Source organism: Chitinophaga filiformis (assembly GCF_023100805.1).
GTDB classification, from domain to species: domain Bacteria; phylum Bacteroidota; class Bacteroidia; order Chitinophagales; family Chitinophagaceae; genus Chitinophaga; species Chitinophaga filiformis_B.
Window position 1 is genome coordinate 2,753,087 of record NZ_CP095855.1, and the last position, 57,671, is coordinate 2,810,757.

At 48.5% G+C, this 57,671-nt stretch carries 42 protein-coding genes (2 of these 42 running past the window's edge); 33 read left to right on the forward strand and 9 right to left on the reverse strand.

What is annotated here, in order from left to right; all coding sequences use genetic code 11:
* Positions 1-2,948, reverse strand: partial view of a DUF6531 domain-containing protein gene (locus MYF79_RS11095; protein WP_247813941.1) — the 5' portion only. Its footprint begins 1,117 nt before the window's first position; the window shows 2,948 of its 4,065 coding nt (coding positions 1-2,948); its start codon is at positions 2,946-2,948; its stop codon lies beyond the left edge, outside the window.
* Positions 2,949-3,086: 138 nt separating this feature from the next.
* Here MYF79_RS11095 and MYF79_RS11100 point away from each other — a divergent pair, with 138 nt between their 5' ends.
* The 12 genes from MYF79_RS11100 to MYF79_RS11155 all read left to right on the forward strand — a co-directional run bounded on the left by MYF79_RS11100 (position 3,087) and on the right by MYF79_RS11155 (position 18,942).
* Positions 3,087-4,163: an acyltransferase family protein gene (locus MYF79_RS11100; RefSeq protein ID WP_247813942.1), complete on the forward strand. Its 1,077-nt coding sequence runs from the start codon at positions 3,087-3,089 to the stop codon at positions 4,161-4,163.
* 76 nt (positions 4,164-4,239) lie between these two features.
* Entirely contained in the window at positions 4,240-4,860 is a 621-nt protein-coding gene (locus MYF79_RS11105; RefSeq protein WP_247813943.1) for an RNA polymerase sigma factor, read from the forward strand.
* A 45-nt stretch (positions 4,861-4,905) separates the two neighbouring features.
* Positions 4,906-5,958 (forward strand): FecR family protein, encoded by a 1,053-nt coding sequence (locus tag MYF79_RS11110; protein WP_247813944.1) that lies wholly within the window; start codon positions 4,906-4,908, stop codon positions 5,956-5,958.
* A 58-nt stretch (positions 5,959-6,016) separates the two neighbouring features.
* Positions 6,017-9,460 (forward strand): SusC/RagA family TonB-linked outer membrane protein, encoded by a 3,444-nt coding sequence (locus MYF79_RS11115; protein ID WP_247813945.1) that lies wholly within the window; start codon positions 6,017-6,019, stop codon positions 9,458-9,460.
* 19 nt (positions 9,461-9,479) lie between these two features.
* A complete protein-coding gene (locus MYF79_RS11120) occupies positions 9,480-11,012 on the forward strand; it encodes a SusD/RagB family nutrient-binding outer membrane lipoprotein (RefSeq protein WP_247813946.1) in 1,533 nt (510 codons plus the stop codon).
* A 31-nt stretch (positions 11,013-11,043) separates the two neighbouring features.
* Positions 11,044-11,505 (forward strand): RidA family protein, encoded by a 462-nt coding sequence (locus MYF79_RS11125; RefSeq protein ID WP_247813947.1) that lies wholly within the window; start codon positions 11,044-11,046, stop codon positions 11,503-11,505.
* 119 nt (positions 11,506-11,624) lie between these two features.
* Positions 11,625-12,872: an aminotransferase class V-fold PLP-dependent enzyme gene (locus MYF79_RS11130; RefSeq protein ID WP_247813948.1), complete on the forward strand. Its 1,248-nt coding sequence runs from the start codon at positions 11,625-11,627 to the stop codon at positions 12,870-12,872.
* A 258-nt stretch (positions 12,873-13,130) separates the two neighbouring features.
* The gene (locus MYF79_RS11135; protein ID WP_247813949.1) at positions 13,131-14,366 is read left to right on the forward strand and encodes an amidohydrolase/deacetylase family metallohydrolase; all 1,236 of its coding nucleotides are present in this window, start codon (positions 13,131-13,133) and stop codon (positions 14,364-14,366) included.
* Positions 14,367-14,423: 57 nt separating this feature from the next.
* Entirely contained in the window at positions 14,424-15,338 is a 915-nt protein-coding gene (locus MYF79_RS11140; RefSeq protein ID WP_247813950.1) for an RraA family protein, read from the forward strand.
* Positions 15,339-15,369: 31 nt separating this feature from the next.
* On the forward strand, positions 15,370-16,419 hold the full coding sequence (locus tag MYF79_RS11145) for a bile acid:sodium symporter family protein (RefSeq protein WP_247813951.1): 1,050 nt from the start codon (positions 15,370-15,372) through the stop codon (positions 16,417-16,419).
* Between the two features lie 210 nt (positions 16,420-16,629).
* Complete coding sequence (locus MYF79_RS11150) at positions 16,630-17,661, forward strand: sugar phosphate isomerase/epimerase family protein (protein WP_247813952.1); 1,032 nt, start codon at positions 16,630-16,632, stop codon at positions 17,659-17,661.
* Between the two features lie 72 nt (positions 17,662-17,733).
* Positions 17,734-18,942, forward strand: a complete 1,209-nt coding sequence (locus MYF79_RS11155) for an NAD(P)/FAD-dependent oxidoreductase (protein ID WP_247813953.1) — start codon at positions 17,734-17,736, stop codon at positions 18,940-18,942.
* Positions 18,943-18,959: 17 nt separating this feature from the next.
* Here MYF79_RS11155 and MYF79_RS11160 read toward each other — a convergent pair whose 3' ends face one another.
* Positions 18,960-19,748 carry a FecR family protein gene (locus MYF79_RS11160; protein WP_247813954.1) on the reverse strand — a complete coding sequence of 263 codons (789 nt, stop codon included), beginning with the start codon at positions 19,746-19,748 and terminating at the stop codon, positions 18,960-18,962.
* 208 nt (positions 19,749-19,956) lie between these two features.
* Here MYF79_RS11160 and MYF79_RS11165 point away from each other — a divergent pair, with 208 nt between their 5' ends.
* The 4 genes from MYF79_RS11165 (at position 19,957) to MYF79_RS11180 (ending at position 27,093) form a co-directional block, all read left to right on the forward strand.
* Positions 19,957-21,135, forward strand: a complete 1,179-nt coding sequence (locus MYF79_RS11165) for a proline dehydrogenase family protein (protein ID WP_247813955.1) — start codon at positions 19,957-19,959, stop codon at positions 21,133-21,135.
* 24 nt (positions 21,136-21,159) lie between these two features.
* The gene (locus MYF79_RS11170) at positions 21,160-21,954 is read left to right on the forward strand and encodes a thymidylate synthase (RefSeq protein WP_247813956.1); all 795 of its coding nucleotides are present in this window, start codon (positions 21,160-21,162) and stop codon (positions 21,952-21,954) included.
* A gap of 35 nt (positions 21,955-21,989) precedes the next feature.
* Positions 21,990-22,484, forward strand: coding sequence for a dihydrofolate reductase (locus tag MYF79_RS11175; protein ID WP_247813957.1), 495 nt, complete (start codon positions 21,990-21,992; stop codon positions 22,482-22,484).
* A 337-nt stretch (positions 22,485-22,821) separates the two neighbouring features.
* Complete coding sequence (locus tag MYF79_RS11180) at positions 22,822-27,093, forward strand: PKD domain-containing protein (protein WP_247813958.1); 4,272 nt, start codon at positions 22,822-22,824, stop codon at positions 27,091-27,093.
* A 167-nt stretch (positions 27,094-27,260) separates the two neighbouring features.
* Here MYF79_RS11180 and dnaG read toward each other — a convergent pair whose 3' ends face one another.
* Positions 27,261-29,240, reverse strand: a complete 1,980-nt coding sequence (gene dnaG / locus MYF79_RS11185) for a DNA primase (protein WP_247813959.1) — start codon at positions 29,238-29,240, stop codon at positions 27,261-27,263.
* 498 nt (positions 29,241-29,738) lie between these two features.
* Between dnaG and MYF79_RS11190 the strand changes: the two genes are divergently transcribed.
* The 8 genes from MYF79_RS11190 to MYF79_RS11220 all read left to right on the forward strand — a co-directional run bounded on the left by MYF79_RS11190 (position 29,739) and on the right by MYF79_RS11220 (position 39,946).
* Positions 29,739-30,329, forward strand: coding sequence for an RNA polymerase sigma factor (locus MYF79_RS11190; protein ID WP_247813960.1), 591 nt, complete (start codon positions 29,739-29,741; stop codon positions 30,327-30,329).
* Between the two features lie 100 nt (positions 30,330-30,429).
* Positions 30,430-31,416 carry a FecR family protein gene (locus MYF79_RS11195; RefSeq protein WP_247813961.1) on the forward strand — a complete coding sequence of 329 codons (987 nt, stop codon included), beginning with the start codon at positions 30,430-30,432 and terminating at the stop codon, positions 31,414-31,416.
* Between the two features lie 81 nt (positions 31,417-31,497).
* A complete protein-coding gene (locus MYF79_RS11200) occupies positions 31,498-34,908 on the forward strand; it encodes a SusC/RagA family TonB-linked outer membrane protein (RefSeq protein WP_247813962.1) in 3,411 nt (1,136 codons plus the stop codon).
* A gap of 11 nt (positions 34,909-34,919) precedes the next feature.
* Positions 34,920-36,500, forward strand: coding sequence for a RagB/SusD family nutrient uptake outer membrane protein (locus MYF79_RS11205; RefSeq protein WP_247813963.1), 1,581 nt, complete (start codon positions 34,920-34,922; stop codon positions 36,498-36,500).
* Positions 36,501-36,683: 183 nt separating this feature from the next.
* Positions 36,684-37,874 carry a hypothetical protein gene (locus MYF79_RS11210; RefSeq protein ID WP_247813964.1) on the forward strand — a complete coding sequence of 397 codons (1,191 nt, stop codon included), beginning with the start codon at positions 36,684-36,686 and terminating at the stop codon, positions 37,872-37,874.
* Positions 37,875-38,564, forward strand: a complete 690-nt coding sequence (locus tag MYF79_RS11215) for a DUF3575 domain-containing protein (protein ID WP_247813965.1) — start codon at positions 37,875-37,877, stop codon at positions 38,562-38,564.
* A gap of 4 nt (positions 38,565-38,568) precedes the next feature.
* Positions 38,569-38,697 (forward strand): hypothetical protein, encoded by a 129-nt coding sequence (locus MYF79_RS32410; protein ID WP_262922393.1) that lies wholly within the window; start codon positions 38,569-38,571, stop codon positions 38,695-38,697.
* Between the two features lie 73 nt (positions 38,698-38,770).
* Entirely contained in the window at positions 38,771-39,946 is a 1,176-nt protein-coding gene (locus MYF79_RS11220; protein ID WP_247813966.1) for an acetyl-CoA C-acyltransferase, read from the forward strand.
* Between the two features lie 246 nt (positions 39,947-40,192).
* Here MYF79_RS11220 and MYF79_RS11225 read toward each other — a convergent pair whose 3' ends face one another.
* Entirely contained in the window at positions 40,193-40,834 is a 642-nt protein-coding gene (locus MYF79_RS11225) for a hypothetical protein (RefSeq protein WP_247813967.1), read from the reverse strand.
* A 185-nt stretch (positions 40,835-41,019) separates the two neighbouring features.
* Here MYF79_RS11225 and MYF79_RS11230 point away from each other — a divergent pair, with 185 nt between their 5' ends.
* Positions 41,020-42,003 carry a pyruvate dehydrogenase complex E1 component subunit beta gene (locus tag MYF79_RS11230; RefSeq protein WP_199658226.1) on the forward strand — a complete coding sequence of 328 codons (984 nt, stop codon included), beginning with the start codon at positions 41,020-41,022 and terminating at the stop codon, positions 42,001-42,003.
* Positions 42,004-43,015: 1,012 nt separating this feature from the next.
* Here the strand turns inward: MYF79_RS11230 and cysM are convergent.
* The gene (cysM, locus tag MYF79_RS11235; RefSeq protein ID WP_199658225.1) at positions 43,016-43,900 is read right to left on the reverse strand and encodes a cysteine synthase CysM; all 885 of its coding nucleotides are present in this window, start codon (positions 43,898-43,900) and stop codon (positions 43,016-43,018) included.
* Positions 43,901-44,716, reverse strand: coding sequence for a serine O-acetyltransferase (locus tag MYF79_RS11240; RefSeq protein ID WP_247813968.1), 816 nt, complete (start codon positions 44,714-44,716; stop codon positions 43,901-43,903). It lies immediately after the preceding gene.
* Between the two features lie 188 nt (positions 44,717-44,904).
* On the opposite strand from MYF79_RS11240, the gene MYF79_RS11245 reads away from it, so the two are divergent.
* From MYF79_RS11245 to MYF79_RS11265, 5 genes are all read left to right on the forward strand, one after another.
* Entirely contained in the window at positions 44,905-46,089 is a 1,185-nt protein-coding gene (locus tag MYF79_RS11245) for a sigma-54-dependent transcriptional regulator (RefSeq protein ID WP_199658223.1), read from the forward strand.
* Between the two features lie 54 nt (positions 46,090-46,143).
* Positions 46,144-46,800 (forward strand): alpha/beta fold hydrolase, encoded by a 657-nt coding sequence (locus MYF79_RS11250; RefSeq protein WP_247813969.1) that lies wholly within the window; start codon positions 46,144-46,146, stop codon positions 46,798-46,800.
* Between the two features lie 155 nt (positions 46,801-46,955).
* Entirely contained in the window at positions 46,956-48,137 is a 1,182-nt protein-coding gene (lepB, locus tag MYF79_RS11255; RefSeq protein WP_247813970.1) for a signal peptidase I, read from the forward strand.
* A gap of 132 nt (positions 48,138-48,269) precedes the next feature.
* Entirely contained in the window at positions 48,270-48,755 is a 486-nt protein-coding gene (gene cdd, locus MYF79_RS11260; RefSeq protein WP_247813971.1) for a cytidine deaminase, read from the forward strand.
* Positions 48,756-48,848: 93 nt separating this feature from the next.
* A complete protein-coding gene (locus MYF79_RS11265; protein ID WP_247813972.1) occupies positions 48,849-49,481 on the forward strand; it encodes a tetratricopeptide repeat protein in 633 nt (210 codons plus the stop codon).
* Between the two features lie 73 nt (positions 49,482-49,554).
* On the opposite strand, the gene MYF79_RS11270 is transcribed toward MYF79_RS11265, so the two are convergent.
* Positions 49,555-51,483: an arginine--tRNA ligase gene (locus MYF79_RS11270; protein ID WP_247813973.1), complete on the reverse strand. Its 1,929-nt coding sequence runs from the start codon at positions 51,481-51,483 to the stop codon at positions 49,555-49,557.
* A gap of 142 nt (positions 51,484-51,625) precedes the next feature.
* Complete coding sequence (locus MYF79_RS11275) at positions 51,626-52,969, reverse strand: OmpA family protein (protein WP_247813974.1); 1,344 nt, start codon at positions 52,967-52,969, stop codon at positions 51,626-51,628.
* 270 nt (positions 52,970-53,239) lie between these two features.
* On the opposite strand from MYF79_RS11275, the gene dnaK reads away from it, so the two are divergent.
* The 3 genes from dnaK to MYF79_RS11290 all read left to right on the forward strand — a co-directional run bounded on the left by dnaK (position 53,240) and on the right by MYF79_RS11290 (position 57,541).
* Positions 53,240-55,144, forward strand: a complete 1,905-nt coding sequence (gene dnaK / locus MYF79_RS11280; RefSeq protein WP_247813975.1) for a molecular chaperone DnaK — start codon at positions 53,240-53,242, stop codon at positions 55,142-55,144.
* A gap of 90 nt (positions 55,145-55,234) precedes the next feature.
* Positions 55,235-56,245: a dipeptide epimerase gene (locus MYF79_RS11285; protein WP_247813976.1), complete on the forward strand. Its 1,011-nt coding sequence runs from the start codon at positions 55,235-55,237 to the stop codon at positions 56,243-56,245.
* 27 nt (positions 56,246-56,272) lie between these two features.
* A complete protein-coding gene (locus MYF79_RS11290) occupies positions 56,273-57,541 on the forward strand; it encodes a PmoA family protein (protein WP_247813977.1) in 1,269 nt (422 codons plus the stop codon).
* On the opposite strand, the gene MYF79_RS11295 is transcribed toward MYF79_RS11290, so the two are convergent.
* Positions 57,513-57,671: the 3' portion of a hypothetical protein gene (locus MYF79_RS11295; protein WP_247813978.1), read on the reverse strand. Its footprint extends 132 nt past the window's final position; the window shows 159 of its 291 coding nt (coding positions 133-291); its start codon lies off the right edge, out of view; the stop codon is at positions 57,513-57,515. The two genes, MYF79_RS11290 and MYF79_RS11295, sit on opposite strands and share 29 nt — an antisense overlap.

The window sequence follows — 57,671 nt, forward strand, 5'->3', positions numbered from 1 at the left end:
CGTTCGGGTGTTTTATACAGGTTGCCCATTTTATCGGGCAGGCGGAAGTCGTACAGTCCGTCTTCATACTGCGCCCTGGCCAGATGTCCGAAACTATCATGACTAAAAGTGCTGACACCCTTATCGAGCGCATTGACGATCTGCCTTAACTGCTGGTTGGCATCCCAGCGGTAATACCGGCTTCTTACAGTGCGGGTGCGATGGCTGACGGAGTGATGTACCGGCAAGCCGGCATCGTCGTAAACACGCCTGTTCACTATACCTCCCGGCAGGAGCCTTTCTGTTTCAAGTCCCCGCAGGTTCCTGCTGATCTGTGCGGTCCATGCATCGGCAATACTACCGTCGCTGGCAGTAATGCCGGTTACGAGGCCATTGTGATTACGTTCATACAGTATGTCTGCCCCCAGGCTGCTGCTTACATGAAGCCTTTTGCCGTACCTGTTAAATGCAGTGCTGATCTCATGCCCGTTCTGCCATTCCTTTACGATATTGCCCAATGCATCCCGCTCGAACTTCACGGTGCTGTTTTCATTGATGGCTTCGATCAGCTGGCCATTGCGATTATAGCTGAATGTTTCCCAGCTGCCGTCGCTGTGTTCGGCCCTTGTGACCCGGTAGCCGTAATCGTATTCATAAACAGTAGATCTTTTACCAGGGCGATCTATCCTGATGACATTGCCCCTGGCGTCCCTTTTCAGGTAGCGGGCACTATTATCAAACCCGGTTTCTTCGATGACCTGCCCGCATTGATTCCGTTTAAAGCGATAACTGGCGCCGTGTTCATTGACAACCGCTACAAGTCGTTCTTCTGTATCGAGCAGGAAATGTATTTTAGCGCCGTTCTCTTCTCTTGATTGCAGGCTGCCCAGCTGTGTATAGGTGAAGCGGATATCATGGTGTTTGTCTTTGGCATGAATGACCTCATCATAGGCATTATATCCCAGGCGAATGTGATTGCCGTCGGGCGTCCTGATATCGGTCACCCGGCCCAGTACATCGTATTGAAAATATTGCGCTTCCTGCTGCGGATTATTGGATCGGATACATTGCCCCCATACATCGTATTGCCAGCTGTAGGTGGCTTTGTCCGGCAGCGTAACGGATGTGAGGTTCAGGTCTTCGTCATAATCCAGCAATGTTCTGCCGGCGCGTAATCTCTCCACTTTACGCAGCAGTTGCTGCCCGTCGTATTCAAACATCACGAGGCTGCCATCAGCTTCCGTAATGGTCTGTATCTGGCCATTCTGTTCATTGTATACATAGCTGCGGGTATTGCCCTGTGCATCTCTTATAAGCAGCAGGTTGCCGGCTTCGTCATAGGCGAATGACTGCGTGCTGCCATCTGCTTTTGTGAGCGCAATACAATTGCCCCACTCGTCATAAGAAAAGCCTGTTGCATTGCCTTCTTCGTCTATATACCTGTATATCTCAAAGTGTTCCGTGTATTCCGTAAATGTGGAATGGCCCATGGGGTCTTTGACCTGGTGCACCACGAAGTCGGGTGTGTAGTAATAGGTGGTTTCGTTGCCGAGAGAATCAGTGAGCACATTATAGCCTTTCTCCGGATGATAGGCGATGTATCCATCCAGTACGCCTTTTTCACCCCAGGCGTGGATACAACGGCGCTGCCGGTCATATTCCCAGTAGAAGGACTGCCCGTTCCTGTCAGTTCTCTGTATCATCAGGTGATCTTCATAGATCATCCTGATGGCTTTGTTGTTGGCATCAATGATGGCGGAAAGGTCGCCCGCTTCATTGTACTCATAGCTTACCATGAGGCGTTCCTGTCCCCGGTGGTGCGCCACGACCCGGGTGATCCTGCCATTTTTATCGTTGTCTATATGCAAATGCCTGCCGGCAGTATCAATGATCCGTTGAAGATGTCCTTTGGCATTATAATGGAAGGTGATGATAAATCCGGCCTTGTCATGGATAGAGACAAGGCGGTATTGCCGGTCGGCAGGATGTAGTTTGTGGAAGGTATAAAATAGTTTTTCCTGCTGATCGTATAGCAGATAGCTGTTCACATCCGTACGCGTGAGCGTAAGCTGTTCATGCCGGTTGTACTCGCCCGGCATGCCGGAGGGCGTGTAGCCGAAGACGGCGCTACGCCCGTTTTTCAGTAGTACAAGTGTAACGCCTTCCTGTGCAAATTCCTGTACACGCATATCATAAGAGAAATGCATGGCATGTCCCAGTACGCCTTTGTGGGGGCTGTCGCTGTTCCATGAGCGTGCCCATGTAAGCGGAATGGGGCCAGGCAGTTCGAAGTCTACGCCATCGTATATAACGATACCCTGTACGAGGTCAACAGGTTCCAGGCCCAGTTTACAGAGGAAGTTACTCAGTTTATTACTGCCAACGGTTTTCTGCAGTGCATGATTGAGTTTCGTCGCTACTTTTTTCAGTCCCTTCATCAGTGCACCGAATCCGAAAGACGCGATCAGGTTGATGAGCACACCAGCCCAGTCGGGCACATAGGGGCCGCCTACCATGACAGGTTTACCGAAGGAGAGGGGAATGGAAAAGGAAGTAGGAAGGTACATGCTCGGCATGGGCTTCAGTTTCTTGCCGGGCCGCAGCGACAGCGGAATACCAATATCGTTGCAGGTCATCAGCATATGCCCGGTAGGGCTCATGAGCCGGCCTTCTGTTTTCACTTTCTTGCTGCCATAGAAGTTGACAGAATCGTGTCCGATCAGTGGCGCCAGCAGCCAGGGGCCACCCATAGGAAAATGTATGAATATGATGATGATACCACTGGTATCGCTTACGCCGCGGGGTACGTGATTTACTTTGGTGGTGGCGCCGATGAAGGGAATATAGTCCATGGGGTCCACTACAAATCCTATATATGGATGCGGCAGGGGAATGGGAAATCCAAAGAGCAGTACGATGTGGATGTCAAGGCCGATGACGGGTACAAAATGCTTATTGCTTACTAACATGTTCAGGTTTTTCTATGGGCTACAACCAGGGTTACGAATTGGAAATATTTTCCAGATACAGTTATCGGTGCAATATAAAAATTATTCTATTATCTTAACCGCAAAGGCAACACTCAACCAGAACCAAATCGCATGTAAATGAAACAAAGGCTCCTGTCGCTCGACTTTTTCAGGGGGTTGACCGTGGCAGCTATGATCCTGGTCAATAACCCGGGAAGCTGGTCTTACGTTTATCCCCCGCTGGAACATTCAAAATGGAATGGCTGTACACCTACCGACCTGGTATTTCCCTTCTTCCTGTTTATGGTAGGGGTATCAGTAACCTTTGCGCTGAGCAGCCGTAAGGCAGACGCCGGCGGGCATGGGAAGCTGATCCTGCATATTTTCCGCCGGGCGGCGATCCTTTTTGCTATCGGGCTGGCCTTCCGCCTGATCCCTTCCTTCGACTTCTATAACCTGAGGATCTTAGGCGTTTTACAGCGCATTGCGATCGTTTTTCTTATCATCTCCCTGTTGTACCTCAAGACGGGCACTAAAGCCCGTATATGGCTTTGTTTTTCGTTCCTGGTGATATACTGGCTGCTCATGACCCTTGTACCTGTGCCTGGTACCGGCCCGGCAAACCTGGAGCCGGGTACTAACCTGGCCGCCTGGCTGGACCGTACGGTGATGGGAGAGCGGCATTTGTGGAAGCAGGCCCGCACCTGGGACCCTGAGGGTATTTTAAGCACTTTGCCGGCCATTTCAACGGGGCTGCTGGGTATTATGACGGGCGACTGGCTGCGCCGGAAGGATAAAGCGGATGCGGAGAAGGTGGCCTGGCTGTTTTCAGCGGGCTTCCTGGCAGTGCTGGCGGGGTTGGTATGGGATGGCTTTTTCCCCATCAACAAGTCGCTCTGGACAAGTTCATTTGTGCTCTATACCGGCGGACTGGCGGCCATGGGCCTGGCATTGTCTTACTGGTTCATTGATGTGCAACAGTACCGGCGTTTTACACCGCCTTTTGTTGCATTTGGGAGGAATGCCATTACGGCCTATGTCTTGTCTGGCGTCATTCCCATGATCTTTAAAGGGATGTCGGGCGGAATGTTCACGCGTTATTCCGGGATATTTTCTCCTTTCAATGCCTCGCTTGCAGCCGCCATTACACTTGTGTTGCTGTTATTCATACCGGTATGGATCATGTATAAAAGAAATATCATCGTAAAAATCTGATGTGGAACGAAAATGTTACCACGGGCCGGTAATTTTTTTGTATTATTAGGCAATCGTCTTCCTAAACTTAGTGCCAATGCAATCGGAGAGCCACGTGTTATGGTGGAATGCGTTTAAACAGGGGGATTGGGATGCCTTTACTGCGCTCTACGGCGAATTTTATGAACTGTTGAACAATTATGGCCGCAAGTTTACGCAGGATGCGGACCTGATCCAGGATGTAGTACATGATCTTTTTGTAAGGTTATGGACCACCCGTACACGGCTGGGCGATCCTGCCTCCGTGAAGAACTACCTGTACAAAGCATTACGCTCTGCACTGTTCCGTAAAATACAGTCCCTGTCCAAATTTGTAGAACTGGATAATGCTACCGGACAGGGAGGCTTTGCCGTGAATTTTATACCCGACGCTTCTTTCCGCCAGGAAGAACAGGAACTCAGGAACCAGGTGATAGCCCTGGTCAATACATTGCCTGCCCGTCAGCAGGAAATTATCTTCCTCCGTTTTTATGAAGGAATGTCCTATGAGGAGATCGCCGTCATTATGGACATCAATATGAGCTCCACCTACAAATTATTATATAAGGCCCTCGATAACCTGCAAAAGGTGTCAGATAAGCGTTTCCTGACAATTTTAAGTGTCCTCTTTATCCTCTCTAAAAGTTTTTCAAAAAAAATCATGATTCCGGAGGGATAATTTTCACCATGTCATGTCTAATAGTAGTAAATCGGGAATATCGTGATGAACAATGAGAAATATGCAACATATAGATTGGAAGACTTCCTGGACGATGATGCTTTTATAAAGTGGGTGTCAGGCAAAGAGCAGGATGCTCTTGCAGCAAAGTTCTGGAGCGAGTTCCCTTTGGAGTATCCATCAGCTGCCGCTAATTATGAATTTGCCGTCAGTGTGATCCGTACTTACCGTTCGCAGGAGGTATGGGAGAACAGGGATAATAAAGCACATGTACTTGAAAGGATCACTGCTACCATAGAAGCCAATGATAAGCGCCGTCCTGCATTGATCCGCCGCATGAGCACCTGGGTAAGGGCTGCCGTTATAGTACTGGTTGCCACTGTGGGTGGTTACCTGCTCTATACAAGAATGGCCAAACCTGCACGTGAGCTTATTGCCACCGGCTACGGTGAAAAGAGGACCATCACACTGCCTGATCATTCTGTTGTAACGCTGAACGCCTCCTCTTCCATTGCTTTCAATGAAGAATGGGATACGACAGCAGCCAGGGAAGTGTGGGTGGAAGGAGAAGCCTTCTTCGATGTGAAACACCTGAACAGGGATACTACGAACATAAGACCAGGACAACGCTTCCTGGTACATAGCAATGGCCTTACAATAGAAGTACTGGGAACATCCTTTAATGTAAGAAGCCGCCACGGAAAAACGAAAGTAGGACTTGTAACAGGAAAGATACAGGTTGGATTTGCCGGTACTGCTGCACCAAAAGCAGTGGTCATGTTGCCGGGCGATTATATTGAATACGCAGACAATCATTTATTACTAACTAAAAAGATAAACAAACCAGAATCAATTAAACGTTGGACACAGGTACCGCTAACGTTTACAGATGCGACATTAAGTGAGATCATAGAAACATTACAGGACAATTATGGTTACACTGTAAAAGTCAGTGAACAATCAATCAAAAAGCTAAAGATCGAAGGAGATATTAACGTAGCCAACGTAGAAGAACTATTGACTGTAATTACCACGACGCTGAACGTCAAAATAGAACAGCCTTCGCAGAAGGAGCTAGTCATTACTTCAGGAAAATAACAGCGGGAAAAACACGCGCGTGACGCCGCGGGAAAACTAGGACACGTAAAAAAAAATTATGAACATTTTGAACCAAAATCTCGTTTTGGGGCTGCTCTCTTGTGCCCTGCTGCCAGGTATTGCCATATCTGCCAGTGCACAGACGCCCACGATGTATGCCATGAGGCAGTCTGATAAGATCCCTGTAAAACATGTATCAGCTACTGTGTCCCTGAAAGAAGCTTTAGTAAAGCTCAAGAAGTTCCAGAATATCCGTATTGCCTACAAAGAAGGGCTACTGGATGGAAAAACCGTCTCTGCCGACATTATTGAAAAAGCGGAGCACCTGGAGGCAGAAGCTGCCCTGAAGCTGCTGCTGTCCGATTTTCCATTAGCCTATATGCGTGTCAACAAAACACAGTATTCCATATATGTGCCAACAGCTGCTACCATACTGAATGTAAACAGCCTGATGGCCGATAAACTGAAAGGTAAGGTAACAGGTCCTGATGGCGCGCCTATTCCCGGCGCCAGCATTGTGCTCAAGGGAAACTCAGCGGTAGCCACCATGGCGGCTGCTGATGGCAGCTTTGAACTTAACCTGAAGGGGGCAACTCCTCCCTTCGTGCTGATAGTAAGCTCAATGGGCTTCAGCAAACAGGAAGTGAATGTAACGGATGCAAGCGCCCCTTTAAGCGTCAGCCTGGCAGAAGCCAATGAATCATTGTCTGAAGTGGTGGTAACGGCCCTCGGTATCAAAAAAGAGAAGAAGGCGCTGGTATATTCCGTAACAGAAGTAAAAGGCAGTGAATTTACACAGGCACGAGAGGTAAATATTGCCAATGCACTGAGCGGAAAGATCGCCGGTGTGAACGCTACCAGCCTGGCAAGCGGTCCTGGTGGTTCCAGCCGTGTCATCATCCGTGGTAATACTTCACTGGGTAGTGAGAACCAGCCATTGTATGTAGTGAATGGTATGCCGATAGACAATACCACGCCAGGTGGCGCCCCTACCACCGGTGGCGGTGGCCAGAACGTGGACAGAGGTGATGGTATTGGTGGTATCAACCCGGACGATATTGAGACCATCAGCGTATTGAAAGGTGGTTCTGCTGCTGCCTTGTACGGTTCCCGTGCTGCAAACGGCGTTATCCTCATCACTACCAAGAAAGGCCGTGCACGCAAAGGTATTGGCGTAGATTACAATACTACCATGACCCTGGAAACACCATCTGTAATGCCCGACTGGCAGTATGAGTATGGCCAGGGCGATAAGGGGCTGAAGCCTACCTCACAGGCAGAAGCCATTACCTACGGCCGCCGTTCATGGGGTACTAAGATGGATGGTACGCAATACATTGCTTTTGATGGTAAAATGCATACCTATTCTCCTCAGAAAGATAATATCAAAAACTTCTACCGTACCGGATCTACTTATACCAATACCGTAGCTTTCAACGGTGGCAGTGAAAACATTAATTTCCGCTTCTCGCTCTCTAATACCAACAGCAAAAGCATCGTTCCCAACTCCAAGTTCGACAAGAAGATCGCGAACCTGAACCTGAATGCTTTCCTGGGTAAAAATCTGAGCATTGAAGCTGTAGCGCAATATAATGTAGAGAATGCAACCAACCGCTCCAGTTCCGGGGATGCCACCGGTAACCCCAACTGGGGCGTTTATATGATCGCCAACACAGTGGACGTTCGCTGGCTGAACCCCGGTTACGATGAAACCGGTCGTGAGATCCAGTGGAATGAAACGGCCTATGCTTCCAACCCTTACTTCGTTATCAACAGGTTTAAGAACAACGATACCAAGAACCGTTTTATTGGCCAGGCCAGTGTGAAGTATGACCTGATGAAGAACCTGTATGTAAAAGGAACGGTGAGCCGCGACTTCTTTAACTACAACTATGTAGGCATTATTCCTACCGGTACCGTTTATACAACCGGCGCAGCAGGCGAATATAGTGAGCTGAGAAATGCCGTAGCGGAAACCAACTCCATGGTAACTGCCAACTACAATACCAAGATTGCCGGTACGATCGGTGTGAATGCACTGGCAGGTGTAAATGCCCGCCGCTTCAACTCCAACCAGACCGCCATCACCGGTACACAGTTTATCATTCCATTCTTCTACAGCTCTACCAACCTGACCACTTCCACTACTACGCCTACAAGGAATAAAGTAGCGACCAACTCCGTGTTTGGTTCCGTAGACCTGGATTATAAATCTATCATCTTCCTGAACTTCACTGGCCGCCAGGACTGGTTCTCTACCCTGAGCCCGAAGAGCAACAACATTTTCTATCCTTCTGTAGGTGGTAGTATCATCCTGTCAGATGCGATCAAAATGCCGAAGGTGATCAGCTTTGCAAAACTGCGCAGTTCATGGGCACAGGTAGGCGGCGCTACACCGGATCCTTACATCCTGAACCAGACCTACTCTATGGTACAGGGTGGTCACCTGGGCCGCCCGGTACAGCAGATCACACAGTCGAACGGTGTGAACCTGGTGACAAACTCCAACCTGAAACCGCTGACCTCTACTACCTATGAAATAGGTGGTGAAGTACAGTTCTTCAGTAACAGGCTGGGCATTGACCTGACTTACTACAAGAAACAAACTACTGACGATATCGTGAGCACCGCTGTATCTACCGCTTCCGGCTATAACAACGCTTTGCTGAACGTAGGTAAGCTGTCTAACAAAGGGATCGAATTACTGTTAACCGGTACACCTGTTAAATCGAAGAATTTCTCCTGGAATGTGAGCTACAACATGGCATACAACACCAGCAAGGTAGAGCAGCTGGCTGCAGGTCTTACCACGCTGCAGATGGCATCAAGCGTGGGTAGCTGGGCATTCATCCACAATACGGTAGGACAGCCTTATGGTATTATCAAAGGGTATACTACTGTGAAGAATGCAAAAGGACAGACTGTGTACAACAGCACAACAGGATATGAGCAGAAGAGCGACCTGGTAGCGCTGGGTAAGGGCGTACCGCCTTTAACAATGGGCCTGAGCAATACTTTCAGTTACAAACGCCTGTCGCTCGATATATTGGTGGACGGTAAGTTTGGTAACAAGGTATTCTCCGGTACAGATGTATACGCCACCCGTTTTGGCCTGCACAAGAAAACACTGGCAGGAAGGGAAACCGGCCTGGAACTGAATGGCGTTGACCAGAATGGCAATGAATACCACAACACGATCCCGGTAGCGAACCTGCGCCTCTACTACGACAATACCAAGAACTACACAGATCATTTCCTGTTTGACGGCAGCTTTGTAAAACTGCGCCAGGTGATCTTCAGTTACCAGATCCCTGTACAGAAAATGAAATTCGTACAGAGTGCTTCCGTGTCTTTCGTAGCACGTAACCTGGCCATCCTGTACAAGAAGACTGACAACTTCGATCCGGAATCCAGCTACACAAATGGTAATGCACAGGGTTTTGAAGCATTCGGTATTCCACGTACAAGAAGCTTCGGTGCGAACCTGATGGTGAAATTCTAATCTTTTAAAACTACTACGGATGAAAATGCGCTTTAACTGCTTAATATATACCGCCATTGCAGCAATGCTGGCTTTCCAGTCCTGTGATAAAGGCTTCGAAGAAATGAATGTCAACCCGGATGCATCACCTGTCGTACAGCCTGAATATATGTTCAGTAAGGCTTTGCTGGATGCTTTCGGAAACAGCTATTTCGCTACTGATGTACTGGCCTGTGGCGGTTCTATGCAACATTTCGCTACTTACAAGGACGTACCCGGTATTGGTGATAAATATTATTTCCAGCAGGGTACTTATCCCTACGATTATTTCACCACAGGGTATACCACTGCTGTAAATGAAATAGCGACTACCATCAATGCATTGAATGCAAATAATGTTGTCGATGGTAACAAGCTGGCCATTGCCCGCATCTTCAGGGTGTACATCATGCACCGCCTGACGGACCTGTATGGCGATATTCCTTATTCCGCTTCAGTGAAGGGATATACCGACAATAACTTCACACCTAAATACGACGCACAGGAAGAGATCTATGCCGACATGCTGAAAGAGCTGGATGAAGCAGCTGCGAAGCTGGATCCTGCAGTAGCCACTTTTGGCGCCGGCGACTTTATCTACTCCGGTGACGTGAACAAGTGGAAGAAATTTGCCTATTCCCTGATGCTGCGCCTGGGTATGCGCCTGTCAAGAAAGGCGCCAGATGTAGCGCAGACATGGGTGAAGAAAGCCATTGCCGGTGGTGTGATCACTACTGACGGCGATATTGCTACTATGAAGTATGTGGACGGATCGCAGGCCATCAACCGTAATCCGGCAGCCGCCAGCATGCTGTCTAACGACTATGCCGTGGCAAATGGCAACAACAACACAGAGGGCGGCAAACTGGCGAAGACATTTATTGACGCGTTAAAGGCAAACAATGACCCCCGTTTGAATGTTATTGCTATAGTATGGAATAATGGTAAAGCAGATACCAGCACCGCACTCCAGAAAGGTATGCAAAATGGACTGCTGAATAAGCCGGCTGATTTTACCAGTTATTCCGAGCCTAATCCGGCTACGATTCTTCAATACAATGCGCCTTTCATCCTGATGAGCGCTGCCGAAGTGAACCTCTTGCTGGCAGAAGCGGGCGTGAATGGCTGGTGGGAAGGAAGTGCCGCCGGGGCATTTGCTGATGCCATCGGGGCTTCTATGCGCAACTGGGCATTGTTTGGCAGCGGAGGCGTGATCGCTCCGGAAAAGATAGCCGCTTACCAGGCCGCGCATCCGCTGACAGGTGGAGCAGAAGCAATGAGAGCGATGATCGGGCAGGAGAAATGGGTGTCTTTATTCCTTGATGAGCAGGAGATACATGCTAACTGGCGCCGTACAGGGTACCCGGTATTGACACCGGTAAATGTGCCCGGAAACACCACCGGAGGTACTATTCCCCGCCGCCTGTTATATCCGCCTTCTGAAGAAAGCGTGAACAGCGGCAGCCTGGCGGAAGCAATCACCCGTCAGGGACCAAACCTGATGACAACCCGCGTATGGTGGGATAAACAATAAAACATACCCGTATCTCAAACTAACTGAAATCATGCAAAACCAGAGAAGATCCGTATTAAAGAAGATAGCAGCCACATTGGCCGGCATCACAGGTGTCAACGCAATTGCCAAAGCCGCAGCGCCGGCCCTGCCGGGAACTACACAGCAGGGAGAAGTGATCTACGACCAGGAAGTGCCCTTGTTCTCAAGTTTTAAGATCCATGGCAACACGGTCTATATAGCCGGCATAGGCGCCCACTTTGAAGGAGATATCAAAGCGCATACGGACCACGTATTAAAGGAAATGGAAAAGGTATTGACCAAGGCAGGATCATCAATGGAAAAAGTGCTGAAAGTAAGTGTGTTCCTGCACGATCTGAATGATTATAAGGCAATGAACGAGGTGTTCAGGGGACGGTTCGGCAGCAATCCGCCTGTCCGCACCACAGTAGCAGTATATGGAGGTGTGCCCGGCGATTCTCTCGTAGAGATGGATTGCATCGCTACCCTCTAAGGAAACGCTTTTCTTTACTCTTTCTTTTTTACATATGAAACCTGGCATGACGGGCCTTATCATATGAGGCCTGTCAATGCGAGGTTCCATCCGACCCGTAAAAAATAAAACATTAACGGATGAAACGCAGAGACTTATTGAAAAATATGTCTGCAATCCCGGTATTCGGGGCTCTTGCAGGCAGTACCAAACTATTGCCCTTACCCGGTGAAACCGCCGATGCCGCAACAGCAGGAAAGGATTATTTCAAGGAGCTGGGCATCCGCACTTTTATCAATGCTGCCGGCACCTATACATTCATGACAGGCTCCCTGATGCGCGAAGAAGTGATGAACGCCATCAACTACGCTTCCAAAGAGTATGTGTTGCTGGATGAGCTGCAGGATAAGGTAGGGCAGCGTATTGCTAAACTGCTGCGTTGTGAATATGCCACTGTTACATCGGGGGCAGCTGCTGCCATGACATTGGGTGCAGCTGGCGTACTGACCGGCATGGACGAAAAAAAGGTAGCGCAGCTGCCTTTCCTGGAAGGAACCGGTATGAAAACAGAAGTGATCCTGCAGAAAGAGCATGATATCCCATATGTGCATGCCTTGAAAAATACAGGGCTGAAGATCGTGTATGTGGAAGGTGGCCGTGAAGGACTGGAAAAGGCCATCAGCGATAAGACCGCGCTCATGTATTTCCTCAATGCCAACAATTTCGATGGCAAGGTACAGGTGGAAGAGTTCCTGAAAATAGCGCAGGCGCACGGTATTCCTACTATGATAGACTGTGCGGCCGATGTGCCCCCGGTAGAGAACCTGTTCAGGTATACGGCCATGGGCTATGACCTTGTCTGCTTCTCAGGCGGAAAAGGCATCCGCGGGCCGCAGAGTGCGGGCCTGTTGCTGGGCAGGAAGAAATATATTGAAGCGGCAAGACTAAGCACAGCTCCCCGTGGCAATACCATCGGCAGGGGACTGAAGGTAAATAAGGAAGAGATATTAGGGATGCTCGTGGCGCTGGAAACATACCTGGCCATTGATCATGCGAAAGAGTGGAAAATGTGGGAGGCGCAGATCAAACTGATCAGCGACGCGGTAAAAACGGTATCCGGTGTAACAACCGAAGTAGTGGTACCACCGGTAGCCAATCATATTCCTACGCTGCACATTTCCTGGGATCCTGCAAAGATCCCCGCTACAGCAGCAGAGATCAGGGAGAAACTCCGTAGCGGCAATCCTTCCATAGAGGTAGCCGACGGCGCCAATCAGCATACCTTCAACGTTACGACCTGGATGCTGGTGCCCGGACAGGAGAAGATAGTCGCAACACAGCTGAAAAAGGTATTGACAGAAAAAGCACTGTCAGAAGCGCATGGTTGATAGTTGATAAACAGTGGTGTGTTTTCACCTACAGGGAGCTACAGGGTTGGTAAAGTGCACGAAAATTACCAGCTCTGCCCTGTTTTTTCTTTAAAACGATTTCGGATTTACATAAGGCCGGTAAAAGGGAGCTCCTGCCAGTACATGAGATGACACGCGTTGATACTGTTCGCGTGGTACTTTCGTATGCTGCTGCAGGAGGCTGCCTGGCCGGTTCCGTCATTCATGTACAGGTCTCAGTATAAAAAAGGTAAGGTCATGAGGAGCATTATTCAATACCTGGTATTGCTGGTATCGGTGAATATAATTGTCACCGGTGTCTACGCCCAGCAATATAGCCTGCTGATCAGGGGCGGGCACGTTATAGACCCGAAAAATAACATCAATGCAGTCATGGACATCGCATTGACAAACGATACTATTGCAAAAGTAGCCGCACATATAGACCCTGCTACCGCGCAGAAAACAATTGATGCCAGCGGTCTTTATGTAACACCGGGGCTGATCGACATTCATACGCATGATTTCATTGGTACCGTTCCAAACCGTTACCTGAACAACAGTTATGAAGCGGTAGCGCCGGATGGTTTTACCTTCCGCTGTGGCGTGACCACTGTTGTAGATGCCGGCAGCTCGGGCTGGAAGAATTTTGAAACCTTTCTTGATCAGACCATCCGGCACTCAAAAACGAGGGTGCTGGCTTTCCTGAATATAGTAGGCGGCGGTATGCGTGGCGGGCCTTATGAACAGGACCTCACGGATATGGACGCGAAGATGACAGCGCTGACTATCCGCCGTTACAGGCAGTGGATAGTAGGTATAAAGGTGGCGCATTATGAAGGGGCGGAATGGGCGCCGGTAGACCGTGGAGTGGAAGCCGGGCGGCTTACAGAAACGCCTGTCATGATCGATTTTGGGGGCAGCAATCCGCCTTTATCGCTGGAGGAGCTGTTCATGCAGCACCTGCGTCCGGGCGACATCTTTACGCATGCCTATGCGAAAGTAAAGGGCCGTATGACCATTGTTGACGACAGTGGCAAGCTGCGCCCCTTTGTGCAGGAGGCCCGTAAGAAAGGGATTCTCTTCGATGTGGGGCATGGTGGTACCAGCTTTAGCTATTCCCAGGCTATTCCTGCATTAAAGGCAGGGTTTTATCCGAATACCATCAGTACAGATATTCATACCGGCAGCATGAACGGAGACATGAAGGATATGCTGAACGTCATGTCCAAATTCCTGAATATGGGCATGTCCCTGCCGGAGCTGATAAAGGCCAGCACGTCTGCGGCAGCGGCGGCGATACATCATGAAGAACTGGGCAACCTGTCGGAGAGAAGCGTGGCAGATATTGCCATCCTGCGCGTGGAAAAAGGGAAGTTCGGTTTTACAGATGCGCATACGCGTGTGGAAGGAGACAGCAGGCTGGTATGTGAAGCCACCCTGCGCGCCGGTAAGGTGGTTTATGACCTTAACGGCATTTCAGTAAGTAAATAGCCCGCAGCATTTGGTATTTTAGTAAAACGGATCTATTCTTCATTCAAAAACTGATACATGAAATTCCTTTATTTCCTCCCTTTATTGTTCTTGTCATGCTGGCTGCGTGCGCAGACCATTCCCCGGGAGGAACTGATCTTCCTTACTGCCGAGTGGAAAGGAGAGCGCTTTGCTGACGGAAGGCCGAAGATCCCTGACGCAGTGATAGAACAGGCGCGTACGGTAAGCCTCGACGATGTATGGACCATTCTGGAAGGAGAGGGCTACCATTGCCAGTTTGATGGCGGCTGGAAAATGATCTACGATAACAAACCCATTGTTGGGCGTGCTGTTACCGCCATGTTCCTGCCTTCCCGGCCGGATGTGGAAGTACATATGAAGGAGAGAGGACAGCAGAAAGGGTTTAAAGGGAACAGTAATTCCTGGCCTATCCAGCAATTATCGAAAGGTGACGTGTATGTTGCAGATGGCTTTGGTAAAATTGCCGATGGCACATTGATAGGTTCTACATTAGGGAATGCTATTTATGCCCGTTCCGGTAATGGGGTAGTGTTCAATGCAGCCGCCCGCGACCTGGAAGGCCTGAAAGAGATAGAGGGGTTTAATGCGCTGGTGCGGGATTGGGATCCTTCCTTCCTGAAAAATGTGATGTTGGCAGGACTGAATGTGCCGATACGTATTGGCCGTGCGGTAGTACTGCCGGGCGACCTCGTACTGACTTCCAGTGAAGGAGTGGTATTTGTGCCGGCACACCTGGCAGAAAAAGTGATCGGTATTGCTGCATTTATACAGGTGAAAGACCAGTTCGGATTTGAAATGGTGAAAGCAGGGAAGTACACACCCGGTGAGATCGACAATAACTGGACCGACGCCATCCGGGAAGCCTTCCTGGAATGGCAGCATAAACAAGCCGGCAAAAAGCCTATGACCCGCCAGGAACTGGATAAAATGCTGGAGAAAAGAACCTGGTGATCCTTTTTAATTATTAAATCATTTCCACTTTATGACAGCATTACTTCCCGCCGCCGGGCCTTTTATTATTGCCTTCTGGGTCATACTGGCCATTGTGTTTTCAAGGTATCCGCAAACGCGGGGCTTTGTTTATACGCTGATGATCTTTGCCGCTGTTACAACAGCCATGTACTATCCCCAATACTTTCTGACAGTAGGAGGCTTTGATCTTTCGAAGCTCATTACACCGCTTATCCAGATCATTATGTTCGGAATGGGAACAGCCATGAGCCTACGTGATTTCCATGGTGTGATCAAAATGCCGATGGGTGTTTTAACCGGTGTGGTATGTCATTTCACTATTATGCCCTTTGTTGGCTGGGGCCTTGCTCACCTGTTCCATTTCCCGCCTGAAATAGCGGCAGGGGTGATACTGATCGGTACTGTACCCTGCGGCATGGCATCCAACGTTATATCTTACCTCGCGAAAGCCAACCTGGCATTATCAGTTACACTCACCGCTGTATCTACCATGATGGCGCCCTTTGTGACGCCTTTCCTGATGCAGTGGCTGGCAGGCAGTTATGTGGATATCAGCGTCAGCGCAATGATGTGGGATATCTGTAAGATCGTGATCCTGCCGGTGGCAGCAGGTTTGCTGTTCAATCATTTTTTGAGCGGGAAGCTGAAATGGCTGGACAATATCATGCCTAAAATATCGATGTCGGCCATTGCTTTTATTATAGTCATCATTACGGCTAAAGGTCGTGAGAGCCTGCTGGACGTCGGGGTATTGCTGATATTGTCGTCGCTCATTCATAACCTCTCAGGGTACACGCTGGGCTATTGGTTGTGCCGCCTGATCAGGATGAATGAACAGGATTGCCGTACCATCGCCATTGAAGTAGGCATGCAGAATGGCGGGCTCGCAACCGCTATTGCGAAGAATATGGGCAAGATCGCCACTATCGGCCTGGCGCCTGCGGTATTCGGACCATTGATGAACGTAACAGGGTCCTTGCTGGCGTCCTGGTGGCACCGGCATCCGCCAAAGGAAGCGCCAAAAGAAAAAGCCGTTCAGCTGGAAACGGAACGGCTTTAGTTTATCATTTATAATGTAACAACAGTGACGTTGTACATCAACGAGGTGGAATATATAAATAAAGACAAACGGGGAATTACTGTTAAGTGGTTATCAAGATAATGACAAAATGCGAAAAAACTATTCTTTTAAGGTAATTTTTTACAGTTTTTTTCAGCAGGCATTTACTTTGATCCATAAAAGTGTATTTTGTTATATAAAACCACGTATATGAATAATCCTAAACAACGTAGGGAATTCCTCAGGCAGATGGCATTGTATACCATGGGGGCGGGCCTTTTACCCTCCGTCCTGGCAGCCTGTAATACCGGCGCTTCCACAAAGGAAAGCAAAGACAGTACCAGCGCAGGAGAAACAGCAACTGAGAAAACAGCGAAAGAACTGTTCTTCAAAATATCCCTGGCTGAATGGTCTTTCCATGAGGCGATATTCGGCGGGAAAATGTCGCACCTCGACTTTCCGCTGAAAGCCAGGAACGACTTCGGGATCGAGGCGGTGGAATATGTAAACCAGTTCTTCAAGGATAAAGCGACAGACAAGGCCTACCTGGCAGATCTGAAGAAACGTTGCAGCGATAATGGCGTACGCAGCGTATTGATCATGATCGATGGTGAAGGAGAAATGGGAGACATGGCTGAGAAGAAAAGGAACCTTGCCGTAGAGAATCACTATAAGTGGGTGGAAGCTGCAGAATACCTGGGGTGCCATGCTATCCGCGTAAATGCGGCAGGAGAAGGCAAGCCGGAAGATGTGGCAAAAGCGGTAGCAGAGTCGCTGACTAAATTATCAACATTCGCCAAAGCGCATAACATCAATGTGATCGTGGAAAATCACGGTGGCAGTTCTTCCAACGGTAAATGGCTGGCAGGGGTGATGAAGCAGGTGAACATGCCTAACTGCGGTACCTTGCCTGACTTTGGCAACTTTTGCCTGAACCGTACCAAACCTGTAGACAATACACCACAGGGCTGGGCAGCTACAAAATGCCTGGAGGAGTACGACCGCTATGAAGGCGTGACAGAACTGATGCCTTTTGCAAAGGGTGTAAGTGCTAAAACACATGATTTCGACGCCGAAGGCAATTGCGTGGAAACAGACTACCGCAAAATGCTCAAAATTGTAAAGGACGCCGGTTATACAGGTCATATCGGTATTGAATATGAAGGCGCGAAACTTTCTGAAGAAGAAGGTGTGCGTAAGACGCTGGAGCTGCTGAAAAGGGTTGGGGCAGAACTGAGTTGAGGGTAGCTGGCAAACAAAATATCAGGAACCAGGAACTTATTGTTCCTGGTTTTTTAACTAAAACATCGTCCATTGGATCTTCACGCTGGTTATCCTTATTCTTTGCTGAAGTATGGCCTGCCGTTTAATTATCCCCGCCTGGATCATGATGTGCAGACCGACGTATTGATCGCCGGAGGAGGCATTTCCGGCGCATTGGCTGCCTATTATCTTACGGCGGCCGGAATACCTGCTGTTGTAGCAGACAGTCGTACTATAGGACTGGGCAGTACCTGCGCCAGTACTTCCCTGTTGCAATATGAGATAGATGTTCCCCTCTCACGCTTGTCGGAACGGATAGGAGAGAAGAATGCCACTATAGCTTACCGCTTATGTTATGAAGCTATAGCGGTGCTGGAAAAGATCTGTAAGAAGGTCGGGGCGCCTTTTTTTGATCGGAGGGATAGTCTCTTCCTTGCTTCTTATAAAAAAGACCGGGAATGGCTGAAGAAAGAATATGCAGCACGCAGGGCACTGGGCTTCGATGTAACTTATTGGGACGATGCCAGGGTAAAAGATAAGATGGGTTTTGAGGCGCCGGGCGCTATTTATTCCCGCATGGCAGCGCAGACAGATGCATATATGCTGACCCATTCACTGCACCAGTATAATATAAAAAAGGGGCTGAAAGTATATGACAGGACTGCTGTTGCCGATATTTCCCATCAGCGGAACGGGATCATTGTACATACCACAGACGGATACCGGATCAAAGCAAAATATCTTATTATAGCTACGGGCTACGAGGCTGCGCGATATATCAGGGAGCCCCTGCTTACGCTACGTTCCACATATGCTACAGTAAGTGAAAGTATCCAGGCTGACGATTGCTGCTGGTATAACAACTGCCTGATATGGGAAAGCAAAGACCCTTATTTGTATATGCGTCCGACAAAAGATAAGCGTATACTGGTAGGCGGCAGGGATGAGTATTATTACAATCCGTCCAGGCGCGATAAACTGATCAGAGCAAAGGGCCGCAGTCTTCAGAAAGATTTCAATAAGAAATTTCCGGATATCCGCTTTGTACCTGAATTTCAGTGGACAGGTACATTTATTTCGACCGGTGATGGATTGCCCTTCATCGGTAATTATCCTGCTATGCCCCGTACTTACTTTGCGCTTGGCTTTGGCGGCAATGGTATAACCTTTGCCCAGATAGCGGCAGAGATGATAACGGCAATCATCCTGGGAAAGAAGCATGCTGTGCAGGCAATGTTTGCTTTTGGCAGAGCTAAATGAGCGTATACCGGCAGTGGTCAGAAATCAATCGCTACTTTATTTTTCCTGATCTTGTAACTAAAACCGGCAGTTTGCCGGATCTCTTCCAATACCCTTGTTAAAGGTGCCTGGCTGAATTCTCCGTTAATGCCGCCTGCGGCAGAAACATCTCCTTCCACATAGATCTCTGTGCTGTACCATTCCTCCAGTTTGCGGACGGCATTCATAAATGGCTCGTCATGGAAAACAAGTTTATCCTGTAACCAGGCCTCCATGTCAGCGGTATGATATGTTTCTTTTTCCATCAGGTCGATTTCCTTATTGGCAAGTACCATATTTCCAGGCCCGAGCATTTCCGGCTGATCATCGGTCTTGGAATGATAGGACTTGCTCACTTTCACCTCCCCACTGAGGACATAGGCCGTTGCACCCTGCTGTGCTTCAAAACACCTCATTTTGAAAGCTGCAGGCCTGGTGCTGGTCATGGTAAGGATATTCGTTTTTACGGTAAGCGGATGAGCGGCGGAATCGAAATAAGCTTCCCCATCCAGCAGGAGCGTGCGGCTTTTAGCAAAATCAGCCGGTACAAGCAATTTGGTATTGCTATTCAGGATAACAGGTGTTCCGTCCGGTAAGGTGATCTTTTTACGTTCTCCTAGTACACCTTCGTAAGTGGTATAGGTCTGTCCCTTCTCATGAAAGGAGGCCAGCACCTCTTTTGGCTTCCTTAACAGGAACACGGAAAGTAAAGTAATAACACATAGTACTACTATGATAATGAAAGGCGATTTGCGACGTGACCTCGTATTTGCTTGCTTAGTAGGCACTGGGAATGTTGATTTTTATGAAGATATAAAATTAAAGAAAAAAATATAGGACCGGAGCTTTATTGAGTTTAAATAAAAAGAAACTTATAGTTGTTCTGTTTAATAAAAGAAGGATTTTGTTTGAGTTTTTCAAAACGGATGTCAATGGGTTGCTTTAGTTGCCAGATCATTTTGTTGAAAATCTGTCAGCATACTAACTTTGCGGCCCATGGAAAAGCAGCTATCATTATCATTCGAGAATACCGCCATAGCTTTTGAATCAAAGACAGATAAGGCATTAAAAAAGGCTGACTTCCTGTTTAGCAGCATCGGCAAGCCCTGGCTGGTAAAGCTGGGCGCTACTGTAACACCGGTGGCCCTGAATATGGGATTGCCCATTAAAGGATTGATCCGTAACACCATTTTCAGCCAGTTCTGCGGGGGAGAAAGTTTGCAGGAAGCAGCCCAGACTGCCACCCAGTTGGGGAAATTCCACGTGGGAGTGGTACTGGACTATGGTGTGGAAGCCATGGAAGGGGAGGAGAACTATGATCATGCTGTACCTGAGTTCATCCGCGCTATAGAGTACGCGGCAGGTAATCACAATATTCCATTCATTGCCATTAAAGTAACGGGTTTTGCCCGTTTCAGCCTGCTGGAAAAGATCCATAGCGGCGCTGCGCTGACACCGGAGGAGGTGGCAGAGTATGGCCGTGTCAGGAACCGTATCCTGTCTATTGCAACTGCAGCCGCCAAACATCAGATCGGATTACTGATAGATGCGGAAGAATCCTGGATCCAGCAGCCGGTAGACGACCTGGCAGATGAGCTGATGGCACAGTTTAACAGGCAACAGGTAATCGTATATAATACTTTCCAGATGTACCGCCATGACAGGCTGGCCTTCCTGCAGAAGTCGTTCGAAAAGGCACAACAGCAGGGATACCTGCTGGGCGCCAAGCTGGTAAGGGGCGCTTACATGGAAAAGGAACGTAAACGGGCGGAAGAAATGGGTTATCCTTCTCCAATCCAACCCAACAAGGAAGCTACCGACAGGGATTATGATGCTGCCGTGCGATTCTGTATGGAACGCCTGGACAAGCTGGCTGTATTTGTCGGTACCCACAATGAACAGAGCAGCATGCTGGCTGCCAGTCTTTTACATCAGCAGGAACTGCCGCATGACCATTCACATGTAAGCTTTTCCCAGTTACTGGGCATGAGCGATAATATCACCTTTAACCTGGCGCATGCCGGCTATCATGTTTCCAAATACCTGCCTTACGGCCCTGTGAAAGATGTGATGCCATACCTGCTGCGCAGGGCACAGGAGAATACTTCTATTTCCGGGCAAATGGGACGCGAGCTTGGACTGATCCGCCGGGAAAGAAAGCGGAGGGGGATATAGGACAAATTTCGTTACTTTGCTCCCATGGAACAATACCTTCAACTACTCCAACACATTATAGATCAGGGAGCTGTGAAAACTGACCGGACTGGTACCGGTACTACAAGCTGCTTTGGTGCACAGCTAAGGTTTGACCTGCAAAAAGGATTTCCGCTTGTCACTACCAAGAAACTGCACCTGAAATCCATTATTTATGAACTGTTGTGGTTTCTGAACGGGGATACTAATATTAAGTACCTGAAAGACCATGGAGTAAGTATCTGGGACGAGTGGGCAGATGAAAACGGCGACCTGGGCCCTGTTTACGGTAAGCAATGGCGTAGCTGGGAAACCAAAGATGGCCGTGTTATTGACCAGATCAGCGAAGCTGTGAAGACCATCAAGAACAACCCGGATTCCCGGAGGATCATTGTGAACGCGTGGAATGTGGGCGACCTGCCGGATATGGCATTGAGCCCCTGTCATTGCCTGTTCCAGTTCTACGTGGCCAACGGCCGCCTGAGCTGCCAGCTTTACCAGCGTAGCGCAGACGTATTCCTGGGAGTACCTTTTAACATTGCTTCGTATGCTATTCTCACCATGATGATGGCACAGGTATGCGACCTGGAACCGGGAGAGTTTATCCATACATTCGGAGACGTGCATCTCTACAGCAATCATATGGAACAGTCTAAACTGCAGTTGAGCCGTCAGCCCTTTGAACTGCCTACGCTGAAGATCAATCCGGCGGTGAAAGATATCTTCGGCTTCAAATTTGAAGACTTTGAACTGCTGAATTATCAGCATCACCCTCATATCAAGGCTCCGGTAGCTGTATAAGGGACGATACTTTTTCTGAATTTAAATGTTTAAGCTTGACACTTTCTATTATAGTAGCTGCGTCTGAAAATAATGTGATCGGTATTAATAATCATCTGCCCTGGCATTTACCGATCGATATGAAATATTTCAAGGACACGACCATGGGTAAGCCTATTGTTATGGGCCGTAAATCGTTCGAAGAACTGGGACGCGTGCTGCCGGGAAGGCCCAATATCATGATCACCAGGCAGGCTGACTATAAAGCTGAGGGACTGTACGTGGTACCTTCCCTGGAAGCGGGTATTGAGAAAGCAAAGACATTTGGAACGGAAGAGATCTTCATTACCGGTGGCGGTGAGATCTTCAAAATGGCTTTACCGATCATTGACAGGTTATATCTTACACGTGTACACGCTGAAGTAAGCGGCGATACTTATTTCCCGGAATTTGATCCCAGGGGATGGAAACTCGTGAAAAATGAGCGTCATGAGAAGGATGAAAAACATGCGCATGCGTTGACCTTCCAGGTGTGGGAAAGAGAAAAATAACATACAAAATATTATAGCAGGAGATCCCACCGGTTACCGGTGGGATCTCTTATTAATATAACCTTTAGCGACCGTCTGATGCGCACAGCTTACTACACAATAATTGCAGCCGTCGGAATTGTCCGGTATGCCGAAGGGGACCAGGTGGCAATGAACGGTGATGGAGAGAAGAAAATATACCACTGCAATAAGGAAAGAAATACCGATTAAAGGGGCCACTGTCTGACAGCCGGTCCCTATAGTAGGTATATAATCGTATATCCGGGGCCGAAACAGCAGACTGGATGTTTTAACATATATTTGCAAATACTATATTTTGTAATACTCCCTGATACTTATGAAGAGATCTTTACTATTGTTTGTATTATTAACCCTGTGCCGTTTCGCTTTCGGGCAAAATGAACCAGGGGCAATGTTCGTACAATCGCATCATCAATCCTGTTCTGTACCATTTACAGTTACATTTAAAGATTCCAGTTGGTCGCCGACCCATACACCGTTTGTGTTCTGGAAATGGGAATTTGGAGATGGCACGGTCGATTCTTCCGGTGCTATTGTGACGCACACTTTCGTCCAAAAAGGCTTTTTCCGTGTAAGGCTGACAGTACGCGACCAGCTTGGCAGAGTAGGGACCTACATCGCAGATGATTATCAGCTGATCAGGATAGGCGCTGCTTTGCAGATGCCATCGACAGCTTATGTCTGCAACCCGCCGCAACCGGTCACATTGAGGAATCTTGCTACGTCCGAGTGGTATGATAGCCTGGGTACTTATCAGTGGCTGCTGGACGGGAATGTGGTATCTACAGCGCGTAGCTGGCAGACAAGTCAGGTAGGACTGTATCAGCTGAAGTATACGGCCTGTGACACAACACTTTCCGGCAATATGTCTATTATAGATGGCACGATCACACCTGCTGTGTTGACGCCTGCTGTATGGTTAAACGATACAGCCAAACTTGATTTTGCCATTATGGGCGCTCCTTATATGCCGGGTCAGGTTAAACAGGTGACCTGGGATTGGGGAGACGGTAAAATATCCGTAACACAGGGACTGTACAATAGTGTTACTCATGGTTATACAGTGCCGGGTACTTATAATGTGCGTGCTATTGTGCGACTGAATAATCATGCAGACCTGGTTTGTGATTCTGTGGGAAGGTATACCGTTAACGTCCGTGCGCCATATGTTACACATAATGTATGGAACAGAATGGATACTTTGTACACAGGAGGGGAAAAAACTTACGTCATATCCGCCACAAATCCCGGGGCTACTTTCAAATGGAGAAGCATGGATCGGAACTTTGCCTCCACTGCGCAGAGCCTGTCAACCTCTGAACCTGGCAAATACTGGGTGGAGATCAGCAAATCGGGGGATGTGATAACAGACACGATTAACTTAATGCCTAAGCCCAATTTTACTTTCATGATGCCACAATGTAGTCAGAAGGGCAGCATGAAAATTTACAATGGCTTACTTGTGCCGGTTGCTGATTCTCTTTTGTTTATCACCTGGCATTATGGAGACGGTAAGTCAGACGTATATCCCAAAGCCGAGTATTACTACGAACATACCTATGCTGCACCGGGCATATATAAAGTTGTTATGGAAGCCTGCTATAAATCAGGTTATAATGCTTTTGCCACGAAGGATATAGTCATTTATCCTTTTATTGACTGGGATGTCAAGATACAGGACGATACTGTATCTGTGCCGGGGATGCATATACTGAGCGCCAAAACTATCAATTCGGTAAATCCGCAAAGAGTCATATGGTATCCTGTCGGGCGTAACCCTGTCAATAAACTGCTCAATGATACTATTCAGACGAAGGTACCGGTTGGGTGTATGGCATATCTGGTGGACTCCTGTTCCATCCGAAGGGCTGCTGACACCTTTAAGATCAGCAATCCGTCTCCGGTTGACTGGACGGCTAATGTGGTTGTGAATTATAACAATTGCATGGCTACATTAAAGGTAAATACCAACGCTCGCAAAGGATCTTATTGGGTATTGTGGAACACCGGTGAAACATCCGACTCGATCGTAGTTACAAAACAGGGCTGGTATGGATTCACGCTCACAGACAGTAGTGCTAACAGACGTAGGGATTCAGCTAATGTTAGCATCTTCGCGGTGGATGGCGCAACGTTAAGTATCCGTTCAAATTATGGACTTGATACGCTGGTGGCTGGCCCTTACGACCGAAACAACCCTAACAACAAGTATTTCTTCTATCGCAATGATACCTTGTTATCAACCGGAGAATACAATTATTATGTTAAGCCCATTCCGGGAGTATACAAGGTGATGGTAGAAAATACACAAGGATGCCACGCTACTTCAATGCCACTGTATTATCGTGTTCCTGAAGACAGTGTTGCGGTCAGTTTCAGTTATAATGCCGACAAATGTAACAGCCGGCAGATTAACTTCATCGGTACCAGCGTTTCTTCTAACAATCAGGATACGGTAAAAAGTATTAAATGGAACTTTGGTGATGGAATGACCGCCACATATCCGGTTGCCGGCAGAACTATTGCGCATAATTACGATACAGCCGGTATATATACTGTATCTCTGACTGCAACAACAGCTTCAGGCCATACATATACTACGTCAAGGCAGGTGGTAGTTCAACAGATCGCTTACAGTGTGAATATCGTCAGTGATACAACGAGTTTGCCACGCACAAATGTATTGAGAGCGATTAAAAATCCTGTTGATGCATCTATCACATGGAGTACCGGCAGCACAAATGATACTATTCATGTACATATCAGTGGTTATTATTCAGTATGGATGAAGGACAGCTGCGGAGATGTCCGTGCTGCAGATACACTACTTAGTGTGGTAGCTGATACATGGAGTGTAGATGCCGCTGTATTAAAACGGACTCGCTGTGGTGATACCGCTGTATTGTCTGCTGATATAAGCACGGTGGGGAATGGTTATGTTTCCTGGAGTAATGGTACGATTGGATATATAAACTATGTTACTACACCTGGTGTATACGTCGCAACATTGAGAGATAGTAATGGAAATGCAATGGCAGAAGATTCCGTTGATGTAGAATTGAAACCCTTCAGGCCAAGGCTCGAAGCGCATCCTTCGGCTATGCCTGATGATGATACGCTGATCGTTTATCCGAATGATTCCGCATATGTCTATGAATGGTACAGGAATGATACCTCATTGGCGTCAGGAGCATCGCCGATATTAACTCATCCGGTTGCCGGCCTTTACCAGGTATTTGTCACCAATACGGCAGGTTGTACTGCGGCAACTGATACGGTACGTTATAAGAAACGGGTCGTAACGGCATTGCCTGTAGATATCGGCTATCTGATATACGAATGCGATCCGCAATTGGTAGGATTCGGCGGGCCTGGCGATTTGCAGGATACTGCAACATACAGATGGAATTTTGGAGATGGAAGTGATGAAGGGGCAGGCCAATGGATAATCCATCATTTTGCAACAGCGGGTGTATATATTGTAAAGCTAACGGTAACGACTAATTCGGGTATGACTGGTTCAGCAACCACCCAGGTTGTTATCCAGGCAGCGGATACAACTATCTGGCCAACACATATTGTCCAACAGCGCAGTCAATGCGGCGATAGTGTGTTGCTGACAGCTTCCAATAATGCTGAACGCGCTGTGTATTCCTGGAACACCGGAGCGCAGACGAAGGACATCATGGTTACGGCCGCTGGTTATTATGCTGTCAGTGTTTACGACACCTGTGGTTTCAAACGGTCTTCGGACAGCGTTTATGTAACTCTAAATGCACCATGTGTACCCAACACACCCAATGATACTATCTCCATTGGTGACGGGCCTATCGAAGGTGGCAGGGCGCTTCCCGTAACTGCCGGCTTCGGGCACGATTTCAATGCAGATAATATCTTTACAGTTCAGCTGACACTGAAGAACCCGGGGGGCCGCGAAACCGGTTTACAACCTGACGAAGTGATCAATCTTGGCTCCAAACAGGGAACAGGTAAAGACGTAATCATGGAGGTTGAGCTTCCTGATAGCCTGGCTTGCGCTACCAGCTATGCGGTGAGAGTAGTGGCCAGTTCTCCCGCGGATACTACCGCCTGGTCGCAGCTGTTCACTATTATCAATCAGCCTCCTCAACCGGTGATCACCCAACGTGGCGACAGTCTCTTCACTTCCGGTAAATATAACTGGCAGTGGTACCTGGATAATAACGCCATTGAAGGAGCTGTTGCCGCCAACTACCGTGCAAGAAGAAGTGGTGTTTATATAGTGGAAGCACTGAATGGAAACGGCTGTGCCAGTAAATCGGCTCCGGTATCAGTGATCATCACTGCTGTAGGAGAAGTAACATTGGATGGCAATAAGGTGAAAGCCTTCCCAAACCCATCAGAAGGTCGGGTCTCACTGCAGTTCGAAAAGCCGTTACTGAAAACAGTGACAGTGAAAGTATTCAATCTCCAGGGCCGTGTTATATACACACGTACTACCACACAGCAATTGCAGCCGCTGGAATTGTCCGGTATGCCGAAAGGTTATTACCTGATTGAACTGACGGGTTATGGAGAGAAGAAAGTATTGCCGCTGATCCTGCAATAAGAAAGGAAATAAAGAAAAGGGGGCTGACTGTCTGACAGTCGGCCCCCTTTCATATATAACTGTAAGCGTTTTGAGTAAAAGTTCTGGACGTCGCTTCTTCGTCGCTAACAGGTCGCTTCTTCGTCCCTTATAGGAACAGAAGGCCTCAGCTGTCATCCTGACAAAAGCTACCTGAAAATAACTGTCCCGATTCCCTGGGTCAGCTCTGCCTCCAGCTGCTTCAGGTGCTTATGCATCTCAATACACTTGATCTGCTCTTCAAATACGGTAGAGCGTTCCATTTCCTGCTGGTTTTCCACGATCATTTTACGGATCTTCCTCAGGATGAGATAGTTGGTCGTTGAGATCGTATCCCGGAGGTATGCATTATCGCCATATACCGTATCTATTTCAAATTTTTCTTTCCAGGCAGCGCTTAGTTCGGCTTCTTTATCTTCCATGATACCCACTACCATGCCGGCAATATCCTGGTCATTATGATACAGGAACCATTTTTTATCGGGTAGGTTGTCCTGGTCATACATCTCTTTGTACTCCCGCAATATCCGTTTCACCAGTTCATTGTCTGCCAGCGATTCGAAGTCGTAGGGCAGGTGGAAGATATAGTCAGCCACAGAGCTTTTATCTTCCTCACTGAAAGGTTTATCGCCAAAGCGCAGGAGTATTTTCACCAGTTCCCTTTCCTGTTTTTCATCCGGGTTGAAGAAGTTAACAGCCGGTTCTCCGCCGTTTTCCATCGCCTCCATGGCAGCAATGGCCTCAGGAGAGAGCTCGTCGTCCATCGGTGGCGCCGAGGGGCCATTGTCCCTGGCGTGCTGCTGCTCTTTTTTCTGGAAACGCTCACGGATGAACTTATTGACCAGGTTGATGAGGCCCTGTTCGTCGATCTTCAACACCTGGCTACACTGGCGGATGTAGTCCTGCTGACGGGTGAAGTCTTCCGTTTTGTCGATCTTGGAGATGGTCTCCGCAATCTCGTTTACCAGCTGTGATTTGCGGTTGCTGTCATTGCCTGCATCCTGCATAGAGATCTGCAGCTTGAATAGCACGAAATCCTGCTTGTTGCTGGCTATAAACTCACGGAAAGCATCTGCACCTATTTTCTGCACATAGCTGTCCGGGTCTTCCTTATCGGGTATTAAAACCAGCTTTACGTTCAATCCTTCCTCGATGGCCATATCCAGGCCTCGCAGGGCCGCCTTGATACCGGCGTTGTCCCCGTCGAAGAGGATGGTGAGGTTGTTCGTATATTTTTTGATGAGCCGCAGCTGGTGTTGCGTAAGGGAGGTACCACTGGATGCCACCACGTTCTCAATGCCCGCCTGGTGGAGGGAGATCACGTCGGTATATCCTTCCACGAGCAGGCATTCGTTCAGTTTATCGATCGCATGCCGGGCAAAGTAGGTACCATAAAGCACCCTGTTCTTTACATAGATCTCGTTTTCCGGTGAGTTAATGTATTTGGGGGCGCGGTCGTTCTTGACAAGGATACGCGCACCAAAGCCCAATACCTTCCCGCTCTGGTTATGAATGGGGAAGATCACACGGCCCCGGTAGTTATCGCCCGGCTGCTCGTTCCTGACGGTGACCAGTCCCGTTTTCTGCAGGTATTCCAGGTTATAGCCTTTTGACAGGGCTGTTTTGGTAAAAGCATCCCAGGAGTTGAGGCTATAGCCCAGCTGGAACTTACGGATGGTTTCCTGGGTAAAACCACGTTCTTCAAAATAACTGAGACCTACATTCTGTCCTTCTTCAGTGTTGAAGAGTGTATTGGAAAAGTATTCGCGGGCGAAGCTATTGATGATGTAAAGGCTGTCTGCCATCAGCTGCTGCTGCCTGGCTTCCGGGCTTACCTCGGTTTCCTCAATAGGCACGTCATATTTCTGCGCCAGCCAGCGTAAGGCTTCCACATAGGAATACTTCTCGTGTTCCATCAGGAACTTGATGGCATTGCCACTCTGGCCGCAACCGAAGCATTTGAATATTTCCTTACTTGGCGTAACCGTGAAGGAGGGCGACTTCTCGTTGTGGAAAGGACATAGCCCTAAATAGTTGGCACCCCGTTTTTTAAGTTTCACGAAATTGCCCACTATCTCCACAATGTCAATCCGGCTAAGTATCTGTTGTATGGTATTCTGTGAAATCAATGGCGCTAAATTCAGACTGCAAACTTAACTAAATTTCAGCGCTTGAGCGGGCCGGGTGTCTATGTCGTTAATTTGGAGGCCTATTGTGTATAGTTGATATTTTGAATGTGTGGTTGAGCCGGCCATTTCGCTTTAAATGTATCTTGATGGACAACCCAAGTTAGAAACCCCGTACAGCCAAAAGGAGCCATCTCTGTGCATGACCGGCAGGGGCCTGTAGTGTACACAATATCAGCATAACATTGTTGAATATCAGCTGTTGTTACCTGTTATATCACAGTGGATGATACACGTAAAATACAGCCATTGATGTTGTGATAGCTATCTTATTTGATAGTAGCCGCGGGCGGGATCTTTTTGTTTAAGATAGCTAATGTTAAAAAAATATCTTACTTGGATAATTTACCATTTATTTGAAATAGTAGTAAGGTCTAATTTTAGAGAACACGTTTAAAACTCAAACAGCATTCACAGAGAGGGGGGATCTGAACAGTGTCCATGCATATTGTCAATAATGATCAACAGCTGGCTGCACGCCTGCGCAACGGTGACCACAACGCTTTTGAAGAATTATATGCTGCCTATCATCAACATCTGTATAGCACGGCTAGTAAATATCTGAAGAGCAGCACTGCGGCGGAGGATGCTGTACACGAAGTATTCGTGAAGGTATGGTTGCACCGGGAAGAACTGGACCCCTCGCAGGGAGTACGCAATTTCCTCTTTAAATGCCTCAAGTTCCATGTACTGAACCTCATCCGCGATCATAAACGCAGCCTGTCCAAACAATATGAACTGATCTGCAACGCCGGCAACGAACATAGTGACGCCGAATCTACCGTTATATTTAATGATTACCGCAAGGTGGTAGACCGCGCCGTCAACAATCTCTCCGCCCAAAAGAAAAAGATCTTCCGCCTGCGCTCCTACGAAGGACTTAGCAATGAAGAAGTAGCCCGGCAACTGGGATTGTCCATCAATACTGTCAAATTTCAGTATGCCCAGGCCAGTAAAGCATTGAAGCACGCATTAAAAATTATGATGAGCGCATTGCTGGGGGCCGCACTTTTCATTGTTATCTTTTTTTAAATTTTTTTTCGGGGCATATAATACTTTTCATTTTCCCGGGTGTAGTATTACACAGAACGGAACATTTCATTTGTCAATATTTTCACTGTAAGTCCACATTATGGAGCAATTCGACCAAAGTCTGCTGCATAAATACCAGCTTAACCAATGTACTCCGGAAGAATATGAAAGGGTACTTGAATGGTTTGCCACTCCTGCGGGAAGGGAATACCTGGATACTGTCATGACGCGGGACCTTGATATGGCCAAGCCGGATATCATGATGTCGCCTTCTCAGTCAGCGGAGCTCTACCAGCGTATCCTCGATACCACTGGTCAGGTGCAGCCACGTTTTCGCCGGCCCCGTTGGTTTACAGGTCTCAAAGCAGCCGCTGTGTTGTCGGGCACCTTATTGCTTGCTTATGGCGGCTGGAAAGTTTACGATCATCACCGCAATGCCGTTATCAGGACAGCTTATGGAGAAATACGCAGGGTGGTACTGCCGGATCAGTCGGAGGTGACCCTCAATGGTAACAGTACACTACGTTATGTCAACAACTGGGGGCGTTCCTCAAACCGTGAGGTATGGGTGGAAGGAGAAGCCTTCTTTGCTGTTAAGCCCTCCACAGTGCCTCGTTCATTCATTGTACACACAGCCAGTAAAATGAATGTGGAAGTGCTGGGTACCAGCTTTAACCTGGTGGACCGCCACGGGCGTATGCAGGTAGTGCTGAACAGCGGAAAGGTACGCCTGCACAGCAATAACACGCCAGAGGAAACCATCATCATGCAACCGGGCGACCTGGTGGAGTACAAAGAACAGGTACGTACGAAGGTCAAGAATCACACAGATGCACAGCGTTATTCTTCCTGGAAAAGAAACAGCCTGCAGTTTGAAAATGCCAGCTTCGCCGAGCTGGCGCAGCAACTGGAAGATACTTACGGCGTGACCGTAGAGATCAGGGACACTTCATTATTACACCAGGAATTTACGGGTACAGTGCCCAGCCAGCAAATGGATATGCTGCTGGATGGACTCTCACAGCTCTTTCACCTGAAGGTAAGCCATGTTAACAATATCGTTATAATCGAGAGAAAGCGTAATTAAAAACAATGCAGTAAATACTGCAGGCCGGTGTACAACGGCATGTAGTGACCGCAGCACAGGTAATCATTCAAATTTAAATGTATGAACAAGTTCATTAGTGCCTTTATGGCTGCTATGGGCATGGCATGTTATTGCAATATGCCGGCAGATGCGCAGGACCTGGCAGCGCTGGGTAAACCTGTCAGCCCCTTCGAAAGATCACAGACTAAGTCATTGAAAAATGTGCTGGATGGGCTTGAAGTAAAATACAATGTACACTTCATGTACAAGAGCAATCTCGCAAAATTGCAATTGTCGCGTGTTGAAAACAACAGAACTTCCTCCCTGGAAGAAGAACTGAAGGGTATCACTACGCCTAATAAACTCCGCTATAAAAAGATGGGAGAGGGATTCTACATTATCTTCCAGCAGGATGATGAACCTGCTGATACACCTGCCCCTGCGGGTTCCCGGGAAAACACCTCTTCCCAGGTACAGCCGGTGATGAGCACTACTCTGCTTGCTGCTCCTGCGGCCATTCCTGTAAAAGGCGTGGTGACCGACGATAATGGTCAGCCGCTGCCAGGCGTAACTGTGCTGGTGAAAGGTACTGCCAACGGCACTTCTACCGGTGTTGACGGCTCCTGGTCGTTGCAGGTGCCCAATGAAAATGCGGTGCTGGAATTTTCCTTTATTGGTTATACCAAACAGGAAGTAGCACTGGCTGGTCGTACTACCGTTACCGTGAAACTGACGCAGGATGTTACCGCTATATCCGAAGTGGTGGTAGTAGCCTATGGTACGCAGAAGAAAGTAAACGTTACCGGTGCTATCAGCGCCATAGATGGTAAAGATGTAAGCTGGAAACCAGTAGGCCAGGTATCTGCCGCCCTGCAGGGGATGGCCCCCGGTGTAACAGTGACCACCGGTAGCGGACAGCCGGGCGCTGACCAGGGTACTATCCGCATCCGCGGTGTTGGTACATTGAACAGTACAGATCCGCTGGTGTTGGTAGATGGTGTGCAGATGAATATGAACGATGTGGACATGAACGATATCGCCTCCTACTCTGTACTGAAAGATGCGGCATCTTCAGCTATATATGGTGTAAGGGCTGCCAATGGCGTGATCCTGATCACTACCAAAAGAGGCGCCTCAGGTAAAGCCAAAGTGAGCTACTCGAACTATTTTGCATGGCAGCGTCCTGCACGCCTGGCAAAATATGTAGGCGCAAAAGACTTCATGAAACTGGTGAACCAGACCGCGACGAATTCCGGTGCGAACCCTACCTATACCGATGCGCAAATTGCTGCCTATGATGACCCTAACCGTAATAAAGATCTGTATCCGGACAACTACTGGCTGGATGATGTATTGACCGGCAGCGGATTTCAACAGGAACATAGCCTGGGCATATCGGGTGGGACAGAAGATATTAAATACCGATTCTCCACTAACTACTTCGATCAGAAAGGCCTGATCTCCAACATGGATTTCAACCGTCTCACTGTTCGTCTGAATACTGATATCAACGTTACAAAGAAACTGACCTTCAGCGCTGATATTGCCGCCCGGCTGGGCGACAGGCAGGAGCCACAGGGCGCTTCCGGATCGGCATGGTACCAGTTCGGACAGGCAGCCGTAGTGAACCCGCTTTCTGTAAATAAATATTCAGATGGCACCTGGGCACTGGTGAGAGGTGGTCAGAACCCTATCCGCCTCCAGGAAGAAGGAGGTCTTTACCAGTACAAAAGCAATCTCTTTACAGGCAACTTCAAGGCCACCTACAACCTGGTGAAAGGCCTGAAACTGACGGGCCTCACTTCTGTTAACTACAGGTCCGACTACAACAGCATGCATGAAAAGGCGCTGACATACTTTACTGATTTCCCCACCAATGAAAAGACGTTGACACTGGGGCAGAACACGATCAGGAAGGCTTACCAGGGTTACTGGTTCAGGAACTACCAGGGACTGGCAGAATATACACATAGCTTCGGTAAGCACAATTTCACGCTGCTGGCGGGTGCTTCCCGTTTGTCTGAAACCACCGATGACCTGAGCGGTTACAGGGTGAACCTGCCGAATGGTACGATTGAACAGATCGACGCCGGTGCTGCCACCGGGCAGATCGCTACCGGTAATGGCGTTGCCTATTCACTGGTATCTTTCTTCGGAAGACTGAACTATTCCTACAACGATAAATATCTCTTTGAAGCGAATCTCCGCCGCGACGGTTCCTCCCGTTTCTCCGATGGCCAGAAATGGGGCATGTTCCCCTCTTTCTCTGCCGGCTGGCGTATCTCTTCAGAGGAATTCATGCATGACCTGACCTTCATCAACAACCTGAAATTACGTGGCTCATGGGGTGAGCTGGGGAATGACGTTATCCTCGACAGGGATAAACAATCTACTAACTATCCTTACCAGTCAGTATACTATTACAACAGTTATCCTTTTGGTGGCGTGCTGAATCCTACTGCAGGTATCCAGATCTATCCCAACTCAGGCCTGACATGGGAAACAACCGTCATGACCGACATAGGTGTGGATGCGACATTGTTCAGGAACCTGGATTTCACTTTTGATTACTATAAGAAGAACACAAAGGATATCCTGCTGTTCCTGCCTATCAATCCTTCCGTAGGCCTGGACCCCTCTGCACAGAACGCAGGTAAGGTACAGAACACAGGATGGGAAGTATCACTGAACTATCGTGGTAAGATCGGCGAGGTGGATTATCATGTAGGTGGTAACCTTTCTGATGTGCGCAACAAGATCGTTGACATTAAGAATACGGATGCGATCTCAAGGGATAATAACTTCATTTATACCGGCCTTATTACAGGACAGCCTATCGGGGGTTTCTATGGCTACCAGGTAGAAGGCATCTTCCAGAATGCCGCACAGGTAGCGGCACATGCTACACAGCCATTCCCCACTACCGGCCCTGGTGACCTGATCTATAAAGATCAGAACAATGACAAGCAGGTAAAAGAAGGCGCAGTGAGTAAAGGCGGCGATATGGTATACCTGGGCAGTAACATCCCACGCTATACGTATGGCTTCAACCTCGGTGCTGATTACAAACACTTCGACCTGTCTGCCTTTTTCCAGGGAGTAGGTAAAGTATCTATTCATACACTGCCGATAGAAAGGGCGCCGACGTCCAACGACGGTAACTTCAGGGAAGAACACCTGAACAGCTGGACAACGACCAATACAGGTGCTGCTTTCCCAAGACTGGTGAACACTACGCAGAACTATCAGTCTTCTTCTTACTGGGTGAAGAGCGGCGCTTACCTGCGACTGAAAAGTGTGCAGCTGGGTTATACATTGCCGGATCATATCATGAAACGGGCCGGCTTTGACAGATGCCGTATTTATGTAAGCGGACAAAACCTCCTGACCTTCTCTTCCCTGCCGAAAGACATTGATCCGGAAGCGCCAAACGATAGCAGGTATTACCCACAGGTGAGAACGATCAACTTTGGATTAAACGTGCAATTTTAAACTAAGCAGTCATGAAGAAACTAGCAATTATATTCACCCTGGCCGGATTTGTATCAATGACGGCCTGTAAAAAATACCTGGATGAACAGCCGCAGAATGCTGTGAGCCGGGAAAATTACTGGACTACCGAAGCGGACGCCATCAATGCCGTAAACAACTGTTACCGCCGCCTGGGCGATGTGGACAACCGCATATTCCTGAGCTGCGCAACGGACGACAGTTACTCCTGGAGCGACTGGCCAAGCGATGTAAGGCTTGTTGGTAACGGAAGTGCGTCTATCGGCACCGGCATGTTTGCCAACTTCTGGAGCAATTTTTATAAGATGATCGCTTCCTGTAATGACGTGCTGGATAACATTGACCGTGACAAGGCATTGTCAGATTCCCTCAATAAACGCCTGAAAGGGGAAGCCCGTTTTATCAGGGCATTTGCCTATCAGCAGCTGATAGGATTGTATGGCGATGTGCCGCTGAGAACAACTATTCCGCCGGTAAGCGACTTTGCTGCAAAGCGTACGCCCCGTGCAGAAGTAGCACAGTTCCTGGTAGCAGAGCTGGATACTATCGCGAAATATCTTCCTGTTACCTACGATGCCAACAATGTTGGCCGTGCTACAAAGGGAGCTGCGCTGGCCTTAAAGGCGCGTGTACTGCTGTATGAGGGCCGCTATACAGAGGCAGCAGCTGCGGCTAAGGAAGTGATGGACCTGAATACATACCTGATCGACAACAACTATGTAAGCCTGTTCAACGGTACGAACAAGAACAGCCAGGAGATCATATTCTCTGCCCGTTATGTAAAGAATACATTGCCAAACGCGATGGCTACCTGGGTAGGCGGACCTTCTCTCGGCGGCTGGTCGCAGGTGGTGCCATTACAATCACTTGTGGATGCCTATGAGTGTACAGATGGGAAGACGATAGATAAGTCAGCGCTTTATGATGCAGCACATCCTTATGATAACCGCGATCCCCGTCTGAAAATGACGGTAGTGGTGCCTGGAGTGGAGGTGAACGGCATTACCATTGATGTGAGCAATACAAAGAGCCTGGACGCATTAAGCAAGAACAATGCATCGCTGACGGGTTTCTATTATAAAAAATATGTACCTGCCGATATCCAGGGGAACTGGGACGGCAACTCTTACAATGACGTGGTGCTGTTAAGATATGCAGAAGTACTGCTGACCTATGCCGAAGCTAAAATTGAAGCTAACCAGATCGATGCTTCCGTATACGATGCCATTAACCGGGTAAGGCAAAGGCCGGGCGTAATGATGCCCGTGCTGACAGCCGCCGATTATCCAGGTCAGGCAGCATTGCGCGATGCGGTACGCCGTGAAAGACATGTGGAGTTCCCGATGGAAGATAACCGCCTGTTTGATATTCGTCGCTGGAAGATTGCTGAAACCGTGATGTCGGGTGCTGTATACGGCATCCTGAACAACTTTGATCAGACAAGACAGGACTATGGTAAACATGTACTGGTAGAGCAGCGTAGTTTCAATGCAGGTCGTGATTATCTCTGGCCGGTGCCGCAAAGTGAAACAGCACTCAACCCGAATGCCCTGCCAAATAATAGTGGCTGGTAAAACAGATTCCGGTTATCGCAAGGACCGGTTATGCTTGAAGAAAGGGCCGTCTCAATTTTTTGAGACGGTTTCTTTTTATCTACCATTGTTTTTCCGGAGCGTATGCCTTTAACGTTTCCTTAACGCCGTTCATGTAACATCCCGCCGGCATTGCACGCTTCATTGGAAATACCTAGCCTATATATGATCCGCCTTTTACAAACCTATGTATTGTTTACTTGCTGTTGCCTTCTTGCTGCCTGCCATGATGATAATCCCTGGCAGCGTGGAATGGTGGACGGTTATGCGCCGATTTACAGTACCGATGCTTCTTTGAAACAGATTAGTTTCCAGCCGCCCCGCAAGACGGTGAATGGTGGAAAACTGTTTACAGCGGGTACGAATGTACTGCAGGAAGAAATTGATTCAGGCTTACACGTTATTTCTTACCAGGATCCCGCTCACCCTGTAAAAACAGGCTTTCTCCGCATTCCGGGCTTTGAGGTGGCTGCCATTGATGGCGATTACCTGTACGTGAATAATTATGATGACCTGATCGCCATACCGCTAAAAGCACTTTCTGCGGATATGACTATAGGCAGGGTGGCCGGCATCTGGCGGCAACTGAATTATCCTGCCGGCCCGGACGTTGATTATTTCGAATGCGTTGATCCGTCAAAGGGAGTTGTGATTGGCTGGCGCAAGGCAAAAATCAATAATCCCCAATGTCGCAGGCAATCTCGTGGTGGGCATCCGGGTGGAATGGAGCACAACAATGCAGGCCTGGTCGTTCTGCGTAAAAAGCTTTACCTGGTGAGCGCTGAGTCGCTGGACATGTACTCGTTATCATCTCCGGAGCTACCGAAGCTGGCGAAGAGTTATGGACTGCAGGGTTCAAGGGTAGACAGTATGATCTTACTGAATGATGAACTGGGACTTGTGTATAGATCCAGCATTTACCGGCATGATACGGCCAGCCTGGAGAGCCTTTCCTTCTATGATAACCTGTCTTTTTGTTTAAAACTGACAGCAACAGGTAACACCGCTTATGCCATTTCCAGCCGGAAAAATGTCTGTAAGTTCTCTTCCAGCCTGTTTAAATTCAAATTGAGAAAAGATACCACCGGTGTTATTGAATTAAATCGTTTGGAGGTAGGCATGGCAAATGCGTTTTTGATAGTGGGCAAATATATGTATATAGCCGGGGAGGGGATGACAATAGTAGATATCGCCGGGGCTGCGCCTGCCATAGCGGGACAGTTGTTTATCGGTAATTATTCAGATATAGTGAACAATGGCAACTTCTTACTGCTTCATGATGACAAGCAAATATCCTGTTACAGCATAGCAGCATCTCCTGTATCTCCAACGTTAATCTCTCAACTGCCTTACTAAATGAAACAACTATACGCTATCCTTATACTTTGCCTACTCATTACTGTTTCAGCCAAAGCCCAGAGAAATACACCCGATTCCCTGCTTACAGGACTACGTATCAGCACCAATCTTGTAACGCTCAGAGAGCCTGATGGCGGCGTTTCCCTGGCGCTGGAATACCGCTATGAAAAAAACTGGGGTGTACTGATAGAAGGCACCTGGATCTTCATTGATGAGAAGGCGGATTACAATCTCAGGGGCAGGTATTCACCGATGGCCAAAGGCTTCCGCATCCGTCCCGAAATACGTTACTATCTGCCGGGCAGAGCGCATACATATAAACTATTCTTCGCCCAGGAAATTTCATATAAACGCGTTAATTACCTGGAAGAGTGGATAGAGCCGGTGAGGTCGGATCCTACCAGCTGGAAGCCCGATTATGAGAAGATCTCAGCTTATGAGAAGGTTAAGAATATCTATGGTACATCCGGTAAGGTGGGCTGCCAGTTATTCTTTGATAAACCGCATAAATTCATGATAGAGTTCTATATCGGGCTGGGGCTTAAATACAGGGATGTGGATTTTAAAAACAAAGTTCCTTCTGCAGACAGTTACCTCGAGGATAATAGTAGTTATTCCGCACACGAGCCAAGAACAGGGTGGGACATAAATGTACCTATGGGAATTAAGGTAGGATACCGTTTTTAGTCGCATGAAGCCGGAAGCACCGGATCTGTTCCAGCAAAAAGATCCGGGTATAGCTAACAACGCTTTTCATATTGACGAGCAGGGATATCACGCTACTGCAGCATTTGGACTTAAGCTGGGCTATCGTTTCTGAAATTCCGTTATATTTGGTGGAAACCAAACAATCTTAACAGTTACGCCGCAGGGTGTGACGAAAATTTCTACGGATGAAAGAAGTATTTATAGTTTCAGCAGTGCGTACCCCCATTGGTTCCTTTAACGGTGCATTGTCGGCAATCACTGCTACACAGCTGGGCGCCCTGGTAATGAAAGCAGCTTTGGAAAAAGCGGGCGTACCCTCCACGGCAGTGAATGAAGTATATATGGGTAATGTGATCAGTGCCAACCTGGGCCAGGCGCCTGCCAACCAGGCAAGTATCTATGCCGGTATTCCTACTAATGTGCCTTGTACAACAGTTAATAAGGTATGTGCTTCCGGCATGAAAGCCATCATGTTAGGCGCGCAAAGCATCCTCTCCGGCGATAATGACGTGGTAGTGGCCGGTGGCATGGAGAGTATGAGCAATGTGCCTTACTATCTGGATAAAGCCCGTAATGGTTACAGGCTGGGGCATGGAGCGGTTACAGATGGGATCATCAGGGACGGCCTCTGGGACCCTTATAAGGATTTCCACATGGGAAATGCAGCAGAGATCTGTGCTACGGAATACAAGATCTCCCGTGAAGAACAGGATGCATACGCTATCGAAAGCTATAAGAGAGCGGCGGCGGCTACTGAAAAGGGATATTATAAAAATGAGATCATCCCTGTGGAAGTGCCTGGTAAACAGGTGATCACTGTGACAGAGGATGAAGACTATAAGAAGGTAAACTTCGACAAGATCCCTACGCTGAAACCTACCTTCCAGAAAGACGGTACCATTACGGCAGCCAATGCCTCTAATCTGAACGATGGCGCAGCAGCGGTATTACTGGTGAGCGGGGAGAAGCTGAAAGAACTGGGATTGAAGCCTTTGGCAAAGATCATTAGCTTTGCAGATGCTTCCCAGGCGCCTGAATGGTTCACGACCACTCCTGTAAAAGCGATCAATAAAGCACTGGAAAAGGCGAAGCTGACTGTGGCAGACATGGATTTCGTGGAGATCAATGAAGCCTTCTCCTGTGTGCCTATCGCCAATGAGCGCGACCTGGGACTGTCGCCGGACAAGGTGAATGTATGGGGAGGCGCCGTTTCCATGGGGCACCCCATCGGCTGCAGCGGTGCGCGTATCGTCGTGACGCTCAGTTCCATTCTGCGTCAGAACAATGCCCGTTATGGTGTAGCCGGCATCTGTAATGGCGGCGGTGGCGCCAGTGCGATCATCATTGAAAGAGCAGATTAGTATAAAAAACAGATCAGTATCAAACTTCCTGCGTAAAGTACACCTCCAACATTGTACAAAATACACAGGCTCAGGGATTAGCATAGCACTTTCTGGGTAAGGTACATTTCCAACATTGTACAAAATACACAGGGCTCAGAGATCCGTATGGAATTTCCTGCGCAAAGTACATTACCAATATGGTATAAAAATAAACAGGGCTCAGGGCTCAGGGGAAACTTACTCCAAAATCCCTGAGCCCTGATTTTATTGTATCAGGCTGATGGTCGTGTCAAAGCGTGAGGCCCTGCCTGGTTCATTCACCAGGTTCATATAAAGGTGGAGGCTGTCCTGACCGGTTGTTTTCTCCATTTTTAAGGCCTGCAATTGCCCGGCAGGTTTTACCACATCTCCCGAGATCTTTTCAAAGAACCAGTATTTATCCTGCACCAGGCTATAGGTAGGATAGCGGTAAATAATATCTACAGAGGTAGATTGCAGGGAAAAGTCGTCATCGATCGGGTAACGTTTCATTTCCCCGTCAGATAATAGCCCCAGTCCGGCGATAACGGTCAGCGTACGCAGCGGGGGCAGCAGCAGTCCAAACAGCAGCACAAAAGGGAACCCGTAAAAAGCGCAGAGGTATACCCATTTGCCGGATACTTCCTGCTGGGTCAGTCCATATAATACAATACCGGAACCCGCATACAGGGTATAGAACACCCGCTCGGTATAGGTGCCTTTAAATCCATAGCCGCTGAAGAGCAGTACCAGGCACAGTACAGAGAATACACACATCACAAGATGGAAATACCAGATCAAACCCGTTATCAGCGGGGCCTTGACTTTTTTGATCTTACAGGATATGGCCGCCAGAAAGCATAAGAAAAGGACGGTAATGGTAAACATAGGATAGGATATTAACTTATAACAGGCAGTAAGTCCGCTAATATATGTAATATTTTATATATAGCATTTAAAATCTCAGGCTGCTTGCTCATAAGTTTTCCTTTGCTTTTTCGCCAACAAACAATAATTTTGCCCCTGCCTTAAGATAAATGAGGCATTAACTTTCAAACTTTAAGAGTAACAGCATGCGTCAGATAGCTTTCAGACAAGCCTTACGAGAAGCCATGCAGGAAGAAATGCGCCGTGACGACCGCGTTTTCCTGATGGGAGAGGAAGTAGCAGAATATAACGGAGCCTATAAAGTTAGCCAGGGAATGCTGGATGAGTTTGGCCCTAAGAGGGTAATAGATACACCGATCGCTGAGCTTGGCTTTACCGCAATTGGTGTGGGTGCTGCACAGAATGGTCTTCGTCCTGTTCTGGAATTCATGACATGGAACTTTGCTGTACTGGCGCTGGACCAGATCCTGAACACAGCTTCTAAAATGCTGGCAATGAGCGGCGGACAGGTAGGTTGTCCTATCGTTTTCCGCGGACCAAACGGTTCTGCAGGTCAGCTGGGTGCTCAGCACTCTACCGCTTTCGAAAGCTATTATGCAAATATCCCAGGTTTAAAAGTAATATCAGTTTCCAATCCTTATGATGCAAAAGGTCTGCTGAAAGCGGCTATCCGCGATAATGACCCGGTTGTTTTCATGGAAAGTGAGGTGATGTACGGCGACATGGGTGAAGTGCCTGAAGAAGAATACATTATCCCAATTGGTAAAGCTGATATCAAACGTGCCGGTAAAGACGTGACCATCGTTTCTTTCAACAAAATGATGAAAGTTGCCCTGGGTGCCGCTGAAGAACTGGCCAAAGAAGGTATCGAAGCTGAAGTGATCGACCTGCGTACTATCCGTCCGCTGGACTGGTTCACCATCCTGGAATCTGTGAAGAAAACCAACCGCCTGGTAATCGTAGAAGAACAATGGCCATTCTCCAGCGTTTCTTCCGAGATCTCTTACCGCATCCAGAAAGAAGGTTTTGATTACCTCGATGCTCCGATCCGTCGTATCACCGCTGCCGATGCGCCAATGCACTATGCACCTAACCTGGTGAAACTGTACCTGCCTGATATCGAGCGTACCGTGAAACTGGTGAAGGAAGTAATGTACATGAAGAAGTAACAGTATAACTGTAAATAAAGGAAGCCGGTCTGTTGAAGACCGGCTTTCTTGTTTTATTTCGGGTGGTAAATGTTTTGATGCAAACGTCATGGTCGGGGATATAAACGTCACGGTCCGGGGGATATAAACATCACGGTCCCCGGGGTTGTCACCCCGGGCTACAAACACGTCGCTCCTGACGGAGCGGAATGCAGCGGTTGATAATTTTATGGGTTATACCCGTTTTTGTGAAATGTTTTGATGCAAACGTCATGGTTCCCGGGGAACACAAACGTCACGGTCCGGGGGATATAAACATCACGGTCCCCGGGGTTGTCACCCCGGGCTACAAACACGTCGCTCCTGACGGAGCGGAATGCGGCGGTTGATAATTTTATGGGTTATACCCGTTTTGTGAAATGTTTTGATGCAAACGTCATGGTTCCCGTGGAAATGCAAACGTCATGGTCGGGGATATAAACGTTATGGTTCCCGGGGAACACAAACGTCACGGTCCGGGGGATATAAACATCACGGTCCCCGGGGTTGTCACCCCGGGCTACAAACACGTCGCTCCTGACGGAGCGGAATGCGGCGGTTGATAATTTTATGGGTTATACCCGTTTTGTGAAATGTTTTGATGCAAACGTCATGGTTCCCGTGGAAATGCAAACGTCATGGTCGGGGATATAAACGTTATGGTTCCCGGGGAACACAAACGTCACGGTCCGGGGGATATAAACATCACGGTCCCCGGGGTTGTCACCCCGGGCTACAAACACGTCGCTCCTGACGGAGCGGAATGCGGCGGTTGATAATTTTATGGGTTATACCCGTTTTGTGAAATGTTTTGATGCAAACGTCATGGTTCCCGTGGAAATGCAAACGTCATGGTCGGGGATATAAACGTTATGGTTCCCGGGGGACACAATCGTTGCGGTCCGGGGATATAAACATCACTGTCCCCGGGGTTGTCACCCCGGGCTACAAACACGCCGCTCCTGACGGAGCGGAATGCGGCGAATAGAGAAAATCAGCTTCCAAACAGATCTGAGGACAAATACCTGTCCCCGCGGTCGCAGATAATACAAACCAGCACTCCGTGCTCCAGCTCCCGGGAGATCCTTTCCGCGGCAGACACGGCTCCTCCGCTGCTCATACCGCAGAAAATGCCTTCTTCTTTCGCCAGGCGGCGGGTCATCGTTTTCGCTTCTTCCTCAGAAATATCCATGATGCGGTCTACTCTCGATCTGTCAAAGATCTTCGGCAGGTATTCCTCCGGCCATTTACGGATACCGGGGATCCTGGAGCCCTCTGTAGGCTGACATCCCACGATCTGTACCTGCCCGTTTTGTTCTTTCAGGAACTTCGACACACCCATAATGGTACCAGTGGTGCCCATGGCGCTTACAAAGTGCGTGATACCCTGGTTGGTATCCCGCCATATTTCCGGTCCGGTGGTTTTGTAGTGCATGCCGTAGTTATCCGGATTGCCGAACTGGTTCAGCATATGATAACCACCTTTGGCTACCTGCTCATTGGCATAGTCGATGGAGCCCTCCATGGACGCTTCTTTAGGCGTCAGGGTAACTTTAGCGCCGAAGGCTTCCATGGTCAGCACCCTTTCACGGGTGGCGTCTTCCGGCATCACCAGCTCGATTTCCACGCCGAACAGGCTGGCGATCATGGCCAGTGCGATGCCTGTGTTACCGCTGGTGGCCTCGATCAGTTTAATGCCAGGTTTGATCTCGCCTCTGTCCAGGGCTCCCTTGATCATACCGTAAGCCGCTCTGTCTTTTACACTGCCTCCCGGATTATTTCCTTCCAGTTTTGCATAAATCGTTACCCCCGGATTGGCGCTGATATTTTTAAGCGCCACCATTGGAGTGTTACCAACAAGATCTAATATCGAATGCATCTAATAACTGTTTTCTACTACGTTAATACTGCCGTCTGCCCGGTAATAGATCCGGCTGAAGGGGGCAGTGCTTTTTATGAGCCATACATTTCCGCCTATAATACTATGGTGACCTACCACAGTATCGCCGCCGAGGATGGTGGCGCCGGCATATATGATGACATTGTCTTCAATGGTAGGATGGCGTTTGCTGCGCGCCATATCCTTATCCACGCTTAATGCACCCAGTGTAACGCCCTGGTAGAGCTTAACATTGGCGCCGATAACGGTGGTTTCCCCGATAACGATACCGGTACCATGGTCAATGCAGAAATAGGGCGCTATTACTGCTGCCGGATGTATGTCGATACCGGTGCAGCTATGCGCACGTTCGGTGATCATACGGGGCAGCAGCGGTATTTTCAGCTGCTGTAATGCATGTGCAATGCGGTAAAAGGCGATCGCATAAAAACCAGGATATGCACGTATCACTTCGTACATACAGGTAGCCGCCGGGTCTCCTTTGTAAATGGCTTCCGCGTCTTTTTTTAATGCATCATAAATGACTTCCGCCTGTTCCATAAACTGGCGGCTCAGCGCCTCTGCTGCCGCTGGCAACTGTTGTTGCATCGGCTGTAACAGATGCTGCAATTCGGATTGCAGGCCATGTGCATATTCTTCCAGGAGCACAATATCAGCCATCACCTTCCCGGTATATTCTGGGAAAAGCCAGTTGATAAAATTGTTGGCAAAGTCGTTCACCGCACTGGTCGGAGGGTAGGCCGTAGCTGCAGCCAGCTGGTGCCTCCGCCTTAATTCTTCTAAAAGTTGTTGCATATCCAAGTGAATTACAGGATTGAGGGAAACGATCAATGAAATTACGTATTAATGTCGAGAGTCCATAAAGTTAGTAGACAAATGGCCCGTATCGAAGATGGGCGTATGGTTGTTGCCCCATTTTGTTATCTTGGGCGGGTATCAAGTAATTTCCCTTAATTTTGTACGTTGTTCACTAAAATAATGATATGGCCAACATTCTGATAATTGACGACGAGAAAAGCATACGTAAAACGTTGTCCGAGATCCTGAGCTATGAAGGTTACAAGGTAGATGAGGCGGCAGATGGGGCGGAAGGCTTTAAAATGTTCAAAGAAAAGCAGTACGACGCCATTCTGTGCGACATAAAGATGCCCAAGATGGACGGGCTGGAATTCCTGGAAAAAGCCAAGGAAACCAATCCCGATGTGCCTATTGTGATGGTATCAGGACATGGAAATATTGACACGGCCGTAGAAGCAGTAAAAAAAGGCGCTTACGATTATATCTCCAAACCACCGGACCTCAACAGGTTGCTGATCACCCTGCGTAATGCTATGGATAAAAGCACGCTGGTGACAGAAACAAAGACCCTGCGCCGGAAAGTGAACAAAACACAGGAAATGATCGGCACTTCTGCCCCTATCCTGAAAATAAAGGAAACAATAGAAAAAGTGGCGCCCACAGATGCCCGTGTGCTGGTGACCGGTGAGAACGGGGTAGGTAAGGAGCTGGTAGCCCGCTGGATACATGAACGCAGCAACCGGGCAACCGGTCCCATCGTGGAAGTGAACTGTGCTGCTATTCCCAGCGAACTGATTGAAAGTGAGTTGTTTGGACATGAGAAAGGTTCCTTTACATCCGCAGTAAAACAACGGATCGGTAAGTTCGAACAGGCTAATGGCGGTACGCTGTTCCTGGACGAGATCGGGGACATGAGCCTCAGCGCACAGGCCAAAGTGCTGAGAGCCCTGCAGGAGGGAAAGATCACCCGTGTGGGAGGCGATAAAGAGATCAGTGTGGATGTAAGAGTGGTGGCGGCTACCAATAAAGACCTCCTGAAGGAAGTCGAGGAAAAGAATTTCCGTCTTGACCTTTACCACCGTCTCAGCGTGATCCTTATACATGTACCTTCCCTGAATGACCGCCGCGATGATATTCCCCTGCTGGTGGAACATTTCCTGGAAAGCGCCTGCCAGGAATACGGTATGGCGAAGAAGGCCATTGATAAGGAAGCCATGAAGGCTTTACAGCAGCATAACTGGTCCGGTAATATCCGCGAGCTGGGCAACGTAGTGGCCCGCCTGGTAATACTCTCCGGCAAAACGATCATGGCAGACGATGTATATGATTATGTGCTGCCGGCCAGGGATAAAAAGAAAATAAACGCTTAGTAATACCAGGGCTATCCGCCGAAAGCGGGTAGCCCTTTTTCGTATTGTTGCACTATGAACAAGCATGTGTACCTGATCAGCGGTATGGGAGCAGATGAACGGATATTCAGGCACCTTAGTTTTCCGGAGGAATATACCGTGCATTACCTGGATTGGCTCACCCCCGGCCCTCAGGAGACTTTCCCCGCCTATGCCGCCCGGATGGCTGCCCGGATCGAACATGAAGACGTTACCCTGCTTGGCGTCTCCTTCGGTGGTATGTTATCCGTCGAAATAGCAAGGCAAAGACCCGTACAGAAAGTTATCCTCATCAGCAGTATTAAAAGTACCGGCGAAAAGCCGCCCTACCTGGCCTGGGTACGGAAAACAGGTCTCCTGCATTTACTGCGCTTACCGGATTCCCTCATCTTCACACGCAGAAAGGGCCTGGTAAAGCTGTTCCTGAACGCAGAAACTGCTGAAGAACAGGAATTACTGGCCGATTATATGAACAAAACCGCCTACGGCTATCTCCGTTGGGGGATCCGCACCGTGGTGAACTGGCAGAACGATTTTATCCCGTCCTCACTGGTACACATCCACGGAGGCAGGGACAGGACCTTTCCTTCAAGGCTGATCAAGGCGGACTATATAATTCCCACCGGTGGCCACTTTATGGTGTATAACCGCGCTAAAGAGATCAATGAGATCCTGAGAAAGGAGCTGGTGTGATTTCAAAACTCCTATGAACCAATTGCATTACATGTAAAAAAGTTTATTAAATCAACCTAATCCCCTTATTTTAGCAAAACATTTGATTAGTATTAATTAGCTTGCAGCATACAGAATATTATATTTGATCTTTTAAATATCTTAAACGAATCTTAATGAACCTGGCTTTTTGGAGAAGAAATAAAGAGGGTCAGCCAAAGAAGAAGAAATCTGCCGTTAGAGAGTGGTTTGATGCTGCTATTTTCGCCATCATCGCTGCTACCTTGATACGCACTTTTATTTTTGAGGCGTACACTATCCCAACCCCATCTATGGAAAAAACATTACTGGTAAACGACTTTTTGTTTGTCAGTAAGATCAGCTACGGGCCTCGTATTCCCATGACGCCACTCGCTGTACCTTTTACTCACCATACGCTGCCGTTCACTAAGTATAGTAAGGCTTATTCTGAAGCTGTACATTGGAAATACAGACGTCTGCCAGGTTTTTCAGATGTTGAACGTTATGATGTAGTGGTATTCAACTTCCCTGAAGGAGATACCGTAGCCCTGGAGCAACAGGAACAAAGCTATTACCAGCTGGTAAGATTTTATGGACGTGACGCCGTATGGGAACAGAACCATGTTACTTCCCGTCCTGTAGATAAACGTGAGAACTATATCAAGCGCTGTATGGCCGTTGCCGGCGATACCCTTAGCATCAAAGAAGGTATCGTTTTCGTGAATGGTACACAGGCGCCCATCCCACCGGAAAGCGAACGTACCTACTGGGTAAAGACCACCGGAGATCCGCTGAACCCAAGCCGTCTCGACGAACTGAACATCGATCCGTCCCCACGCAGTGTTGACGACTCCGCCACTTTCAGATATGACCTGACCCCTGGTATGGCCAACCTCCTGAAAACATGGCCGGCCGTACAGGATATCAGGCCTTATGTAAAGTCGCCAAGACAGGATGTACAGGTGTTCCCGCACGATACTGCACATTACAGATGGACAGAACATAACTTTGGCCCCCTGTATATTCCAAAGAAAGGTGTGACCGTCAACCTTGACAGCACCAACATTGCTTTCTACGACCGTATCATCAGCGTATACGAAGGCAATAAGCTGGAAGCCAGGAACGGACAATTCTATATCAATAACAAACCGGCCAATACCTACACCTTCAAAATGAACTATTACTGGATGATGGGTGATAACCGTGATAACTCACTGGATTCCCGTTTCTGGGGTTTTGTTCCTGAAGATCACATCGTAGGTAAGGCATGGCTGATCTGGATGAGCTATGGCCACGGCAGCATCCGCTGGAACAGGCTGTTCAGAACAATTAAATAAACACTCCGGATTGCTGTAACACAGGTTACAAGATCTTTCCGTTGGCTCACAATATCCGATTACGAATTACGCATGACATCCGGTTACAAACACAAACTTGTAATTCGTCATCCGTAATTCGTAATTTAGTATATGGACATCCGTAAACACTCTTTTGAATACCATTCTTTCCAGGATAGTGCAGCCTTACCCATTGCAGATCTCCGCTTACTGGAAGAAGCCCGCGAAGTAACCGCCCAGGCTTATGCCCCTTATTCCAACTTTTATGTAGGCGCCGCCATTTTACTGGCTAACGGTATCGTGGTAAGAGGAACAAACCAGGAGAACGCCTCTTTCCCTGCCGGCATCTGTGCAGAAAGAGTGGCCTTATCGACCGCAGCGTCCCTCTATCCGGGAGTACCTATCCTTACTATCGCCATCAGCTATCACAATCCATCAGGAAGTAATGACACGCCTATTTCACCCTGCGGCATCTGCCGGCAGACCTTATCAGAATATGAAGGGCGTCAGCAACAATCTATCCGTGTTGTCATGAGCGGGCAAACGGGAAAAGTGTTCATTATCCAGACTATCAGACACTTGCTGCCATTGGGATTCTCTGCAGAAGATATGCAATAAATTTGTTATCTTTGCCCTAGTCTATGAAACGCTATGTTGAAGGTCCATGTCTTATGTCCGCTGCTATGGACGGTTTTATTCGTGCAAGTTGCTATGGCTTTCCCAGGAAATAAATTAAAGGGTCTATATAAAGAAGGAGTGAACTGCCGCAGTGAGGGCAGATTTCAGGCTGCAAAGAAATGTTTCAATGAAATATTACATTATGACAGCAGCTATACAGTAGCCTACCTGCAAATGGCCGAAATCCTGGCATTGGAGGAGGAATACCATGAAAGCATACGCTATTACCAGCATTTCCTCCGCCTGGATGAAGAACAGCCGGCCTCCTGGTATGCCATGGGGGTACTATACTTCAATACCAAAGACTTTCATAATGCAGTCGGTGCTTTTGAAAAGGCACAAAAGAAAGGGCATCCTGCCGATGCAGATTATAACCTGCACCTGGGCACTGCCTACCTGCACATCCGCCAGGTAGAAAAAGGTGTGAAACATCTTAAATCCTGTCTTGCTTTACGTGAGAACGATCCCAGGCCCATGCAGGCATTGGCGCATCACTATTACCTGGCAGGCAATTACGATGCTGCCATTATGTACTGGGGTAAATTACTCGGTATTCAGCCAGAGAATGCTTTTGCCATGTTTATGCTGGGCAAGTCATACATTGGCAATGGTGAAGTGGCAAAAGGAGAAGCCTTGTGTGACAGGGCGCTGGCAGTGACGCAATAATATTATGCAGACAGCAGATAAAAGAAAAAGCTCCCGGAGACGGGAGCTTTTCGCTTTATAAGACAGTCTATTATTACATTCTTTCAGGTACATCAATACCCAGCAGTTTCATACTCTTCGCAATGGTCCTGGCTGTGAGCATAACGATCTGCGTACGGAGCTTTTGCTTTTCCGGCGTTTCCGCATCCTGCACAGAGTAGGTGTATTTACCATCTACTTTCTCGGCATAGAAAGAGTTGAACTGTTGTGCAAGCTGGAACACGTAGTTAGCGATCACAGAAGGGCTCATTTCTTTCAGGGCTTCTTCCAGCACGCTTTCATATTGTTCGTTCAGCAGGATCAGTTCTTTCTCCAGGGGCAGTAGGCTGCCCTTATGACAGTAACCTTCCAGCTTATCTGCATCCGGTGCTACCTCGCGCAGAATAGATTTAATACGGGCATGCGCATACTGGACAAACACGCTCGTGAATCCGTGCAGGTCAATAGACTCTCTCGGGTCGAACACCATTCTCTTTTTAGGGTCTACACGCAGCAGGAAGAATTTCATGGCGCCAATACCGAGCATCTTATAAAGTGCCTGCAGATCTTCCTCGGCCATATCTTTCAGTTTACCGGAATTGGCTGTCTGTTCTGCTGCTGCTTCGATCGTTTCGTCGATCAGGTCATCTGCATCTACAACGGTACCTTCACGGCTCTTCATACGGCCGCTGGGCAATTCCACCATGCCGTAGGAAAGATGGAAAATACCATCCGCACAAGGTTCCTGCAGTTTCTTCAGGATCAGCTGCAGCACTTTGAAGTGATAGTTTTGTTCGTCTGCCACCACATAGATGCTCTGATCCATCTGGTAGTCGGCGTATTTAAGACGGGCGGTGCCCAGGTCCTGCGTCATATATACAGAGGTACCATCTCCGCGCAATAACAATTTCTCATCAAGCCCGTCGGCAGTCAGGTCTATCCAGATGGAGTTGTCAGGCTTTTTAAACAGTACGCCTTTTGCCAGTCCTTCTTCTACCAGGTCTTTACCCAGCAGGTAGGTCTCGCTTTCATAGTACATCTTGTCGAAGTCGATGCCCAGGCGTTTGTAGGTTTCATCGAAACCTTTGTACACCCAGCTGTTCATGGTAGCCCAGAGGTGACGTACCTCAGGGTTGCCTGCTTCCCATTGCTGCAGCATGATCTGGGCCTGCTGCATGATCTCTGTCTGTTTACGGGACAGTTCCTTGATCTCATCATTGAGTTTGCTGAGTTTCTCTTCATCCGCCTTTATTTCAGGCTTATGGAAGAGGGTAACCAGCTTCTCTATACGTTCCAGGTCTGCGCCCTGGAAATCTTTGAAGTCGTTTTCAAGCGCGCGTGCTATGATAGGCTCTGTCTGTTCCTTAAGGATGGTCTCAAATTTCACGTAGTAGTCGCCCACCAGGTGGTCGCCCTTGATGCCGGTTGATTCGGGGGTATCTCCATGGGCAAACAGCTGCCAGGCCAGCATGGATTTACAGATATGGATACCGCGGTCGTTCACGAGGTTGGCCTTGATCACGTCGTAACCGTTGGCTTTGAGGATCTCTGCGATCGAATAGCCGAGGAAGTTATTACGGAGGTGACCCAGGTGCAAAGGTTTATTGGTATTGGGGGAGGAGTATTCCACCATTACTTTTTTCCCGTTGGAGGCTTTCTTACCGATGTTACGGTTATTGAAGTGTTGCTGCAGGTACTGTGCCCAGTATTGTTCACAGATCTGCAGGTTGAGGAAGCCCTTGATCACGTTATAACCGGACACGAGGTCCGGATTATGTTCAACAAGGTATGTACCCAGTCGATCAGCAGTTTCTTCGGGTTTTAAGCGGCTGAATTTAGTGAAGGGGAATACCAGGATGGTATATTCACCTTCAAATTCAGGTTTGGTAGTATTGATCGCAATGTCCTTTGCAGGAATTGTCTGTTCGAAAAGCGCCTTAATTGCTGCTGCAGCAGCAGATCTGATGGATTGTACAACACTCATGCTGATAAACGGTTAATGCCAAAAGTAACGTCAAAGGTATAAAAAATCCGCCGGGCAGCCCGGGGGACCAGATAATATAATACGAAAAAAGGGCCGGCAATAAGCTGCCAGGCCCTTTCCAGGGTTTATCGGATGCTGAGTATTAATAGATGGTGAACTCCACCCTTCTGTTTTTCTGCCTTCCGGCCTTTGTTTTATTGCTGGCTATCGGCTGGGTGGATCCGTAACCTACTGCTTCAATCTTAGATGGATTTGCGCCCTGGTTGACCAGGTACTGTTTTACTGATTCTGCCCTGTCTTTGGAGAGGGCCATATTTTTGGTAGCATTGCCCACATTGTCGGTATGGCCGCCAAGTTTCAGGCTGAAGCCCCTGGTCTTGAGCATTTCTGCCAGCTGGTCGAGCGAGGCGTAAGAGCCGGGTTTGATGCTGGATTTGCCGGTTTCAAATTCCAGGTTCTGGATAGCGTTCCTGACGATGCGGCGGTCTTCATCTGTAATAATTACCTGGGTAGGCGCTTTCGGCTCGGTGATCTTAGGCAGTTCGCAGCCGCTGCCGTCTACCTTGGCGCCTGACGCTGTACCCGGGCATTTATCAAAATAGTCAGATACGCCGTCTCCGTCCGCATCAGCGGTGAGTTTACTCATCTCTCCGGACAGGCGGTTATTTTCGGCCCTGCTGGTTTCCAGCTCGCGTTGCAGGTTGGCTTTCTGTGCTGCCAGTTCATCGTACATCACTTTAGCAGGGTTCTGCCAGTTCAGTTGCGATTTATTCCTCGGTCCCAGGGGGAATTCCAGTCCGGCGTAGCCGTAGGAGTATTTGTCTTTATCAGGGCCGAAGTGGAAGCCATCCAGGTTATCCCCGTCTACATAGTGCATGGTATATCCCAGGTCGAGGTTGACGGCCTCCGAGAGTTTAAATTTCAATCCTGCGCCGATGGGTACATAGAACTCGGTGATGCTGCCATTGGTTTTATATTCCATCAGGGCGCCGCCCGATGTCGTGGCGATCTTCGGCGAATAATTGGCCAGTCCTGCGCCGCCGGATACATACAACTGGATCGCATTCTTTCTGTACATCCAGTTGATGGTGGCCAGGTTGATAACGGCATTCAGGCTGCCGGACCATTTGAGTTTGGTTTCGAAGTGATCCAGGCGCCGGTTGGGATCTTTTTCGTTCCCCAGTTTGCGGTCATTATTGCCTGCCAGCTTGCCACCCACATAGTCGGCCCGGATGCCGAGGGAGTGGAGGATCTGCCATTTTACATAAGCCCCGTAGCCGACCTGGGCTTTCCATTTTGTGAAATCGTTACTGCCGCCGGTAGGGGCAACCGGGGCCAGCAATCCTCCGTTGACACCCACTGACCATCGCCGGTAGCCGGGGCCATCAGTAAAAATAGGGCCGGTCACAGTGGTCTGGGCAATACTGCATAGTGGAGTGGAAAGGGCCAGCACACACGCTGCCCGGATAAGTGAGGTGTTTTTCATAATCATTCAGGGTTACTCGGTTATTTAAATTACTTAAGCAGGTGATTAATTACATTAGAAGTATTTCGCACGTTGGTTCAATAAAGAACCCCTGTTGCATATAAATTGTTCATTATTAAATCTTATTCAGCTTGCCGGAAGCAGGCGTGGCGGTAAACTGACACAAAGAACTGACATATTTGCATACCTCGCCGCTTGGCATAATCATTGACATTTGCTTCTCGGAGACAAAAAATCTATCTACAACTACAAGCGAGAATATTAACAATTATGGGAAAGATAATAGGTATTGACTTAGGAACTACCAACTCATGCGTTGCCGTAATGGAAGGTAACGAACCGGTAGTAATTGCCAATGATGAAGGACGCAGAACTACGCCCTCCGTTGTGGGTTTCTTAAAAAATGGCGAGAGAAAGGTGGGTGACCCGGCCAAGCGCCAGGCTATCACTAACCCTGTGAACACGATTATGTCAGTAAAGCGTTTCATGGGACGCCATTTTGACGAGGTATCAAACGAAATACCTCACTGGAGTTATAAAGTTGCGCGTGGTGAAAACAACACTACCCGTATCGATATTGACGGCAGACTGTATACTCCGCAGGAGATCTCTGCCATGATCCTGCAGAAAATGAAGAAAACTGCTGAAGACTACCTGGGTCAGGAAGTAACTGAAGCGGTGATCACTGTTCCTGCTTACTTTAACGACGCTCAGCGTCAGGCTACAAAAGAAGCGGGCGAGATCGCAGGTCTGGCGGTACGTCGTATCATTAACGAGCCTACTGCCGCTGCACTGGCTTACGGACTGGATAAAAAACATGCTGATAGCAAGATCGCTGTATTTGACCTTGGTGGTGGTACCTTCGATATCTCCATCCTGGAACTGGGCGATGGCGTATTCGAAGTAAAATCTACCAACGGTGATACGCACCTGGGTGGTGACGACTTTGACAAGGTGATCATGGACTGGCTGGCCGAAGAATTCAAGAAAGATGAAGCGGTTGACCTGCACAAGGATCCAATGGCATGGCAGCGTCTGAAAGAAGCAGCAGAAAAGGCTAAAATTGAACTGTCTTCCTCTCAGGAAACAGAGATCAACCTGCCTTACATCACTGCAGTAGATGGTGTACCTAAACACCTGGTAAAAAAACTGAGCCGCGCTAAATTCGAGCAACTGGCAGATTCCCTGGTGGAAAGAACACTGGAACCTTGCCGTAAAGCCCTGAAAGATGCAGGCATGAACACTTCTGAGATCGACGAAGTGATACTGGTAGGTGGTTCTACCCGTATCCCGAAGATCCAGGAAGTGGTAGAAAAATTCTTCGGTAAGAAACCAAACAGAGGTGTGAACCCGGATGAAGTAGTAGCGATTGGTGCCGCTATCCAGGGTGGTGTATTGACCGGTGAAGTGAAAGATGTATTGCTGCTGGACGTTACCCCGCTTTCTCTGGGTATCGAAACTATGGGCGGTGTATTCACCAAACTGATCGAAGCTAACACGACCATCCCGAGCAAGAAATCTGAAACCTTCTCCACTGCTGCTGATAACCAGCCAAGTGTTGAAATTCACGTACTGCAGGGTGAACGTCCTTTAGCCAGCCAGAACCGCACACTGGGCCGCTTTATCCTGGACGGTATTCCACCGGCTCCGCGTGGTGTTCCTCAGGTAGAAGTGATCTTCGATATCGATGCCAACGGTATCCTGCACGTAACCGCAAAAGATAAAGGCACCGGTAAAACACAGAATATCCGCATCGAAGCAGGTAGCGGTCTGAGCAAGGAAGAGATCGAAAAAATGAAGGCGGAAGCGAAAGCCAACGAATCATCAGATAAGGAACAGCGTGAAAAGATCGAAAAGCTCAACCAGGCTGACAGCCTGATCTTCCAGACTGAAAAACAGCTGAAAGAATATGGCGATAAGATCCCTGCCGATAAGAAAGGCACAATCGAAACTGCTCTGAACAAACTGAAAGAAGCACATAAGAGCGGCGATGTTGCCCAGGTAGATGCAGCTGTTGCAGAAATGAACAATGCATGGACCGCAGCTTCCGAAGAACTGTACAAAGCAACACAGGAAGCACAGGCTAACGGTGGTGCTGCAGGTCAGGGTCAGCCGCAGGGAAGCGCCGCAGGGAACGAAGGCGTAACCGATGCTGAATTTGAAGAAGTAAAGTAACATAAGCATTTTAGGGATATTTGGTAAGAGGGCTGTCTGCTATAAGCGAGACGGCCCTCTTTTTTTGTGTCTATTTTTATATTTTGTGTTATGCAATTGACACTACACCCGTTCGAATTAAAGTTCAGGCATACGTTCACCATCTCACGTAAGTCAAAAGACGTTCAGCCATTGTTGGTAGTGGAACTGAAGCAGGATGGCATCAGTGGCCTGGGAGAAACAGCCGATAACTCCTATTACAATATGACCGTGCCCCGCCTGATGGAAGATATCAATGCTCACAGAGCAGTGATAGAAGGGCACACCCTGACAACACCCGAAGCCTTCTGGGAATTGTTATTTCCTTTGTTCAAAGACAACCTCTTTGCACTCTGCGCCATCGATCTGGCCGCGCACGATCTTTACGCGAAGCAACTGAATAAGAAACTGTACGAGGTATGGGGGCTTGACATTGCCCGCAACCCGATGACCGACTATACGATCGGCATTGATACAGTAGAAAATATGGTCAATAAACTGAAAGAGTTCCCCTGGCCGATCTATAAGATCAAACTGGGCACACAGGATGATATTGCCATTATAAAGGAACTGCGCCGGCATACGGATGCCATTTTCCGAGTGGACGCCAACTGCGCCTGGGGAGTGGAAGAAACCCTGCGCAATGCTACCGCTTTTAAATCGCTGGGCGTGGAATTCATCGAACAGCCTATGCCGGCTGAAGATGTGGAAGGCATGAAACGGGTGTATGCCTCATCAGCCCTGCCCCTCATTGCCGACGAGAGCTGTATTACAGAAGCCGATGTAGCGCGCTGCCAGGGACTTTTTCATGGTATCAATATCAAACTGACCAAATGCGGAGGCATTACGCCCGCCCGCAGGATGATCGATCATGCAAAACGCCTGGGCATGCAGGTAATGACCGGCAGTATGAATGAAAGCACCGTCGGCACTTCGGCCGTAGCCCACCTGCTGCCTTACCTGGACTATGTGGATATGGATGGTCCACTGTTACTGGCGGAAGATACTGCTGATGGCGTAAAGATCGTTGACGGGCGTATCATCTATGCCGACAGGCCGGGTACCGGCGCTGTATTAAAATAAAATAATTACCCTCAAATGTTACCCGTTATGAAAAACAGACAATTATTCTCCAGACCTGTGCTGTGCATAGCTGCCCTGCTGTTGTTGTTAACAAGGGCCTTTCCGGTCAGCGCCCAGCTGCTGGCCCATATCAGTGTCAAAGCCGGCGCCCGCCAATGTGTGAATGTACCCGTTTCCGCCGTTATGAAAGATGCAGTGATGCTGGTACAGGATTCATTGCAGTTCTTCGAAATACAGCAGGGACGCCGCCAAGCGGTTCCTTTTCAACTCTCCGGCAGCGGCCATCTGTATTGGATAATGGATGGCAAAACAGCTCCGGGAAAGGCCCGTACATACGAGCTGGTAAAAGGCAAGCCTGTTCCTGCGAAGACCACGATGCAGGCAAAAGACAGCGCCGGCGCCCTGGTGCTGGAAGAGGGCAATCAGCATCTTCTTCAATACAATTACAGGATTGCAGAGCCACCTGCCGGCGTGGATACCGTCTATCGCCGCAGCGGTTTCATACATCCCTTATGGGCGCCCGACGGCCAGGTCATCACCAATATACATCCGGAGGGGCACTGGCACCATGTAGGGATCTGGAACCCCTGGACGCACACCTCTTTTAAAGGGAAAGAAACTGATTTCTGGAACCTCCAGAAGAAAGAGGGCACTGTCCGTTTCAAAGGCTTCATCAGCCGTACGCAGGGACCTGTATTATGCGGTTTCCAGGCGCTGCACGATCATATTGCCTTTTCGGGCAAACAGGAAACGGTAGCGATCAACGAAGAATGGGACGTTAAAGCGTTCAACAGCAGCGGCAGTACCAGTCGCATCTGGGATATCGACAATACCATGAGCTGTGCTGATACAGCCGGCATCACCCTCTTACAATACCGTTACGGCGGTGGTTTTGGCCTCCGTACCACGGCAGAATGGAAAGCCGCTAATAGCAAGGTGCTGACCTCAGAAGGTAAAACACGCAAGGATGCGGACAGTACCCGTGCCCGCTGGATCAAGATCACCGGCCGCACAGATAAAGGAGAAGCAGGCATCCTCGTTATGTGCCATCCTTCCAACTACGATTATCCCCAGCCCGTACGCGTATGGCCGGAGAATAACGAAAGAGGAGAGATCATGATGAACTTCAGCCCTACCAAAATGAGACCCTGGCAATTAAGATACGGGCAAACCTACCGCTTGTGCTACAGGGTCATTGTATTCACGGACGATCTTTCGAAAGAAGAAGTGGAAGCCGCCTGGGAAGCATATGCAAAACCACCGCAGGTTAGTGTTTCCTGGAGCGCAGGTCTCTGACGTTGACAATGGCGTTATAAAGCCCGAAAATGCCCATAACAATGAAGACGGCTATAACACCCCAGGGACCGGTGCCGCGGTAAATATAGAGCTCTATACGCGTCAGGCGAACATTATGCAGCTGAGCACC

Excerpts from the sequence above, each read along its gene's own strand:
- MYF79_RS11180 (WP_247813958.1), top strand. The coding sequence starts at position 22,822 with ATGAAGAGATCTTTACTATTGTTTGTATTATTAACCCTGTGCCGTTTC.
- MYF79_RS11245 (WP_199658223.1), top strand. The coding sequence starts at position 44,905 with ATGGCCAACATTCTGATAATTGACGACGAGAAAAGCATACGTAAAACG.
- MYF79_RS11115 (WP_247813945.1), top strand. The coding sequence starts at position 6,017 with ATGAACATTTTGAACCAAAATCTCGTTTTGGGGCTGCTCTCTTGTGCC.
- MYF79_RS11210 (WP_247813964.1), top strand. The coding sequence starts at position 36,684 with ATGATCCGCCTTTTACAAACCTATGTATTGTTTACTTGCTGTTGCCTT.
- MYF79_RS11225 (WP_247813967.1), bottom strand. The coding sequence starts at position 40,834 with ATGTTTACCATTACCGTCCTTTTCTTATGCTTTCTGGCGGCCATATCC.
- MYF79_RS11290 (WP_247813977.1), top strand. The coding sequence starts at position 56,273 with ATGAAAAACAGACAATTATTCTCCAGACCTGTGCTGTGCATAGCTGCC.
- MYF79_RS11270 (WP_247813973.1), bottom strand. The coding sequence starts at position 51,483 with ATGAGTGTTGTACAATCCATCAGATCTGCTGCTGCAGCAGCAATTAAG.
- MYF79_RS11120 (WP_247813946.1), top strand. The coding sequence starts at position 9,480 with ATGAAAATGCGCTTTAACTGCTTAATATATACCGCCATTGCAGCAATG.
- MYF79_RS11135 (WP_247813949.1), top strand. The coding sequence starts at position 13,131 with ATGAGGAGCATTATTCAATACCTGGTATTGCTGGTATCGGTGAATATA.
- MYF79_RS11110 (WP_247813944.1), top strand. The coding sequence starts at position 4,906 with ATGAACAATGAGAAATATGCAACATATAGATTGGAAGACTTCCTGGAC.
- MYF79_RS11265 (WP_247813972.1), top strand. The coding sequence starts at position 48,849 with ATGGCTTTCCCAGGAAATAAATTAAAGGGTCTATATAAAGAAGGAGTG.
- MYF79_RS11275 (WP_247813974.1), bottom strand. The coding sequence starts at position 52,969 with ATGAAAAACACCTCACTTATCCGGGCAGCGTGTGTGCTGGCCCTTTCC.
- cysM (WP_199658225.1), bottom strand. The coding sequence starts at position 43,900 with ATGCATTCGATATTAGATCTTGTTGGTAACACTCCAATGGTGGCGCTT.
- dnaK (WP_247813975.1), top strand. The coding sequence starts at position 53,240 with ATGGGAAAGATAATAGGTATTGACTTAGGAACTACCAACTCATGCGTT.
- MYF79_RS11215 (WP_247813965.1), top strand. The coding sequence starts at position 37,875 with ATGAAACAACTATACGCTATCCTTATACTTTGCCTACTCATTACTGTT.
- MYF79_RS11200 (WP_247813962.1), top strand. The coding sequence starts at position 31,498 with ATGAACAAGTTCATTAGTGCCTTTATGGCTGCTATGGGCATGGCATGT.
- MYF79_RS11205 (WP_247813963.1), top strand. The coding sequence starts at position 34,920 with ATGAAGAAACTAGCAATTATATTCACCCTGGCCGGATTTGTATCAATG.
- lepB (WP_247813970.1), top strand. The coding sequence starts at position 46,956 with ATGAACCTGGCTTTTTGGAGAAGAAATAAAGAGGGTCAGCCAAAGAAG.
- MYF79_RS11190 (WP_247813960.1), top strand. The coding sequence starts at position 29,739 with ATGCATATTGTCAATAATGATCAACAGCTGGCTGCACGCCTGCGCAAC.
- MYF79_RS11165 (WP_247813955.1), top strand. The coding sequence starts at position 19,957 with ATGGAAAAGCAGCTATCATTATCATTCGAGAATACCGCCATAGCTTTT.
- MYF79_RS11130 (WP_247813948.1), top strand. The coding sequence starts at position 11,625 with ATGAAACGCAGAGACTTATTGAAAAATATGTCTGCAATCCCGGTATTC.
- MYF79_RS11105 (WP_247813943.1), top strand. The coding sequence starts at position 4,240 with ATGCAATCGGAGAGCCACGTGTTATGGTGGAATGCGTTTAAACAGGGG.
- MYF79_RS11150 (WP_247813952.1), top strand. The coding sequence starts at position 16,630 with ATGAATAATCCTAAACAACGTAGGGAATTCCTCAGGCAGATGGCATTG.
- MYF79_RS11220 (WP_247813966.1), top strand. The coding sequence starts at position 38,771 with ATGAAAGAAGTATTTATAGTTTCAGCAGTGCGTACCCCCATTGGTTCC.
- MYF79_RS11125 (WP_247813947.1), top strand. The coding sequence starts at position 11,044 with ATGCAAAACCAGAGAAGATCCGTATTAAAGAAGATAGCAGCCACATTG.
- MYF79_RS11230 (WP_199658226.1), top strand. The coding sequence starts at position 41,020 with ATGCGTCAGATAGCTTTCAGACAAGCCTTACGAGAAGCCATGCAGGAA.
- cdd (WP_247813971.1), top strand. The coding sequence starts at position 48,270 with ATGGACATCCGTAAACACTCTTTTGAATACCATTCTTTCCAGGATAGT.
- MYF79_RS32410 (WP_262922393.1), top strand. The coding sequence starts at position 38,569 with ATGAAGCCGGAAGCACCGGATCTGTTCCAGCAAAAAGATCCGGGTATA.
- MYF79_RS11285 (WP_247813976.1), top strand. The coding sequence starts at position 55,235 with ATGCAATTGACACTACACCCGTTCGAATTAAAGTTCAGGCATACGTTC.
- MYF79_RS11250 (WP_247813969.1), top strand. The coding sequence starts at position 46,144 with ATGAACAAGCATGTGTACCTGATCAGCGGTATGGGAGCAGATGAACGG.
- MYF79_RS11195 (WP_247813961.1), top strand. The coding sequence starts at position 30,430 with ATGGAGCAATTCGACCAAAGTCTGCTGCATAAATACCAGCTTAACCAA.
- MYF79_RS11100 (WP_247813942.1), top strand. The coding sequence starts at position 3,087 with ATGAAACAAAGGCTCCTGTCGCTCGACTTTTTCAGGGGGTTGACCGTG.
- MYF79_RS11145 (WP_247813951.1), top strand. The coding sequence starts at position 15,370 with ATGACAGCATTACTTCCCGCCGCCGGGCCTTTTATTATTGCCTTCTGG.
- MYF79_RS11240 (WP_247813968.1), bottom strand. The coding sequence starts at position 44,716 with ATGCAACAACTTTTAGAAGAATTAAGGCGGAGGCACCAGCTGGCTGCA.
- MYF79_RS11170 (WP_247813956.1), top strand. The coding sequence starts at position 21,160 with ATGGAACAATACCTTCAACTACTCCAACACATTATAGATCAGGGAGCT.
- MYF79_RS11140 (WP_247813950.1), top strand. The coding sequence starts at position 14,424 with ATGAAATTCCTTTATTTCCTCCCTTTATTGTTCTTGTCATGCTGGCTG.